Genomic DNA, 57671 nt, shown 5'->3' with positions numbered 1-57671 from the left:
GTTGCGTGCTTCGAGCATGTTTGGGTCCTCGGGCCACGCGACCGTCAACGCCTCTGCGTGGTCCTTCAGGATGGCCTGCAGGCGACACAGCGGCGCTGCCTCGCCGGTCTCGGCGTGGAGCGCGAGGAGGGTCGAGCGCATCGAGCCAAGCAGCTGTTCGCGGCCGGCCCGATCGCGCCGGGCGTTGGGCATCGACTGATAGGCCGCGAAGAACTCATCGGCCGCGGGAGCGAGCTGGCCCGCATCGTAGAATTGCATGGCCTTCGCGTTGAGCTCGGCGGCTTCCGGGGACAGGTTGCTCGGCGCAGGAGCGAGGACAAGGTGCAAGACGAGGAGTTGCAGTATCGGTGTCATGGGCGGCTGGGCGTCGACCGCAGCTTGAAGACGTGAACGAAGGACATGGGCTCGCTCGGCGGGACCAGGGGGGTGTGCTTGAGGGCCTTGTCGAGACAGCGGCTGAGCGTGCTGTCTGGAGCGCCGACGACGTGGGCGGAGACACGTCCGGTCGTGTCGATGTTCACGGCGATCGCCAGGCGGTCGCTGCCGCCGGTGTCCACGTCAGCACATCGCTGGACGTCGGCCTGACGGCGGGCGATCGCCCGAGGTCCGGCGACTTCTCGGGCTGGGCGGCGGGAGGCGGAGGCGGGACGCGGTCGAGCGACTTGCTGATCGGTGTCGGCCTGCAGGTCGCCACTCTGGAGATCCGCCGCGGACACCCATACGGACGCGTCGCTGTGATCGGCCAGCGGCTCAACATCGAGGGCGAGCGGGACGCTCCAGAGAGCTGTCGGGGCCATGCCGCCGCTGGGGTCCGGGGCATCACTCGTGTCATCAGCACTCGAACTCACAGCGACAGGATGAGGCACTGCTGCGGGAGCCCCGGGGCATGCGGCTCGCGGGGTAGCGACGCTGGTGAGCGCGGCTCCGAGGCCGAACGCGAGGAGCAGCCCGTACAACTGGCGAAGGCGCAGAGGCTGTGACCGACGGCCACGCGCGCGAACCGGCCGGTCCGTGGTGGAACGCGCCGCGCCGACACTCGCAGCCGCGGCGCGCAGCGACTCGGCGAATCCCAGCATGGACTGCGGTCGATCGTTCGGGTTCTTGCGCAACGCGGATTCGATGACCTCTGCAACCACCGGCGGAATACCGGCGCCGGCGCCAGCCTCGGCGAGCAGCGTCGGCTCGCTGTACAAGTGCTTGGTCAACACGAACAGCATGGGTTGGCCGCGCGCCTCGTGAAACGGCAAGCGGCCGGCGAGTACGCGATAGAGCGTGACGCCCATCGAGTAGACGTCCGAGCGGCGATCGACAGGGTTCCCGGCGGCCTGCTCGGGCGAGGTGTAGCCGGGCGTGCAAAGCAGGCGGCCGACCTCGGTGGTGGGCGGGCTGGCGGCGTTACGTAGCGCGCGATCGGGCTTCACGAGGCCCATGTCGATCACGACGGCGGTCGGTGGCTGGCCCGATTTGCGGGTGATCAGGATGTTGCCCGTCTTGATATCGCGGTGCACATAGCCCCGATCGTGGACAGCGTGCAGGGCCCGAGCGCGGGCAACAACAGGTCCAGCGCCTCGCGCCAGGGATCCGCTGGTCGCGATATTCGCGGAGGTACTGCTCGAGGTTCGGGCCGTCGAGCATCTCCATCACGATGTACGCGGTGCTGTCGAGCTTGCCGGTGCCGAACACCCGCACGAGGTTGTCGTGGCGGACCTGGGCGGCGGCGCGGGCCTCCTGGACCATGCGGGCCCGCAGCTCGTCCGAGGCCATCCTCGGCTTGAGCAGCTTGATCGCCACGTCGACGCCAAGCTCCTCGTCCGTCGCTCGGAACACGTCGGCCATGCCGCCGCCGCCGATCATCTCGCGGATCGTGTAGCGCCCGGCGATCACGCGACCGATGAAGTCGTACTCGATCGCGTCGTCGGACTGCGGATCAAAGTCGCCGACGGTCACGACCTTGAGGTGGGTGCTCTCGCCTGCGATGGACATCGGAGGGCCTTCCGGGGCTACGCGCGCGATCGCGCGGAGGGACTGTAGGGGCCGCTGCGAGGCTTGTCCAGTCGGCTCGCTGGCGGCTCGCTGCCACCAGCGGGTGGCGACGAGACGAGGGCAGTGTGTGGCTGGGCCACGCCTCGATGGCGGGTGTCACGGCCCGGTCTCTGGCTCGGCCGGTGGGCTCCCTGGTCGACTGAGGTGCAGCATGATGATCCAGGGCTTGAGCGCGTGTCGGGTGATGCTAAGGAGATGGGCAGCACCAAGGACTTTTACGGCGGCCGATGGTAGATCCATTTGAGGCGGTTTGGCGGATCCACTTTCTTGTTCGCGCCAGACGAGCCGCGGGTGTGACGACTCCCCGGGTCTGGGGGCGAACCGCGGCGCGCGAGGGAGTGATCGGCGTGTCAGGATGGGTCGGTCGTCGTGGACTCGGCGCACTGGCAGGCGAGGTGCTGGCGTTCCTCGGGCCGTCGATGTCGAGGCGGACGGAGGTCATGGCGAGGCGATCGGCACCCTTGTGTGCTCCCTGGTCGGGTAACATGCGTCCGCGCGGCCATGCCTCCCGACCACCGCTTCCAACACCACGGCGAGCCTGTCGAAACCCGAGAGCAATGGGCAGCGCGTCAGGCCGCCGCCGCACACGCCCAAGAACTCGCGGCGGCGCAGCGCCGTGAGGCCGAAGTAGCGGCCGAGGTGAAACGTCGGGCGGCAGCGGCCGCCGCCGCCAAGCGAATCGAAGCACAGCCGCCGCGCCCTGGTCCGGTGCCGTGCGACGCCCGACGCCCGGCGACCAGTCGCCGGCCCCTCGTCGCCGTCGCGCTCATCGTCCTGTGCGTGACGAGCGGGATCCTCGCATGGTCGCTCCGCGAGTCGTCGCCACGGGCCCCCGCGGACGACCCAGACGCAGCACCAACCTCCAGGCGCCTGCCCACCGTGGAGCCTACAATTGCTCGTGACATGGCTAGACCAGATTCGGTCGACCGCCGGGTTCGCAGCGATGCCCGCCCCCAGACGTCGTGGGCAGCCGCGCCAACGATCGACCCCCAGCGTAATGGCTGGTGGTGCATCTGTTACAAGACTCAGACCGGCGCCGACCATACAGCTTGCCGGAGGCTCGCCACGGAGTGCACAGCCCTGCTCGAGTTGGTCCAGACGCAGGGCACCCCGTCGATCCGCCCCGGCTCCGCCTCCTCATTCGGTTGCCGGCACGTCCCGGGGCCATACCCCTGGGTACGACTTGGGCACTGCAGCGCGTGGACCACGTCGTCTTTCCCCGGTGCGACACAGGCGCCGGACGTGTGCGCGCTCTAACGGACGCTACGCCGCCAACTCAGCGCGAGGGCGACAAGTGAGAGGCCGAGGCATAAGAGCCCGAGCGTCTCCCGACCGCGACGCATCGCCGCGACGGCATCCTCGAGCTCCGCCGCGGTGAGCAACGGATGCGCGCCGCCGTCGACTTCGACCGACCGCCGGATCCCGGTGCAGCTGCTGGTCGCCATGGCTTTCGCGGCCCACACGATCGTGCCCATAAGAGCATAAGTAGCCGTCGGATCGCGCAGCTCAGGAGATGCTCCAACGAGGGATTCGACCCCTTCGATGGTGACACGGTCGTCCGAGCATCGGATCCTCGGGCTATTCGCCACGCCGGACCAGGAGAAGGGTCCGTGCCCGAGCTCCGGAGGTGTTATGATGGACTCTGGGGCGTCCGACCTCGTGGCACCTGGTCGATAGACGATCACATCGTCTCCCTCGATTTCGACGATACTCGCCTCGGTACAATCGTCGCAAGTCTGGGGAAATTCCAAACCGCGCCGTCGCAGATCATGGACGAAGCTAGGAGAGCTGCGCGCCGACGTGAATATGCCTTCGACTTCCGGGCCAGCGAATCGCAGCTTAACCGTGCGATCGAAGGATACGCGGGACTCGACCGCGCCCACGCGCAGGAGGCTCGCGGCCGTCCAGTCGCCGCAGCTCACATGCATCGATACGACACGCTGGCCCTTGCCCGCGCAGTCCTTCGGCGCCTGGACCTCGCACGTGCGGAGGATATCGCGCTTCGCGGACAGTAGTTCCGCCGCCGGCGGGTTGCAGACCGTTCCACGGACGACTGCCGCGACCTCGACCGCTTCATTCGTCGCAGTGACCGACGTAGGTCCGAGGCGAAGGATCGTGCCTTCCTCCGCGGTCCCCGAGGCCCTTCGACTGCAAGTTTCAATTCGGCGCGCTCTCAGCGTTCGTTCCATGATGTCCCATGGGTCGGGATCCGTAGTTCGTGGTCCAGGGTCGAGCGAGACCCCGGTCAAGAAATACGCACGGGCTGCCAGCTCGACAAGGCTCAGCTCGATGGACAGATCCTCGGGGAGCGGCGCTCGCGGACGGCAACTCACCCGGAAGCCATCGGCCGCGGCCTCCACGATCGCTTGCGCGAACACGTCATTTCTATCACCCGGCCGGGTACGGCAGCGCACAGCATCGACCCAAGGGGCCGTCGACTCGGTCGTCGAGAGCGCCGAGAGCACGCTCGACGGGAGCTCGCAGCTCTCGACCCCTGGGCCGCCTGAGACTTCGAGGTACACGAGCGGTGGCAGCAGTAGCGCGAAGCCGAAGATGGCTGACAGCGGTGTCACGAGTACCAGTGCGAACGAGCGCCAGGCGAAGCGTCTGCGCGTTAGGCCGCGCTCGTATTCTGTCAGCGGCCCCGAGAACTGCCGGGGCCAGTGGAGGATGACTGCGGCGACCACGATGCCTACGAACGCGAGCCAGGTCAGCGTCGCAGCGGTTCCAGAGGTGATGGCGACGAGGTTCATGATGTTCAACGCAAGATCTGGATCAGCCGTCCACCCACGAGAGCCTGCTCGATGTCGTCCTGCCTGTACGTCGTCGCCGCGACGACCAGCCCGCCTGTCGTCGTCGCGTCGAAGATCCTCTCGATCTGGTCCCGACGGCGGCAGAAAGCCGCGAATACATCATCCGGCTCCCAATCAGCGCGATCGACCCACACGCCCGAGCCTGCGAGACGGCCGCCCTCGACCATCGTGAATTCGTGGGGACTATAAATCATGACCGCCCCAACGCGGACACCGGCGCCCTCGAGTCGGTGAGCCACACGTGAAGCGCCTGCTCGTCTTCATGCTGGAAATCCGACACGTACACGAGCGCGCCGCATTCGGGAAGATCAGCGGGCCATGGCGCGGTTACGTTTATGGATGCCTGAGCAAGCCGCTCTCGCAGAGCTTGCGCGACCTCTTCGTGACCTGGGCCGAGCCGGGATGGAGCGACGAGCTCGGCCTCGCCGCCAACACCTGCGGCGAAGATCGCCGCCTCGCCGCCGATCTTCCACGCCGAGGCCGCAACGTGGAGGGCGACGCGCCCGGCGAATTGGGCCTTGCTGAGCCCGCCGTTGCCCCCGGTCCGCATCGACGCACCGAGGTTGACGAGCACGATGACCGCCGGCGCGGCCTCTTCGATGCGCAGCGCAACGCGCGGTAGGATCGCCGTTCCGTTCATCCGCCCCACGAGCAGATCGCCGAGTAGAACCGCCGCCGCGCGGTCACCCGGTTCGATCGGACGGTAGCCGCCAAACGCCCCCGTCCGCGGCCAAGTGGTCGCCCGCCCGTCCCAGTCGCCGGCCGCGGCGACGACGGCGTCCGGCGGATCGTAGCGACGCTGTGCGGCACGGTTGATCTGGCCGAGCTGTCGCGCCGCCCTCGCGCCCGCGAGCCGCCGAACCGCCCGTCGGCCCCACGCAAGCAAAAAGCTGACTGCGAGCAGGCCGAGACCGAAGGGTCGTGTGTGGAGCACGCCCGGGGAGCCCGGCCCATCAGGCTCGCCAGGGTAGATGATGCGCCCCCCGGTGAAGTGGGCGAGCTGCTCGAGCGCCGCGATCGCGAGCATGCGGCCGCCCTCTTCGATCTGCTTGTCGGGCGGGCACACATGGATCGGCATGGGGCGATGACCCTCGCGCTCTGCGACTGGCAGGCGGAAGGGGACACACTGGTCGAGCCGCTCGAGCTCGGCGGCCGGAAACGCGTAGGTGAAGATGCCGCGGTCATGCGCGAGGTCGACGAGCGGAGCTACGAACTCACCTAACCCGGGCAGCAAGACCTTCAACCCGTCCAAGTCGCGGAGCGTCGCGGTGTTGGCGTCACGCGCGACCGAGATCCACAGGGCCCCGTCGGGTCGGGGTGTCACCGAGACGATCTCCCCATAGACCTCGCCGATGAACTCTTCGGTGGCGGCATGGATGTCCTCGATCATCCGCACACCATCGAGCACTGTATCGTGGTTGTGCGCCTTCTCGGCGAACGGCGAGTAGCTCAGAAAGAGAAGGTGACCGGATCCCACCATCGCACCGATCGCCAGCGGACGCTCCACGATCCCCGCGGTTCGCGTCGTGACGGCGAGCTCGACGGTCGTGTCCTCGATCCGGGTCCCCCGTGCTTTGCCCGGACGAGCCCACCATCCGAAGCGGACCGGGGCCGGAGTCACGCCGGGGTCGCCTCCGCACGGAAAACGTGTCATCGCGCCCAGAGCCCGCGTAAACTCGGCTTTAGTCTGGGCTTCGGTCGAGAAGAGCGGTCTCACGTCGATCCCGGCCAAGCTCGGGACACTGCGTGCGTCGCAACGAACGTATTCTGGACCATGGATGTCCGTTGATTGTCGTGGCTCGTCGAGGACGACGAGCTCCGGAGCATCAGGCAGATCGAAGCCGGCAGGCTCGCTGTAGACCTGGGAGAGCGAGGCCCCGTAAGGATCATCGATCTCCACGATCTGCGTCCGCGACGCCAGCGACCGCAGTACCGCGGGGCGCCCGCTGTAATCCCGTTGATCATGCGTGAACACGACCAACAGCTCATTCTCCCATGCCTCGCGCCGGCCTGCGAGCTCTTGGGCAAACCGCGAGATCGGGTGGGACGGCGCGCTGCAATCGAGGCGAGTTCTATCAGAAGTGAATGGGCAACTGGACCGACCATCTTCCTGCGCAGCGGCGTCCGGGAACCTTTCCTCCACAGCGCCCCGCAGGTTCGCGGGTCCCAATGCCGCACACACGATATCTGGCGCCTGCAACCTCGCGGCGTCGCAGAGCGCGTCTGCGCGGCGCTGCTGCTCGAGGAGGCTCTGCATGAAGCTTTGCTCGACCTTGCACGGTGTGTCGCGACCAAGAACAGCGCTCGGAGCTCGCGTCAGCCCGGCCTCAAACTCGCTGTCGAACGCGAATGTAAGACGCGGCGTACGATCGAAAATCCACCCCTCGGCATCGGGTTGCGGTGCGACCGGGAACCATTGCTTGCACTCTTCGGAGAAGAAGTCTCCTTCCGGGTTGGCGACCACCACCGTCGCGCCACGCCCGAGCAACTGCTTGGCGAGGTAGCAGCTGCGGGCTGTCCGTGGTCGATCGAGCACGAGCATAGACGCAGCCTCGGGGGCATCCGCCTCCGGCACGACGGTGGAGACCGCCAGCGCCGCGGAGTGCGTGCGTTCGAGACGCAGCCCGAGACACTCCGCCGGTGTTGCACATTCCGAGGTCCGGCCGAGGTCGCGTCTTTGCTGCGCAATGAAGCCCGCGTCACTGGAAGCGAACACCACGCCAGCCGGCACGATCTGGACGTACGCCGAAACGAGGATCTGCGGCTCGCCGCCCGACCGGCAGCGCAGGCGATGAAAGCCAAATCGCTCGTCTTGAGACAGACCTGCGCCGCCGAGGAGTCGATCGAGGTTCGTCGACGCGAACCCTCCGTCGTCGATCTGGCACTCCGATGCCTTCTTGCGCGAGAGCCACGGATCGATCGTATCTGTGTACGAGAGCGGGATGGGGGTCGTCGTAGGGAGAGAGAGCCCGTCGGACGCCCCCCGACGACTGACCCTCAAGAAGAGCTCCTGGCCCGGTAGCGGCGCGCCGTCCGGCAGCCTGACGTCGACGGCGACTTTGGCACCAACAGCCAAGCTGACGAGCTCGCCAACGTGGATGGGAACCGTGAGATCCGCGGCCTCGACTTGGACCTCAAGGCCGGCGCACGGGCGAAACCACCAGCTCCAATGTGCGAGCCTCGTCTGAAGGCGAGCCGCGAAAGTATCGTATCGCCCTGACGTGACGAAAGCAGATCTCTGCATAGCCACGACGCCCCAGGGATCGGCGCGTCCGCGGCGGCAAGGAGGAGCCCCAGACACGCCGCACACGACCACGCGAGGGAGCTCGCGCGCGGGCTGGCACGACGGAGCCGCCAGGTGGCGACCGTCGTAATCAAGGCGATCACCGCAGAGACGGTGACCACGACCAGCGCCAGCGCGTGGAACAAGCTCACCAGCTCCCGGCGTGTGTCGCCCCCGGCGCATTCTGTGGGTTCGCAGGTGACCGGAGGACCGCCGCGACCGCCTCTGCGACGACCTGGCGTGCGACCTGAGCGCGCTCCTGCCCGGCGGGGTTCGCCGCGCTGGCGATCACCTCGTACGTCCGCTCGTACAGCTCGCCGATTTGCTTGACGAGGTTCACGTCGACGAATTGCTGGCCGGGACGGAGCGCCCGGGCGAGCGCCCAGAATCCTTGGGTGGCGATCTGTTGCACGTCGCCCGGCGTCGCGTACGGCTGGAGCACGCCATCGATCGTGTTGATCCAAATCCTCACATGCTCGACGCCCGGCAGGAGCGTATTGCGGTAATGCGGATAGCCCCGCACCAGTGTGGAGGTGAAGACACGTGCGTGGGTGAACTCAGCGATCAAGTCGGCGACCTGCGGCTCGGCCAACACGATCGGCGGGAACGCCCGCGGCGCCGCTGACGGAGCTTCCGGCTTCACGTGCGCCTTCGGGTTGAAGCCAAAGCTCGGGGCGAATCCGACAGTTCGCATGATCCGCTGAACAATGTTGAGGATCAGACGGTCACGGCGGATCCCGAGGTTCGGGTTGGCCCCTTCGTTGAACTTCTCGCGCACCTTGTGGCTGAGCACGTTCACGGCCGTCTCTTCCAGGTGCTTCGGGGTGACAGTTCGGGCGCCCTCGCTGGCCGCACGGGCCATTGCGCAGCCGACCCAGTCCGTGACCGCACGAGCGTCAGGCCCAAATTCGATCAACAGGGTCAACTCTCGCATGTCGCGAGCGAGGTTAGCGTTGGCGGTCATGAGCCGCTGCAACAGCGTACGCGTCGCCCGGGTCAAGAAGTAGCGACCTTTTGAATCGGACGTCGGGTCCCCCCACAGACATAGCGTCGTACCAGCAGCAAGATAGCGGATATCGAGCGATACCTCAGGTGCACCGCCTGGCGGGTAGCCCCTCGCAAAGTCCAGGATCTTCGACGGCATAATGCCGTGGACCAAGACGTCGATGTCGGGCTGCGAGACGCGGAACGAGCGGGTGATCCGCGCCTGCAAGGGCGGACTGAGCTTCTTCGCCGTCATATCGTAGCCCGGCGGGTTGGCGGTGGCGACGACCACGATCGGTACGTAGTAGTCTTGCCCGCGGCGGACGATCTTGCGCTCCTCGAGCAATGCTAACAAACTGTCGAGGAAGCCGTCCCCAAACCGGTTGATCTCGTCGAGGAAGAGGACCGTCCAGTCACGGTTGGCCCAAACTTGCGTCGGATCGTCGATGCCCGCGCCGCGCGGGATCCCCGGCCAATCTGGAAAGCCTTCCCGGGGGACCGAACCGCTCTCCTCGAGCTGTCGCAGGGCGAGAGCCTTCAGCAGCTTGACCTGCGCCCCATCATCCACAATCAACATATCTTCACTCAGCGTGTCGCGGGCGATCTCCCGGTTGCCTTGCAAGAACCTTGAACCACCGATGATACCCTGCGCCTTGGCGAGCTTGATCGCCTGCTCCGCGCAATAGCTTTTTCCGCAGCCGCGGGGGCCAGTGATCAGCACGGACCGACGTAGCCGGATATTCTCGACGATCGCCATCGTCAGGCCCTCGCCGGTCATCACGAGGGCCGGATCGTCTTCGTCGTCGAGGGCGTGCCGAGCCCCCTCCGACGTCAGATCCTTTTTTCCGAGCCCGAAGTAGCGAAGGACGCGCGAGCTCATGGACGTACTCCGAGGATGTCATCGATCTCTTGGGGAGTGAGCTCGGGGCATGCCCTCTGGAGCTTCGGCCGGAACGAAGCTCGGTCCGTTTGCGTGGCCCCGACTGCCGCGATCGCTTGCTCGCAAGCCGGGGTGCGCCGGGTGCTCGAGGCTCCGGATCCGGCGTCACGCAGCGTTCGCATGCCCTCGCCGTCGGGAGAGACACCGCGCGACGTGAGCCGCTCGTGAAGCTTCGTCATGACCTCACGGCCCAGCCGGACGTTTTTGATGTTTCGCTTGAATAGAGTCGCCGAGATGTTCCCGGCCTTGGTAGTCGACAACGCGAGCGCGACAGTGACCTCGAAGAGGTTGTCCCAGGTCAGCCCGCCATCAATCAACAGCGCCTGTAGCACTGCTTGAACCAGCGCAGGCGACACACCGAGTAGCGGGCCGAGGGTCGCCGCGGCAAGCCCGAGCAGAGCCGTCTGAATCAGCGGATTATCGAGGCCAAACTCCCGCATCAGGTCCGAGAACCCGGGAGGCGGCGGGAGTCCCTCTTGCTGCAGCGCCATGAGCCCGGCGCCCTGCTCGAGTATATCCTTGGTGGCCGGATGGAGTTCCGCGACGACCTCCGGAGCGAAGCCCAACGCCGTCAGGTCTTTGCGCGGCACCTCGATCCCGCGCTCCTTCGCGGCGTCCAGCGCTGACGCCAGACGCTCGAGCGCCTCACTCGTCTCAATGACCTTCTCGGCCTCTCGAATCTGCTCCGGCGTTTTCGCCGCGGTCCGCATCTCGGCGCCACCGACCCGCAGTTGGTTCGCGGCGCTACCAAGGATCGCCGGCGGGATGGCATCGGCGATCGAGAATACGATCCATACCGGCAGGATCAGACAGGCCGTCAGGCAACTCCAGCGCAGCGTCACAGGGAAGAAAGCACGCGGACGTCGATGCGCCATGCCGATGCTGATGGCGACCACGAGTAGACCGCCGAGGACCACGGCAGGCCACCAGCTGGCCCAGATCGACCCGGGCATGACGGTGAAAGTTCGGCGCGCCACAACGCCAGCCAGACGACGCAGAATGCAAACGCCAGATCGGCGATAAAGCCTGCGCGGTGCACATTATTCACGGTTTGTTTCGTTTCGAAGGGATTTGTCGGGTCGCTCACGGCTGGGTCCCTCGCGGGTCGACGGATGTCAGAGACAAATGCTTGACCTCGAAGTTGGCGCATTGCTCCCTTGCATGCTCCTTGATCGTGCGCTTCACGTCATCATTCAACTCGACCTGGATCTGGCCGCTGATGGGAGGAACGAAAGGCGCTCCGACGAGGAAGGGCAGTTCAGAACGTGACATTCGAACCCGCTGGCTTGATTTGAAGCGTGACAACGAGTTCCGGGTCCTCGCGTCCGAGATCGTCGATCTCCTTCGTCCCCCCGCCGCTGCAACCCGAATCATGACATTCGCCACTCATGCCGACCTTAAGGGCATACTGTGTGCCGATCGTGACCTCATGGGGGTTCGGCTCCGTCGCGCGTGCATCGAGTGCCTGTGCGAACCATCCGGACGCGAACAACGCAAGCACGCAGATCGACTTGGACCCCAAAGTCCCGGCACCTTCGCACACCCGGTTCTCGGACACCAGTCCGGAGCCCTCCGAGGCCGGCCATTTCACCATCAAACGCGAGAAATATAACGTCGTTCATGTCGGCTATGGTGCTCGTCACCCCCGCTCTGAGTTGATAAAAAACAGCTCGGAGGAAGAGAATGGATCGGGATTCGAAGCCTTCGGCTGTGGCATGCGACGTGGCCGGGCTTCGCTTCCAGCATCAAGGGGTGGTCGTCGAACTGCGGGAGGGGCTCGGCCCCCGCGTTGCGCTTGTGCCGATCCCGGACGTCCCCATCTCCCCACGGAACGCGATCGTGGAGGATCTGCCAACCCGGAGGGGTCGGCCGACCCGGTGGATCGTGGCCTCGCTGACAGCCGCCGTGCTCGCCGGTGGGGCGTGGTGGACGGCACGGGAATTCCTCCCAGCAGAGGCCACGTACGACGCGGCCATCGTTGCTCCCGAGGGACCAGTGATCCCGGTCCCTGCGTCCGAGCCGCTCGCGCCCGTGGCGGCGGCTGACCCCCTTCGCACGCCGAGCGAAGTGGCTGTTCTCGCCGCTCCACCGTCGACGAACGCCGAGATCGTGGCGCGGCGACCTCGCCGTAGCGATCCTCGCGCTCGCGCTCCACCAAACAATGTTGCCCGACCGTCGGTGACGCTTGAGTACGTAGTCGGAACCCGCGGTCTGTCGGAGGTCGATGTGCGCGCAGCGATCGTACCCCTGCAAGAACAGCTCAGGCGATGTCACAGCGAAGCCATCGAACGCGGCCAGGACGCCGATAGGCGGATTATCGCAGACCTGACCGTCCGTGGTTCAACCGTCGCATCCATCGCGCCGCGATCGGGCGTTCGCTCGCCACGACTGTGGTATTGTGTGCGCGGCGTCCTGCTGACGGCGAGGTTTGGACGCGCCCCAGCGTACGCCGAGGCAAGCATCACTTTGCGCCTTGGGTCGCCGTAGCCGAGGGCTCTCGCTGGTGCGGACGCCGGCATTGGCGACCGGGGACTCAGCATCCAGCTCGCGGGCGCCGTGGGCATGGTCCACCTCCACCTCGAAGCCGGCGACCTCATGCTCGAGAGGGACGCCGCGCTCGTCCTGCTTCGCGGCGTCGATGTCCGGGTGTCACTCATGGCCCGTGTCCCTCCTGTCGACCTGGACAGCCGCATCCCGGATCACGTGGAAGAACTCGGAGAAGGTGCGGAATACGTAGCGGCGCAGGACACCGCGCCGGTCGAGGAACTCGATCAGAACGTCCTCGTCCTGGGCCACGGGAGCGAGCGGGCAAACCCCGAGGGCGTCCCGCACGCCGAACACGAAGTCCCCGGCCGTCGTGGTGATCTTTGCCCGATGTGTAGCCACCGTCGCCTGCCTTTCATTGCGCCGCCTATCGGCCTTGGCTGATGTTGGCGGACTGTAAAGTGCATGTCAAGTAGACTGTAAAGTGCAGTGCGGACAGTGTCGCGCGGGCTCGCGGCCGACCGGGTAGAGTGCCGGCCGTGGCCCGTCCCGAGGTCAGAACAAGCGCGCTCGCGGCGGCGATCGGCGTCAGCCGCCAGACGCTCGCAACGTGGGTCACGCGTGAACTGCTGCCGCAACCGCGCAGGCTGCACCTCGGTGTTCACGGCTCGTCCTCGCGGTTCCCTGGCTATTCGGTCGAGCTCGGGCAATACGTGCGCCAGGCGCTCCGTGAGTCTCCGTTCGTGGAAGTGGCCCGCGAGGTCGCGCCGCTGCTCGCCAAGGATGCGGACTGGGTCGACGAGCAGCTTGCCGCCGGGAAGCCCATCAAGGATCTGCTCCGCGAGCTCGGCACGCCGCGGACCTGAACGATCTCGGTCCTGCCTTCCATCAGTGCCTGCGACCACGCGGTGGCCCATCGGACGGGACACCACGGGGCGCACGGGTCCACACCGACGTGCCGGACACACTTCGTGCGAAGACCGAGTCTCGACGTGGACGCGCGACGATGACCGCCGAAGCTCCCGCCGCTATTGTCGGCCATCATGTCCGACGGCGAAATCCCGCACGAATACAGGGGTTGGTGGCGGATCCTCGAGACCTCGCAGTGGGTCAACGATGACATCGACATGTGCGGCACGGCGCTGCTCTCGCTCACGGGTCGTGGCGACCGGCTCAGGATGTTCGTGCTCCTGGCCCACGTAAGCTGCACGGCCACGAAGACCGGCGTGTCGTTCACCTGGGAGGGCGCGTGGGAGTTCGATCAAGTATCCGGCACCGGCAGCGTGAAGCTCGGCAAGGACGGGCGCCTGAAGGGGCGTTTCAGGATCACGGATGGCGACTCCAGCACCTTCATCGCCGAGAGAAGCGGCGAGCCCGAGGAGCCGATTCCAAACCCACCGAGCTACCGTGATAAGTGGAGACGAAGGTGGTGATTCGTTCGGCAGTGCACGTAGCCATAGCCCGCGGATGGGCCACAATTCGGCGCCACCGGCGGGCTACGGGGAGTGCCCACATTCCCCCGGCGGATGGTCACCCGCGTCGCCCGTCCTGTGGCCTGCGCCGTGGTCCATCGCTGGTGACCACCTCGCGTCGGCAGCCAGGCACCTGACGGGGCGATCTTGCCTACGTCCTGGCCCACCGTTGCTCACAGATCGAAGGCGGGGACCGAGGGAAGGGCGGTGAGTGGTTCGTCGTCACCGAGGCAGCATTCGGGGCCGGCGGCACAATTGCTGTACGTGCATGCGGGCGGGGTGGTGCCGAGCCCGAGGCGGCCGCCGGCATTGCTTCCCCAGCAGCGGACCTCGCCGCCGACGAGGACGGCGCAGGTGAATCGGTCGCTGGTAGCGAGCGCCTGGATGGGTACGCCGAGGTCGATCTTCGGGGCGGCGGACGGCGGTTCGTCGTCGCCGAAGCAGCAGGTCGGGTCAGTGCCGCACTGCAAGCAGGACGGGCCGTCGGGGCCGTAGAGGCCGGCGTGCGGGGTGCCCCAGCACAGCGCGGTGCCGCCGACGAGGAGGGCGCAGAGGTGAAAGTCTGCGAGGGCGACCTGCAGGGCCGGGGCGCCGACGTCGAGGTCGCCGACGTCGGCGGGGGTCTCATCATCGCCGATGCAGCACGTGGGATGGCTGTCGCAATCGTAGTTGGGACAGTTGTCGGGATCCGCGGGGTAACCGGTCGGCCGGGCGCCCCAGCAGCGCACGCCGCCGGTGTCGGTGACGACGCAGGTGCGCTGTCCCGCGGCGTCGATCTGAACGGCGGGCGCGCCGACGGGGACATCGCCGACGCTCGCCGGGGTCTCGTCGTCGCCGATCGGCTCGAGGTGGCCGTAGCCGAGCTCGCCGCGGAAATTCCGGCCCCAGCAGCGCACGCCGCCGCCGACGAGGAGGGCGCAGGTGTGTGCGTAGCTGGCGGTGAGGGCGACGGCGGGGGCGCCGAGGTCGAGGTCGCCGACGGTGCTCGGGAGCTCGTCGTCGCCGATATCCTCGGTGTTGCCGCGGCCGAGCTGGCCGAGGCCGGCCTCGCCCCAGCAGCGCACACCGCCGCCGTCGACGATCGCGCAGGCGTGGTCGCCGGCAGTGACGATGTGAACGGCGGGGGCACCGAGCTTGACGTCGGGGCGCTCGGACGGCGGGGACAGCGGCGGGGTGTCGACGTCGTGGCCGAGGCCGAGGGCGCCGGAGGTGTTCTCGCCCCAGCAGCGAACGCGGCCGTCGGTGAGGAGGACGCAGGTGCGGCCGCGCGTGGCCGAGACCTGGGCGATCGGTGCGCCGACGTCGACGTCGCCCCAGGCCACCGGCTCCTCGTCGTCGCCGAGGCAGCACGCGGGCTTGTCGGACTCGTAGTCGCAGGTCCCGGTGACGTATGGGTGGCCGAGCTGGCGGGCGATGTCGCAGCCCCAGCACTGCAGGGCGCAGCCGCGGCGGGCGCACGCGTGGGCGGAACCGAGGGACAGCGCGACCGCGTCACCGGACTGGTCGCCGCACTCGTAGGTTGAGGGCTCCACGCCGCCGGTGGTGGCGGTTGTCGTGGCGGTCGCACCGGTCGTGCCGGTGGGAGCGTCGGCGGTGCTGGTGGGTGTGTCGGAGGTCGTGGAGGTCGTGGAGGTCGCGGAGGTCGCGGAGGTCGCCGAGGTCGCCGAGCTGTCGACCGCGGGTGGCGGGTTGCAGGCCAGGGCGAGGCCGAGCAGACATGTCCGAAGGGGCAGGTTCATGGAGCGGTGCGCCACAGCCAGAGGGGAGTTGCCGTTGTCGCCGGCGCGGTGGCCCTCGTAGATGAGGTCATCGAGGCCGTCCTCGTCGACGTCGCCGCAGGCGAGGCCGTAGACCACGCGGTCGTCGAGGAGGAGCTGGTCGGCGACGAACCGGGCGTCGGCGGTGCCGTGGAGGGCGAGCAGCCAGCCGTCGTAGTTGAGAGCCCATGCGGCGACGGCGTCGGGGAACGGGTCGTCGTCGAGGTGGCAGACGACGAGCGTGGCGGTCCAGTGTTTGGTGGGGAGGGCGGTACCGACGGGCGGGGCGAACTGGGCGTCGCCGAGGCCGCGGAGAGTGACCACGCCGTCGATGCCCACGACTGCGAGGTCGAGCTGGCCGTCGGCGTCGAGGTCGGCGATCGCCAGGCCCCCGGGTTGGTCGCCGACGGAGATCAGGACCTGCGGCAGGAAGCCGCCGTCGCCGTCGCCGCGCAGGAGGCTGAGGTCGTCGGTGCCGCTGTTGGCGATGACGAGATCCAGCGCGTTGTCGCCGTCGAGGTCGGCGGCGGCGATCGCCATCGGCTCACCGCCGAGGCCGAGGAGGGGCTGCTCGAGCAGGTAGCCGCTGGCGTCGCCGCGGTAGTGCCGGAGCGTGTTGCCGCTGGTGAGGAACAGGTCGTCATAGCCGTCGAGGTCGGCGTCGCGGACCGCGAGGGCGGAGCCGGACTTGAAGTGGAGGGTCTCGAACGCGTCGCCGAGGCCACCGCGCACGAGGGTGGCGTGACCGCCAAGGACCACGGTGTCGCGCAGGCCGTCGCCGTCGAGGTCGCCGAAGGCGAAGGTGCCGCCCCCGTTGTCGAGCTGGTCGCCGAGGCGGATCGGCGGATCGAAGCTGCCGTCGCCGCGGCCGCGCGTGACCTGGACGGCGGCGTCGTACGGGCGGCGGACGAGGTCGAGGTGGCCGTCGCCGTCGAGGTCGTCGAGGGCGACGCCCTGGCCGGGGATAGCGAGCAGGTCTCCGCCGAGCCCGTCGGCGGGGGCGCCCGTGGTCGCGGTGGTCGGTGCGTCACCGGTGGTCGGCGTGTCGCCGGATGTACCGGTGGCCGGTGTGTCGGTCGAGGTCGCGGCGGACGACCCCGTCGTCGTCACCGACGGGCGGCGGGCGCAGGCGGCGAGCAGAGCGAGGATGGCGAGGCGGGTCACGGGGCGCTCTCCAGGAACAGGACGCCGCCGCCCATCGTGGCATCGACGGGCTGGGCGAACACGAGGTCGGTGCGGCCGTCGCCGTTGAAATCCCCGAAGGTGGGCGCGAGCGGGTAATACGGGTGAGCGAACGCGGCGACCACGGCGTAGCCCTGGACGGGGTCACCTGTCAGCAGGGTCGTGGTGGCCATGTCGGGAAACTGCGGGAAGTCGGCGCCGTGGACGACGACGTCGCGGATAGCGTCGCCGTCGAGGTCAGCGAGCGCGAGGGTCTGGGCGGCGAAGCTCTGGCCGACGATGACGCGCGGGCCGAACTGGGCCGGGCCGAGGCCGGGTGCGAGGACAAGCCCGTCGGGGCGGAGGAGGAGCAGGTCGAGGTGCGAATCGCCGGTGAGCTCGCCGACGGCGAGGTCGATGGTGGAGTCCTCGTCGGTGAAGAGCTCGACCGGAGGCGCGATGAAGCCGCCCTGGCCGTCGCCCGGGGAGATGCACAACGCGTCCATGCAGCGGCCGACGACGTCGAGGCGGTCGTCGCCGTCGAGGTCGACGACCTCGATCGCGCCGTAGGCGTTGGGGAAGGTGACGAAAGGGCCCGGCGAGAACGACCCGGCGCCGTCCCCGAGGAGCGGGCGGGCGACGTCGAAGCCGCGGGCGACGAGGTCGATGTCGCCGTCCGCGTCGAGGTCGCCGGGAGTGAGGCGCAAGAACGACTCGCTCTCCCAGGCGACGAGCGCGACGAGCGACTGGGGCGCGAACTTGCGGTTGCCGAGGCCGCGGAACAGGCTGAGGGTCTCGAAGCCGTAGGCGACGGTGACGATGTCGAGACGGGCGTCGCCGTCGAAGTCGGCGATGGCGAGCCCGGTGGCGCCGACGGTAGCGTACAGGGTCGGGCAGGCGAGCGGACGCATGGAGGCGCCGAACCACACGGCGATGCGGGGAGTGAAGGCGTTGCAGTTGGCGACGATGTCGTCAATGCCGTCATCGTCGAGGTCCGCGAGCGTCACGTTGTTGACGTCGTCGCAGTTGCAGTCGAACAGGAATGGGAGGTAGGGAATCGGGGCCTGTGGCGGGGGCGGGGCGCCGCACGGCTCGCCGATACCGACCTTGTTGCAGTAGTCAATGCACTCGTCGGCGAGCTCCTGCTGCTCGCAGGCGGGGTCGGGGAAGTCGGGGAACGGGAGGTCGAACTGCGGCGGGGGGTCGTCGCCGGTGGTGCTCGTCGTCGAGATGGCAGTGGTCGGCAGGTCGGGGCCGGTCGTGCCGGTCGTGCCGGTCGTGCTCGTCGATTCGTCGCCGGGCGCGGGCGTCCCGCAGGCGCAGGCGACAAGAACGGCGAGGCGTTTCACGATCCCGAACGTTCCCCGGTTTCGCGGTGGCAGTCAATCTGGCGCAACGCTGTTGCGTGGCGGCGGGGCTGTTCGGGGGCGCGGGTCTGGCAGGCGGGGCAACTGGTCTGCTGACCCCCGGCTAGCCAAGTCGAGACAACGACCTCCGTGCCCGACCTCGCCTGGTTGCGCTGACGACTACAGCGCCACAATCGCCTGACACGAGGACGCGATGCGGACGAGCTGCTTGCCCGCCGCGCTGACCCAGCTTGCAACCTCATGCCCGTCGGCGTCGACGATCGCCACGCTGCTGCCGTTTGGAAGGGCCAGCCGCGCGAAGCTCTCGGCCGGCATCGTCGTGATCCGCCAGGGCGAGGCGCAGGCGCAGGTCCTGCTCGCAGGCGCTTTCGAGTTTGACCCGATGGGCGGGTCCTGCCGCGAGCAACGCCTGCGGGACGTACCAGTCACCCGCGACCGCCAGCCAGGTCGTCACCGGCCACGCCGTGCGCCCTGCGTCCGATGCCCTCGGCGCGCCTGGCTCGTGCAGCACCAGCTCATGCGGCCCGACTACGTCGAGATCGTGGAGCACGAGTAGCGTGTTGGGCACGCCGCACTCGCCAGCGCGCACGGAGTGACGGCCGTGGTGGAGCATCACCGAGGTCGACTGACCGGGTCCGACGGGGACCGTGAGCCGGCTCTTGCCCCACAGCTTGGCCTGAGTGGGGATGACGTAGAGTTCGCACACGCTGTGCTTGCTGTGGTTGGTGAAAGTGATCGGGACCGCGTCTTCGGCGGGCTTGCCATCCGATAGCGAGGCGCAGCCGGGCGAGGCGAGCAGCGAGAGCGACAGCAAACAGAGGCGGACCATCGGGGACACAACCTACACGCCCACGCGCTATTCCCACGAGCCGCGGGTCCGCGTCGCCACGTCGGGGCCCGTCACTCCTCCCCTCGATCGTCGTCGGCTGCGCCCACCGATTGCAAGGGCGCCGGTGCCCGCGTCGTCCCCCGTCGTGTCGCCCTCGTCGGGGCATCGGTGGGCGCCCTCGCCTGCGACCACGGCGTGGCCCGTACGAGGGCCACAATCTGCACCACGCTCCTGGCCACGCGTGGGGCGCTCCGCGTAGCCCTCATTGCGGCGACACCTGGCGCCCGCGCCGTGGCCCGCTCCATGGGCCCTTCACCTGCCGCCTGCGGGCCACCAGACAGGTGGAAGGTGGCATCTGGCTGCTGGTTGGCGGCGGCCCGTGCCGCGATCTTGGCGCCGCTCGCCGGTTACCGTGACGGCGAAACCGGCGTCGATGCTGCGGGCCGAAGCGTCGCACGGAGCTGCGAGGCGACGCACCACGCGGCGTGGAGAATTGGCTGCGGTGTGCGGCCCCACAGGTGGCGTGCCTCGACGTACAACTCGTGCAACGCGGCACCCTACTGGCAGCCGCCGGACCCCCGCCGCGCAGCCGCCGGGCGCGGCGCGCCCCCGGCCTCGCCGGCCGCCGCCCCACCGCGCGCCCCGGCTGGCCGCGGCGCCCCCCTCGTTCTCGCCCACGAAGTCGACGCCGCCCCGGCGCTTCGACGCAGCCCTCGAGCCCACCGCGGGAGGTGATCTCCACGATGCACATTTCAGCGCCTATGACTTGGGACGGTCTGGGACGTCTGAGGAAATATGTCTACACGCCTCACCCCAATTGGGGCTACCAGCGTGCACATCGGCGTGGCCATCCGTCGTGGGAACCGCCAGGCTCCGATCCATGAAAACGATCGCGGTCTACAACAACAAGGGTGGCATCGGTAAGACGACCTTCTCCGTGCACGTCGCGCTGTACGCGGCCAAGCACCATATTCGCACGCTCGCCGTCGGGCTCGACCGGCAGGGCGACCTGTGTCGGTGGCTCGCCGGCGGGGACTGTGAGGTGCAGGATGGGCTCTCCTACCGCCACAGCGATTACCTGCACGTCGTCTACAGCCCGATGGAGCTGCCGGCGCGGATCGCCAACTACGACCTCGTGATCGCGGATTGCCCGCCCGCCATCGAGATCGTCGATTCAGTCACTGCGGACATGTGGCTGGTGCCCCTCGACGGTCGCTTGGCGATGGAGAACCTCGGCAACATCTACCCGAGCCTGCGCCGCACGAAGGGGACGATCACGCTGGTGCTCAACCGCTGCGACCTCGCCGGCAAGCGCGTGGTCGAGGGCCTGCGCGAGGCCGCCGAGCAGATCCCCAACGCGGTCGTTCGCGGTGCGCCCATCCCCGCCTCGGCCGCGATCGCCAAGGCTGCCGAGTACTTCAGGCCGGTGTGGGAGGTCCCGTACGGCAAGGGCACCCAGGGTGACCGTGCGATCCAGCAGCTCTGCGCCGACTTGCTCACCGACTGCGGCTTCGGGGGGAAGCTCTGAGATGACCCAGCGCAACCGCAAGCCGAGCGGCCTCGACTACAAAATGCGGCCGAATCCCGGCGCCCGCCAACCCAGCGGGCCCGCACCAGCCGCCCTCAACTTCCTGCGCGACGGCGGTGGCCTCGCGGACGACTCGCCGTCGACCGACGATCCCGCCGGAGCGCGGGATCCGGATCTCACCATGGATCCCGAGCCGGAGGTGAAGCCACCCCCGAATCTCACCATCGCCCCCGATCCCGAACAGCGGCCCAGGAAGAAACGACGTCGGACGGCCGCGCCGCGCAAGGCGAAGAGCGAGGCGTATGCGCTCCCGCCCACGCACAAGCGTCAGCCCTCACGATCGAACCATTTTCGCCTGCCCGCCGACGTCGAGGCCCATCTGCGGGAGCTCGCCAGCGAATACGAATGCAGCCGCACGCACGTCGTGTGCTCGGTGCTCTCCGCGGAGTGGCAGCGCCTCAAGCGCCGCCAGAACCGGCCGACGAAGACCGCGCCGGACGCTTGACGGGCTTCCCCTCGCGCGCCACCGCCTTCGCCGCGCGGACCAGCCGGGCCGTGCTGTCAGCGATCGCCGACAAGAACTCCTGCGTTGGTGTGCTCATCAAGTCGAAGAGCACACGCCAGCGGACACGCCGACCCTCACGCGTTTGCACGAGGATCGGAGAATTCTCCAAGATCCAGCGGAGCGCGTCTCGCTGGGTTCGATCGCTGGGCAGCTCGCGCGTGCCAGATATCGCGGTCACTCGTCGCCACAGTTCTTCTCCGTCGCTCAACATGTTCTCGCGTTGACCCTGCTCGAGCAACGCCGCGACCGACCAGATGAATCGGCGGACCTCGCGTGTCCCGTTGTCCACGACCGCCGCGCGCACGAGGGCGATCAGGTGCGCCAGGATCGGCGCCGGGAGGGAAGTCATGTGGCTCAACGCCGCGGCCACAGCGTCGCTATCGAAGCAATCCGGGACCGTGGCGGGAAGCTTCCGGCCCTCGTTCGTGCACAGCTCCCAGCCATCGAGCATCGTCGGCGCCTCTCGCACGAGGCAGCGCGTGCCCTGGCCGTCGACCAGGACCAGCGCGGTGTCGTTCACCCCGAGCAGGCAGAGGTAGACCTCGCCGACCTCGGTCCTGGCATAGCCCACGAGGCCCGGGATCGGCACATGCTCGAGGCGGTGCGGCACGCCGCGGACGCGGACGTGGAACGGCTGACTCGAGCTGTGAAAGTCATCGGCGAACACGTCGTCGTTCCCCTGATAGAACCTGGCCGCGCTCGCCATGCCGAGGTGCAACCCGAAGTGTTGGAGGATGAACGAGCCACGCGGGCTGACGACGACGAGACAGTGCTGGCCGGCGATCGGCCGCACGCGCGCCTCGTAGCCCGCGCCGAACCAGGCGGTCCAGGCGCTGTCCGACGCTGCAGGGCCCTCCCAGCTGGTGAGAATGATCCGACTGACGCGCTCGGGGCAGTCCTCCAGATCCTCGACCTGGGCGCCGCCGTGCGGCCCCCCGACGCGGATAATCTCGGCGAGGCGGGCACGCATCGAGCCCACGTGCCCGCGGGCCACGACGCGAGAGCCACGGCCAGGCCAGGTGTAGATCAGCGCCATCGAGCCTCGATCGGGGCGGATCTTCGCCCGATGCAGCGGATGGATCAGCATCTCCTCCTGCCCGTGCACCTCCCAGCGGAGGACCACCGGCTGGGCCCATCGCTCGAGATGTCTACGGCGCAGCACCGCGAAGGCGTCGGCGCCGTCCGGTAATCGCAGCAGTTCAACGAGGCGCTCCTGCACATCCTGCATGCTTCAACCCCCGGTCCAGTGTACCCCGATCGTGCGGGCGATTTTGCGTCTCGCTCCGGAGATCTTTCGACGGTCTCCGCCAGAGACTCGCAACATTCGTGCTCTCCGCCAAACGTTCACCCACGCTCAGGCCCCGCGCGCCCGCGGGACAACACGGCGCGAAACAAACCCGGAGAGTCAGGCCCCAACAGAGCCCATCACGGAAAGTCCATAGTTTCGCGCGGAGGTCGACCCCAAGACGAATGACCCGCCGGCATTACGCTGAGCATCAACCGGAGGCGACGATGCAGTACATGGGTGAGATCGAACTCTTGACGAGGTATGTCCGCGGTGTGGTCGCGGGCCCTCGCATTCAACTGGACGCCGTGGACGAGCAGGCCGTCGAGGTGCTCCGCCGTGAGCCGCTGCATGCATGGCTGCTACGGATCGCGCGCGCCGGCTGCAAGGTCCGTGGCGCGCGCGGCAACTCGGTGCGGGAGGTGATCGAACTGCTCGCCCAGGTCCACAGCCAGAGCGGCATCTCCCAGGTGGAGCTGGCCCGCCGCGCCGGCATCTCGCGCGGCCGCCTGGGTGAGCTGTTCGGGCCGACCGAGACGCGGCCGCTGATGGAGACGATCGTGCGGATCGCGGTGGGGCTCAACTTCCCGCTCGAGGTCGTGGCCCAGGGCGAGCACCTCGATGATGGACCGGCGCCGGAGAGCCCGAGCACGTCGGCCTCGGGAGCGAGCGACTGGCAGCAGGCGGGCACCTTCGCGGCGTGCATGCTGGGTGGCGCGCTGGTGCCGAGCCGCGGGAGCGGCGTGCTCATTGCCGGATGTGGCCTCGTCGGGGCGATGCTCATCGGCTACGGGCTTGCCATGCAGGAGAGGCAGCGGCGCGAGCGGCTGCTGTTCGCCGGCGCTGGTGTGAGCGCCGGGACGCTGCTCGCCGCCGTGATCCGCCACCGGTACATGCCGGCCGGGCAGGACGGGGGGCGCCATGGCGGCTGATACGTCGTCGGAGACGTCCGGCGCCCTCACGATCAACTTCCGCGAGGCGCTGGCGCTGACGGGCCTCTCGCGCAACACCCTGTACCGGCTGGTCGCGGCCAACAAGGTCCCCGGCGCGCAGAAGTACGGCGGGTGGATCCGGTTCCACGTCGGCAAGCTGCACGCGTGGCTCGAGGGCAGGTGAGCTAGATCGGAGGGCGCCGTGGAGAAACCGCATCCTTACATAGTGTCTGTGGGGAGACGACATGTCCCAAAGGACAGGCATCGAGCGATCCCCGAGAACGTCGTCAACAAAGGCGTGAGGTCGCGCAGCGAGGTCGACCTGCCGCCGCCGCTGCTCACGGTGCAAGAGCTCGCTGTACTGCTCAGCACCAGCAGTAGCGGCATCTACTCCCGCGTCGCCCGCGGCCAGATCCCCGGCGCCCTTCGCATCGGCCGCAGCCTTCGCTTCGACCCTCGAGTCATCGCAGAATGGCTCTCGGCGAACAAGGCGAGCGCAGGAGGTCTCCCATGATCAAGCTGCGCCCGTGGAAGGGAACGAAGAATGAGTTTGAAGTCGACATCACCGTCAACGGCCCGAACGGCCGGACCTTGCGCAAACGCATCAAGGCACCGGTCACGGGCAGGTCCGCTGCGGAGCGGTGGGCCCGCTCGATCGAGCAGGAGATGCTCGTGCAGCTCCTCGCCCCCGAGCCCGCGCCCGAGAAGCCGCCCGCGCCCACCTTCACGGAGTTCGCGGTGATCTTCCTCGACCTGTGCAAGGCCAACCGCCTCGCCGAGAACACCCTGATGAACTACGAGGTTCACCTGCGGCTCTACCTCCTCCCGGTGCTCGCTCGTCGACGCCTCGACGAGGTCAAGCCGACGGACCTCACTGCGATCAAGGCGTCGCTCGCCAGCAAGGCCCGGGGCACCATGACCGAGGTCCTGAAGACGCTGCGTCGCGTCTTCAGCGTGGCCATCGAGCAGAAGATCCTCGCGCAGGAGCCAGTGCGGCTCGACATCCCGGCGCGGATCCACAAGCTCCCGATCGCCTACAGCGAGGACGACGTGAAGGCGCTACTCGCCGCTGCCCAGGTGCTCGGCCCCGACTACATCGCCATGGTGCTGCTCGGCATCGACGGCGGCCTGCGCCGCGGGGAGATCCTCGGGCTGCAGTGGTCGGACCTCAGCCTCGCGCGCGCGAGCATGACGGTCCGTCACAACATCGTGCGCGGCAAGCTCGGCGTGCCGAAGGGCCGCACCGAGGAGGAGGTCGGGCTGACCCGCCGTCTCGCCGAGGCCCTCGCCGCGATCAAGCACCAGCGCGGCCCCTTCGTGTTCTCGACCGACGCCGGCGGGCACTACAAGGAGCACGACATCGAGCGGTGGATGCACCGCCTCGTCACCGAGGCCAGGCTCGCCTGGCACGGCACGCACGTGCTCCGCAAGACCTGCGGGACCCGCATCGCCGACGGCGGCGGCGGTGTGGCGGCGGTCGCTTCTCACCTCCGCCACAAGAGCCTGCAGACCGCGAGCCGGTACATCGACCGACGCGGCGCCAGCACTCGCGCGATCCACGCTTTGGAGAGCTGACGGAGGCGCGAGCACGCCCCCGTCTAACTCATTGAAACCACACGATCAATTAGCCTAATCCTCACTGTTGGAAACAATACAGCAACCCGGTCCCCGTGCACGCCAGGAACGCCGCCCGGGTCCACGCGAACTGTTTGTCCCGCTTGCGCAGATACCCAACATACGTAAAATCGTCCGTCACGTTGCGCGACCAATTCATGCAAAAGTTCGACGCCCCGTTAAAATCCTCGGTGCGCCCGTCGGGTCCGGTGCCCGACCACACGTGCGTATCATCGTCGTCCTCCAGCCGCACGCCAGCGGCATTCATATCGATCGGCGTGGCCGGACCGCTCGCGCGCAGCGACTCCCAGTCCTCGGCCAACGGCGAGCCGTCCGGCAGCACGTAGGGCACCGTCGACTTGCTGAAGCGGTCGAAGGGCCCCTGCGCGCTGTCGCTGAGCCACGCGTAGTAGGTGCCGCTCAGCTTGGCGCCCGCGGCCTGTTGCGCGCACAGCTGGTCGGCACCCGCGACGCCGCCGAAGTCGGCGGGCACCGGGGCCGCCAGCACGAACACCGTCTTCGTGCACATGTCGGCGAAGCAGCCGACCTCCGCGCAGTCGCAATCCACCTCGTCCCCGCCGCAGGCAGCCGCCGCCGCCCCGAGGAGCACACCGAGCACACCGAGAGACATCAGAGCAGTTCGCATCACCGCGATGGTAGGGCAGGAGCAACCGACGGTTCAAGTCGCCCCATCGCGGCCGTCCGCACGTCCACCGCCCGCGCCCGACGCCGGATCTGCGGACAGCACGACCTGGCCCTGCTGATGTTCGCCGATCCTCGGCTCGCGCCGCTCCGCCGCCGTCGGCAAGGGCAGCTCGTCCGCGCCCCAGCACGGCCCGGCGCACACCGCCGCCAGCGCCTCGTCGAGCGCCGGCGCCAGCGTCAGGCTCGCCTCGACCACCCACAGCAGCTCGAGCAGCCCCGTCGTGGTCGCCGCGCTCCACGGCTCCGCGATCGCGTCGAGCCGCGACGACCTCCGGCCCGCACCACCCTGCAGCCGCGCCGCCACCCACGCCTGCACCGGCCGATAACCCGACAGCGCGTGCTCCCACACCGCCCGCGACACCGGCGCGAATGCCCCGACCACCCCGGCCGCGTCGCGCAGCCGCAGCGCCCCGTCCGCGTGCTCCACCGCCGTCGGCGCCCGCGTCGGCGCCTGCACGCAGCGCGCCGCGCCCTCCCACGCCGGTGCTTCGCCCTCGCCGAACCACCGCCTGCCAAAGGTCTGCACGGCGATCGCTCGCCGCCCGAGCGCGACCGTGGCCGCGAAGCGCAGCCGGTCGCGCGTCACCGGCAACCGTGGCCCACCGGCCCGCAGCTCCACAGCGAAGCGCGCCGCGTAGCCCGGCGCCGACAGCAGCGCGACCACATACGCGAGCAGATCCTCCGGCCGCACCCCCAGCGCCGCCAGCACCCCGGCGCCAACGTTCGCCCGCTCGCCCTGCGGGTCGCGCCACAGCGGCACGATGTCCTTCCCGCCGCGCCCGCAGAAGAAGTGTAGATCCGGCGGGTCGACGCAGATCGACGCCGCCGGCCCCGGCCCGAGCGCCCCCGTCAACAGCGACGCCAGATACACCTGTCGCGGCCCCGCCACCCACCACAGCGACGGCCGCAAGAAGTCGCCGAGCCGCGCGTCGGCCAGACACACCCGACGATCGAAGGAGCGAAACGCGTACGCCCGCACCGGCGGCTGCGCCCGCGCCACCGCGATCGGCTCACCTGGCCCTTCAGACAGGTCCATCCCCGGGCTGCGCAGCGGCGGGTAGCGCCCGTCGACCCTGCGATCACGGGTCTCACGAAACAGCTCCGCCCGCGCATCACCGGCCACCAGCGCCTGCCAGCGCCGCGCCAGCGTCCCGGCCTCGCAGGCGATCGGCCAGGTCCGCTTCCACTGCGCCCCCGAGTGCTGCCACGGGAACAGGTCGACCAGCCGCGGCCACCCACCGAACCCCCCCGCCGCGCCACCCACCGTCACCCACGGCGTCGCGGCGTCCCCCGTCACCGCCTCCCAGCCCAGCTCGCAGAGCCCGCCCGTCGCCCCGCACAGCGCCAGCTTGTCCGCCCGACTGCCAGGCACCCGCCGCAGCCACACATCACCTGTCCCCGGGGACAGCCCATCGCGCAGCATCGTCGTCACCGCGATCGGCACCGACACCCCGAACACGTTGTCGCTGACGCTGGCCCCGCGGCGGTCGCCCTCGAGGTCGAGCACGTACAGCGCGCTCGCCTGACCGCGCAGGTGCGCCCGCATCCCCGCGAAGCCCGGCCCGCGCAGGAAGCTCGCCCCCGTCACCATCGCGACCACGCCCGGCGCGTCCGCCCGCCGCTCGAACACCTCGCGGCAGGCCCAGCGCCAGAAGTAGACATAAAGGTTGTAGAGGTTCTTGACGTGCGCGCCGGCCCCCGCCGCACGCGCCGGCGCGATGAAGTCGGCGAGCGGCCCCTCGCCAGCGACCCCGCGGATCTCCCCGCCGCCGCCGGCCCCCGGCGCCTCACGCTCGTACGGGGGATTCCCGATCACCACGCTGATCGGCCCGCGCAGCAGCTCGCCCGCCGCCAGCGTGTCGCCGAGCAGCAGCACCGGCCCCGGCAGCGCGCCCTCCACCCCGGTCTCCTCGAGCAGCAGCGCCAGCCGCAGCACGGCGATCGCCCACGACGCCAGCATCCGCTCCACCCCGCGCACCCGCGGCAAGACTGCCGCACGCGCGTAGCTCGACCACCGCGCTCGTCGCCCCGCCGCGTCGATCCCCTCGGCCTGCCAGCGCGCCGTCATCGTCGCGTGCGCCCGCCGGATCACCGCCAGCACGAAGGTCCCCGTGCCCGCCGCCGGATCGACCACCTGTACGAAGGGACATGTCGGATCGATCCCCGTCGGCACCGCGACCCCGCGCCGCGCCGCGTACTCGCCCCACGCCGTCGCGTCGGCCAGCCCGAGCGCCAGCCCGAGCCTGTCCCGAAGGACAGTGTCCGTCGTCGCCACCAGATAGTCGACGATCTCCGCCGGCGTGAAGAACACCCCGCCAGCCGCCCGCGCCCGCGGGTCGTACGCGGCCAGGAAGCGCTCGTAGAAGTGCATCACCGGCTGCTCCGTCACGCCCGCGAGCGTCAACCCGGCGATCGCCGCCCGCAGCTCGCCGAGCTCCGCGAGCTGCAACATCCGCGCGAGCAGCCCGGCCAGCCGCGCGTCGACCCGCCACACCCGCGCCGCCAGCAGCTCCGCGGGATCCCCCGGCGAGTCGAGCCAGCGCGCCACCAGCAGCAGATACACCAGCGTCTGCGCCCACCCGTCGGCGAACTCGCGCTCGTCCTGCGCCACCAGCACCCGCGTCACCTCGGCCCGCAGCTCGAGCAGCGCTCCTCCGCCCGCCGCCCGTTCGCGCCGCAGCCGGGCCCGCAGCGAGCTCCGCAGCCCCCGCGCCAGCCCGGCCAGCACCCGCGCCAGCGGCTCCTCCGGTGCTCCCATCGCCCGGCCAATCTACCACCCGGCGCGAACCCGCGTCCGCTGCAGCGTCGCCGCGATCGCCAGCCGGTGCAGCTACACCGGCCTCGACCCCAACCTACCGCGCGTCGCCTGCAGCTACACTGCGCGCCGCATGTCCCGTCGCCTCGTCATCGTCCCGCGCTGGGCCGGCCGCCCCGGCTCCGACTTCTACCCGTGGCTCGGCGAGCAGCTCGCTGCGGACCCGGACCAGCGCTTCGCGCCGCCGCTGGCGCTCGACCTGCCCGAGCCGGGTCAGCCGCGCATCGACAGCTGGCCGCCGGCCATCGCCGCCGCGCTCGGCCGCGACCCCGTCGAGCTCGCGAACACCGTCGTGCTCGCCCACAGCGTCGGCTGTCAGGCGACCCTGCACGCGCTCGCCACCCTCCCGGACGGCGCCCGGATCTCCGCGCTGCTCGCCGTCGCGGGCTGGTGGCAGGTCGACGAGCCCTGGCCGACGATCGTCCCCTGGCAGACCCAGCTCCCCGACCTCGCCCGCGCCCGCGCGGCCGTCTCCCGCGTCGTCGTGCTGCTCTCCGACGACGACCCATTCACCCGCGACCACGCCAGCAACGCGGCCCTCTGGCGCGAGCGCCTCGCCGCCGAGATCGTCGTCGTCCCCGGCGCGCGCCACTTCAACGCCAGCGAGGCGCCGGCCGTGCTCGCAGCCCTGCGCTCGCTCTGACTCGCCGCGCTCACGCTGACTCGCCGCGCTCGCGAGTCAGCGTGCTCCGCTGCAACCCCCGCCAACGCCGCCCGCAAACCGCCGCTTACACCCCGTCGTCGTGCGCCTGCGCGCACTTCTACGCCCCCCTCGCCAGCGAGACCGGCCCGCACTCCACCGCGTTGACGGCCCCCCGCGCGAGCCTCGATCTCCGCTACGCTCGCGAGTCTGGAGTCCTCATGCCCCGCATTCTCCCCGTCGTCCTCCTCAGCATCGCCAGCGTCACCAGCCTCTCCTGCACCGCCCGCCCGCAGAAGCCTGCGATCGACGCCAGCGAGCCGGTCGGCGAGTGTTCGCTGCAATGGCGCGAGCCCACCGAGCCCGGCGAAGCCGGCGAGGTCGTCGCCCCCTTCTCGCTGACCGCCGCCGACGGCACCGGCCTCGAGCTCATCTCCCTCACCTCGCGCGCCGTCGTCGAGGACCCGCTGGCCTTCACCGAGCTGCGCATGGTCTTCCGCAACCCGCAGGACCGCCAGATCGAGGGCCGCTTCGAGATCAACCTGCCGACCGGCGCCGCCATCTCCCGCTTCGCCATGCTGATCAATGGGCAATGGCAGGAGGCCGAGGTCGTCGAGCTGCAGGCCGCCCGCCGCGCCTACGAAGACGCCCTGCACCGCCGCCAGGACCCCGCGCTGCTCGAGAAGAACGCCGGCAACCGCTTCTCCGCCCGCGTCTTCCCGATCCCTGCCCGCGCCGTCAAGGAGATCATCGTCTCCTACTCCGAGAACCTGCCCAGCAACAGCGAGCCCTACCGCCTGCTCCTGCGCGGCCTCCCGCAGCTGCAAGACCTCGACGTCGACGTCGTCGTCCCCCGCGCCAGCGGCCCCGAGCACCTGACCGTCCGCGAGCATAACTTCATGCCGCAGAAGGACCTCGAGCTGGCCACCCAGCGGCGCAGCGCCGAGGTCGGCCTCCGCTACGACCGCCTCGCCGTCGCCCGCGTCGCCCCCGACATCAAGCTCCCCGCCGAGCCGATCAACGGCGTCACCCTGCTGTTCGACACCAGCGCCTCGCGGGCCGTCGACTTCAAGGGCCAGGTCTCGCGCCTCGGCAAGATCGTCACGGAGCTGCGCGCCGCCGCCGGCGTCGACTTCGACCTCCGCGTGCTCTGCTTCGACCAGAGCGTCGAGCAGGTGTTCGCCGGCAAGGCCAGCAGCTTCAGCGCCGACGCCCAGCAGGCGATCCTCCGCCGCAACGCCCTCGGCGCCTCCGACCTCACCGGCGCGCTCAAGTTCGTCGCCGAACACCCCGCCCGCCACGACCGCGTGCTCGTCGTCAGCGACGGTATCCTCACCGCCGGCGAGACGGAGAAGGACAAGCTGCGCGCCGCCGCCGTGGCCCTCGCACAGGTCGGCGTGCGCCGCCTCGACGCCATCGTCGACGGCGGCGTCCAGGACGAGATCTCGCTCAAGGAGCTCACCAACGCCGGCCTCGAGCGCGACGGCATCGTCGTCAACGCCCGCCTCGCCGCCCCGCTGCTCGCCTCGCGGCTGATCCGCGCCACCCGCAGCGGCCTCAAGGTCAACGTCCCCGGCGCGACCTGGGTGTGGCCGCAGACCCTCGACGCCGTCCAGCCCGGCGACCAGGTGCTCGTGTTCGCCGACCTCCCGCCCGGCACGCCGATGCGCGTCGAGCTCGGCGACGCCGGCGACAGCCGCGAGGTCCCGCTCAAGACCGCCGAGCGCCCGCTGCTCGAGCGCGCGTGGATCAAGGCCAACATCGACCGCCTCAGCGCGATGACCGAAGCCAGCGACGCCGGCAAGGCCGACACCCGCAAGCAGATCCTCGACCTCTCGGTCAAGTACCGCGTGCTCTCCGACTACACCGCCCTGCTCGTGCTCGAGACCGACTACGACTACCAGCGCTTCGGCATCGACCGCAACGCCCTCGCCGAGATCCTCACCGTCGGCCCCACCGGCATCACCGCGATCGACCGCAGCCGCGTCCCCGACAAGAACACCATCGCCGTCCGCGACTTCGAGCAGGACAACCGCCGCCGCCCCAGCGCCGAGCCCGGCATCCTCGACAGCCTGTTCGGCGACTCCGACAAGAAGACCGAGGCCCGCGGCGAGAGCAAGTCGGCGATGCGCGAGGCGAAGGACGACGCCCCGACCGACCGCTTCGCCCCGCAGAGCGCCGACGGCATGGCCGACCCCAGTGCCGTCGCCGCGGCCCCCAGCGAGCCCGAACCCGAGGGCCGCCGCTTCGACGCACCCAGCGCCCCGGGCAGCCTCAGCGCCGCGGCCGGCGGCGCACCCATGCCGATGGCGGAGGAGCGCATGGCCGACTCGATCGAGGCCGAGGCCCCGTCGCGCATCCTCGCCGACGAGGACGTCGCCGAGAAGCGCAAGGTCCGGTCCGCGCCCAAGCCCGCCACCTCCCGCAACGGCGACAGCGGCGCGCCCCGCATGCGCCCGCCGCCGCCGCCACCACCCCGCGATCTCCAGCCGATCCAGCCGACCAACCCCTTCGAGGCGGCCCGCCCGATCGAACGCCCCAAGCCAGCCGACGCCTACGACGGCCGCTTCGCCGCCGTCATGCAGCAGGTCACCGAGGGCCGTCAGGGCGCCGCGATGGAGGAGGCCTGGAAGTGGCGCGAACAAAACCCCGCCGACGAGCTGGCCCTGCTCGCCCTCGGCGAGGTCGCCGAGGCCAGCGGCGACTTCAACCTCGCCGCCCGCGCCTACGGCTCCCTCATCGACCTCTTCCCCAGTCGCGCCGACATCCGCCGCATGGCCGGCGAACGCCTCGAAGCCCTCGGCCCCGCCGGCCTCGCCCTCGCCGTCGACACCTTCGCCCAGGCCGTCGCCCAGCGCCCCGACCACCCCTCGAGCCACCGCCTCTACGCCTTCGCGCTCCTCAAGGCCGGTCGCCACGCCGAGGCCTTCGCCGCCGCCCTCGCCGGCGCGCGCCAGTCCTACCCCTGGGGCCGCTTCGCCGGCGTCCAGCGCATCCTCGACGAGGACCTGCGCCTGATCGCCGCCGCCTGGCTCGCCGAGAAACCCGGCGAGGAGAAGACCGCCCGCGAGGCCTTCGCCGCCGCCAACGTCACCCCCGACGCGAACCCCTCGCTGCGCTTCGTCCTCAACTGGGAGACCGACGCCAACGACGTCGACTTCCACATCTACGACGGTCGCGGCGGCCATGCATACTTCAGCAACCGCAGCCTCGCCTCCGGCGGTGAGCTCTACGCCGATGTCACCACCGGCTACGGCCCCGAGTGCTTCACCGTCCCCGGCAACCCCAGCGCCTTCCCCTACACCCTCCAGGGCCACTACTACTCGCGCGGCCCGATGGGCTACGGCATGGGCAAGCTCGAGGTCATCGAGCACGACGGCTTCGGCCACCTCCGCTTCAAGGAGCACCCCTTCGTCATCATGAAGGACGGCGCCTTCGTCGACCTCGGCCGCCTCGACGCGCCCCTGGTCAAGAGCAACGCCGACGCCCGCCTGGACGCCCCCAAGCCCGGCGCCAAGGACCCGGGCGGCGCCTACACCCCGCCGCCTCCGGTCGCACCCACGACGCTCCCGCCGACGCGCTTCTGATCGTCCGGGCCCGGACTCCGCTCGCCATCCGCACGGGTCCGGGCCCAGCCATGTAGCTACACCAGTGTCAGCGATCGCCAGCGATCAGATCCGGGCGAGTTCGCGCCCGTCGCTGCAACCCGCAGTAAAGACAATTTCATCTCGTGATCGCGAATTTCGCCGCCCGGGCCCCGCGTTCGCGGGCATCATATTCCTTGGTTCTCCCCCACTTTGCAGCACGAGTCTGACACGACGATGAAAACCCTTACATTGATGAAGCGCGTCTCCTCCTCTGCCCTCGTGGCGGTCCTCTTCGGCGCCTGCGGCGACAACAACGGCACCACCGCCAGCGCCGGCCAGAGCGCCAGCCAGTCGACCACCGACCCGGCGAGCAGCGGCTCCACGGTGCCGACATCGAGCGACTCCAACAGCGCCTCCGCCACCGACTCCGACGCCGGCAGCGCCTCGATGTCCGACTCTGCCACCGACACCGCGACCATCGGCGGCATGAGCGACAGCAACTCGATGAGCAGCGACCCCGGCACCACCACCGGCGTCGGCGGCGGCGGCTGCGGCGACGAGATCGTCGACCTCAACGAGGAGTGCGACAACGGGGCCGACAACGGCCCCGGCCAGCTCTGCAAGCTCGACTGCACCAACAACGTCTGCGGCGACGGCGACCAGGGCCCCACCGAGGCCTGTGACAACGGCGCCGACAACCACGAGAACGCCTCCTGCAAGCCCGACTGCCAGCCCGCCGCCTGCGGCGACGGCTTCGTCGGCCCCGGCGAGGGCTGCGACGACGGCAACAACGTCGACACCGACGAGTGCACCAACGCCTGCAAGGGCAAGGACTGCGGCGACGGCGTGGTCGCCGCCACCGAGGAGTGCGACGACGCCAACGAGGTCAACGACGACGCCTGCACCAACAACTGCACCGCCGCGATCTGCGGCGACACCTTCGTGCAGATGAGCATCGGCGAGCAGTGCGACAACGGCAACGAGAACTCCAACGCCAGCATGTGCACCCTCGCCTGCCTGCTCGCCAAGTGCGGCGACGGCTTCGTGTGGAACGACGGCGGCAACGAGGAGTGCGACCTGGGCGTCAGCAACGGCCCCGGCAAGTCCTGCAACGCGATGTGCAAGCTCAACATCTGCGGCGACGGCGACAAGAAGCCCGATGAGGGTTGCGACGACGGCAACAAGAACCCCGGCGACGGCTGCTCGCCCTTCTGCGTCCTCGAGGAGTGCGGCAACAACATCGTCGACCCCGGCGAGCAGTGCGACGACGGCAAGAACGGCAACAACGCCGACGAGTGCACCGACCTCTGCCTCGCGCCCGCCTGCGGCGACGGCTTCATCCAGCTCAACAAGGGCGAGGAGTGCGACAACGGCAACGCCAACAGCAACAACGGCGCCTGCACCCTCGCCTGCAAGCAGGCCGACTGCGGCGACGGCCTCGTCTACGTCGGCGTCGAGCAGTGCGACGACGGCCCCAACAACTCCAACATGGGCGCCTGCAAGCTCAACTGCACCAACAACGTCTGCGGCGACGGCTTCAAGGGCCCCGGCGAGGCCTGCGACGACGGCAACGCCAGCAACTTCGACTCGTGCACCAACGTCTGCAAGCTGGCCGGCTGCGGCGACGGCTTCAAGCAGCCCGGCGAGGAGTGCGACCTCGGCATCAACAACAACAACCTCGGCCAGTGCACCCTCGCCTGCCTGACCCCCAAGTGCGGCGACGGCTTCAAGCAGCCCGGCGAGGCCTGCGACGACGGCCAGAACAACGGCAACTCCAAGGCCTGCACCTCGCAGTGCAAGCTCAACATCTGCGGCGACGGCCTGGTCTACATGGGCGTCGAGGAGTGCGACGACGCCAACCAGAGCAACCTCGACAGCTGCCTCAACACCTGCGTCCTCGCCGTCTGCGGCGACGGCTTCAAGGGCCCCGGCGAGGCCTGCGACGACGGCAACCAGAACAACCTCGACAACTGCACCAACCTCTGCAAGCTGCCCGTCTGCGGCGACGGCTTCAAGCAGGCCGGCGAGAGCTGCGACGACGGCAACAACGTCAACACCGACGGCTGCACCAACACCTGCCACCTCCCGGTCTGCGGCGACAGCATCGTCCAGCCGCAGAACGGCGAGACCTGCGACAACGGCCCCAACAACGGCGACACCAAGATGTGCAAGGCCAACTGCACCCTCAATGTCTGCGGCGACGGCAAGGTCTACAACGGCGTCGAGCAGTGCGACGACGGCAACAACAACAACACCGACGCCTGCACCAACGGCTGCAAGCTGCCGACCTGCGGCGACATGATCATCTCGCCGCCCGAGGAGTGCGAGGACGGCAACAACAACAACACCGACACCTGCAACGCCTGCAAGAAGACCTACTGCGGCGACCACATCGTCCAGAAGCCGAACGGCGCCGGCAAGATCGAGCAGTGCGACGACGGCAACAAGGTCGACAACGACAGCTGCAGCAACGCCTGCGAGATCAACCCCGGCTGAGTGACAGGCGAGCCGCCCGGCGCCCGCCGGGCGGCCCTCCGCTGCGCAGCGTCAACACCGGCGGCCGCTCGCTGCCCGTATCGCGTACGGATGGCCTGTCGGCCCCGCTCCGACCGCCTCGCTCACTGCGGATCGGCGGCTCGCTGCCCGTGCCCCGGACAGATGGCCCCGCTCCGACCGCCTCGCTCACTGCGGGATCAGGCAGGCGCACGCGTTCTTGTCGCCGTCCTCCGGCGCGTAGTCGAAGCAGGTCGCCTTGTACGCCTCGCACACCCACGCGTGGCCGTTGCCGCACAGCGTCAGCACCGCGTCCGGCAGCATCGGCATGCCGCCGATCATCGGTGGCGCCGCCTGACCCAGATCCGAGGTCGCAACCACCACCCCGCCCGCCGGGTTCACGATCGCCGCCTGCGTCTTCGGCGAGGTGCTCATGATCAAGAAGTTCTCGCTGCCCGCGATCAACGCGATCCCGTCGAAGCCGTCGAGCCCGGCCGCCTGCAGCACGTTGACCCGACCGACCTCCTTCAGCCCGTCGCGGCTCAGCGTCACCATCTCGTCGGTCCCGTAGCTGGCGATGTACAGATTGCCGTCGAGCCCGAGCGCCAGCCCGGCGCACACGCTCATGCCGAAGCCGAGCGGCTGCGACTTGAGTACCGCCAGCGTCTGCGCCTCCACCTCGGTCAGCACGCAGTCCTGGTTGATCAGCAGCCCGACCTTGCCGACCGGGTCGTAGGTCGCCCCGTCGAGCTTCGGCAGCGCCTGCGCCGGCACGTCGAACACGTCGCCCAGCGGCGTGCCGTCGACCTGGAAGCGCCGCGCCTTCCCGCTAAACGACATGATCATCACCTCGTCCGCGTCGCTGTTGTAATACGACGCCTGCAGCACCATGTCCGGGATGCCCGTGTCAAACTGACTGACGTAGGTGAACGCCAGCGTGTCCTCCACCTCGTTCGGGTCGCACACGACCCCGCCGCTCGACCCTCCGCCGCTCGACTCGCCCCCGGTGCTCACCACGCCCGTGCTCGTCCCGGCGCTCGTCCCGTCTGTCGTCGCCGCCCCCGTGTTCGTCGGGCTGACCTCGCTGTCGCTCGCGTCACCCGTGGCCATCGCGGTGGTCGGCGTCGTCGTCTCGCCGCCGCTCGAGCTGCTCGCCGCGGCGCTCGTGCTCGCCCCGACCCCCGAGCTGGTGTTCGAGTCGCCCCGCCCACCGTCATCGCCACAGCCCACGAGCACCAGCGCCACGATCGTTCCCCGACAGGTCCACATGATCCGCAGGCTACCGCGGAGCCCCGCGCGAGGGCGCCCCGCCGGCACCTACGAGGCGGCGCCCCGCCGACGGCGCCTTGCTGGCTGCACCGCTGCCTTCACCGCCGCCTGGCCCGCTTCGCCGCCGCGCTATCCTCCCGCCCATGTCGACCGCGACAACCACGCTCTCGCCCGCGGCCCTCGGCCGGGCCACCCTCGCCCGTCAGCTGCTCCTGCGCCGCGAACCATGCACCCCCGTCGCCGCCGTCGAGCGCCTCGCCGGCATGCAGGCCCAGCTGCCCCGCCCGCCCCACGTCGGCCTGTGGAGCCGCGTCGCCAGCTTCACCCGCGAGGCCCTGAACTCCGCCCTGCAGCGCCGCGAGCTCGTGCGCGCCACCCTGATGCGCGCCACCCTGCACCTGGTCAGCGCCCGCGACTACCTGCAGCTGCGCGCCACCCTGCAGCCGGTGCTCGACCGGGCGATGCGCTCGGTGCTCAAGGACCGCGTCGATCGCCTCGACGTCCCGGCCCTCCTCGCCGCCGCCACCCGCCACCTCGCCGCCGGCCCGCGCAGCTTCGAGGCCCTCCGCGACCTCCTCGCCGCCGGCGACCCGGACTGCGACGAGCGGGCCATGGGCTACGTGGTCCGCTGCCAGCTCCCGCTCGTTCAGGTCCCCAGCGACGCGCCCTGGGGCTTCCCCGCCGCCGCCGAGTTCACCGCCGCCGAGCCCTGGCTCGGCCGCAGGATCGCCGCCGACCCCGACCTGCGCGCCCTGGTCCGCCGCTACCTCGCCGCCTTCGGCCCCGCCAGCGTCAGCGACGCCCAGACCTGGTCCGGCCTGCAGGGCCTGCGCGCCACCTTCGACGCCCTCCGCCCCGAGCTGCTGTGCCTCCGCGACGACCGCAAGCGCGAGCTCTTCGACCTCCCCGACGCGCCGCGCCCCGACCCCGAGAGCGAGGCCCCGCCGCGCTTCCTCCCCGACTTCGACAACCTCGTCCTCGCCCACGACGACCGCCGCCGCCTCATCGACGACGAGCACCGCCCGGCGATCTTCCTCAAGAACCTCCGCGTCCTCCCCACCTTCACCCTCGCCGGCCGCGTCGCCGGCACCTGGCAGAGCGAGCGCAAGAAGACCGCCGCGACCCTCGTCCTCACCCCCTTCGCCGCCCTCACAAAGCCCAAACGCAGCGCCCTCGAGCCCGAGGCCCTCGCCCTGCTCCGCTTCCTCGAGCCCGACGCCGCCAGCTTCGACCTGCGCGTCGAATGACCCGGCGAAAAATCTAGCGATCCCGAACTGCCATCAATCGCCCGGCAGGTCGCGCCATCGCACGAAATACACCAGCGGCGCCGGCCCCCCGCTCGCGTTCGGCAACGAATACCCGCATGCCTTCGCCACGAAGCGCCCGCCGCCCGCCGCCAATATACACATCACCCCGCGCGTGAACCAGTCCCGGGCAATCTCCACACTCGCGACCCGCACCTGATACCGCGTCCCTCGCCCGTCCCGGTCGCGCGCCTCCCACACCCCCGCCTCGACCTCGCCGACCTCGACATCCGCCCGCGGCCCGATCGCCGCCAGCTCCTCGTCATCGACGCGCTCCTCCTCGGAGGCCAGCGCCCTGCGAGCCGCCGCCCGTTCGCCCTCCGTCGATCCCCGCTCCGCGCGGGCGCGCAGCGCCGCGAGTCGTCGCCCCCGCTTCATGGCCTCCTCATACAGAATCTCGACGCCCTCGGCCAGCCGCCGGTCGGCGCCCCCCCCCCCCCCCCCCCCCCCCCCCCCCCCACCCCCCCCCCCCCCCCCCCCCCCCCCCCCCGGGGGGGGGGGCCCCGCGCCGGGGGGGCCTAGAAGTGCGAGACCAGCAGCGCCCCGGTCGTGCGCGGGTCGACCGCCTCGGCCGGCAGCCGCAGCGTGAAGGTCGAGCCCTGCTCCGGGACGCTCCGGACCGCAATGTCGCCGCCGAGCATGCGCGCGAAGTGGCGGCTGATCGCCAGCCCGAGGCCGGTGCCGCCGTACTTGCGGGTCGTCGAGGTGTCGGCCTGCATGAACGGCGCGAACAGGCGATCGATCGTCTCCGGGGCGATGCCGATGCCGGTGTCGACCACCGCGAACTCGAACCAGCGCCGGCCCTCGGCGAAGCCGAGCTGCACCGTCAGCTCGACCCGACCGCCCTCGGTGAACTTGCACGCGTTGCTCAGCAAGTTCGACAAGATCTGGTGCAGCTTGGTGCGGTCCGTCTTGATCGTCCCGAGCTCGCGCGGGCAGCGGAGCTTCAGCGAATTGCGCTTCTTCTCGGCCTGCGGGGCCATCGCCGTCATCACGCTGTCGACCACCTCCGCCACCGGGAACAGCTCGACATTGATGTCCATCTTGCCGGCCTCGATCTTCGACAGGTCGAGCACATCACTGATGATCGTCAGCAGATGATCGGCGGCGCCGCGGATCTTCCGCAGATCGGCGCTGTCCTGCTCGCCGCGGTCCTCGAGCAAGATCTCGCAGAAGCCGATGATCGCGTTCAGCGGCGTGCGCAGCTCGTGGCTCATGTTGGCCAGGAAGGCGCTCTTGATCTTGTTGGCCTCGAGCGCCTGGATCTCGGCGTCGCGGCGGTCGCGGACCTCCTTCTCCAGCTTGCGGTTGGTCTTGGTCAGCGCGATCGTCCGCTCCTCGACCCGCAGCTCGAGATCGTCGCGCGTGTCCCGGAGCTGCTGCTCGACCCGCTGACGCTCGGACATCTCGCGCTCGAGCCGGGCCAGCGTGCTCCGCAGCGCCGCCCCGCCGCTGTCGAGGTGACCGACGATCGCCGTCATCAACACCCCACACACCCCGATCGCCGCCACCGCGCTGGCGATCGCCAGCCAGCCCGCGGCCGCCAGCCACAGACCCCCCGCCGTGGCCGCCGCGACCACTGACACCCCGGCGAACGCCATCACCCGCCCCGGCAAGGAGATCGGCGCCGTGCAGGCGACCGCCAGGCCGAGCAACCAGCTCGGCGAGCCCGCGCCCGCGAAGTGCGGCAGCGCCAGCAACACCGCCACGAAGCCCGCGTACCGCAGCAGCTCCGCCACCCGGGCCGCGCCCGCCAGCCGCGACAGCAGCGACGCCCCCACGTTCACCGCCACGAAGCCCGCGACCACCAACCCCGCCGCCAGCGGTCGCGTCGACAACACCACCACCAGCACCGCCACCGGAACCACCACCGCCGGGAACACGCGGTCGAGGAAGCGCAGCGCCTCGAGCGACGGCACACCCGCCAGCGCCGCCCGCACGGAATCGCCGCTGCTGCCCGCCACGACCGCGGCGGGCTTGTCGATGTCGGCCTCGTCGTCCCGCATGGCCCGGCGCCCCGCGCAACATACTACTTGCCGGCAAGCGTGGCGCCGGGCCTTCAGCAGCGCGCGCTTTCGCCGACGGTCGCAGCTCAGCCGCCGAGGCGACGGAGCAGCCACTCGGCGCCGAAGCGATAGCCGCCGCGCGCCCAGGCCCGGGACAGCACGGCACACAGCGCGATCCATGCGGCGATGATCGCCAGCGAGGTGTAGCGATCGAAGGCCTGCCAGGCCCCGAGCGGCCGGGAGATCTCACGGAACAACACCACATGCACGAGCAACAGCGTGAGCGAGGCGCGCCCAAGGCACACCAGCCAGCCTCGCGGATCGAGCTCGCGCGCCCGCTCGATCCGCAGCGCGACCGCCAGCAACAGCAGCACCCCCGCCTGCAACAGCAACACGATCCCCGGGCCCGCCGGGAAGAAGCCGGTCCGCACCCGCACCAGCCGCCACCACGGCTCGGTGTGCAGGAAGCCCAGCGCCGGGACCTGCCCGCCCGCCAGATCGAGGCCAACCACCACCAGCCCGGCGATCAGACACACCCGGCACAGCCCGCTCACCCGCTCGGCCGCCGTCTCCGGCCCGGTCACCAGCCAGCGCCCGATCACCATCCCGACCAGGAACAGCGCCAGCCACGGCAACACCGGGAATTGCCCCTCCGCGAGCGCCAGCCGCAGCGCCCCGCCCGGCAGGCTGAGGTCGCGCATGCGCGGATTGTCGAGCACCGCCGGCGTGACCAGCCAGCTCTGCACCGCCACCGTCAGCGCCAGGATCACCGCCTCGGCCGCCAGCAGCGTCCGATCGCCGAGCCGTCGCCAAAGCGGCGCCGTGGCGATCGCCAGCCCCATCATGTGCAGCACGAACCACGAGCCCGCCGAGAACCAGCTGGGCGTCAGCCAATTGAGCAGGTAGCCGAAGCCCATCAGCACCACCCCGCGACGCAGCAGCGTCAGGTCGACCGCCCGCCCGGGCGCGGCCCGCCCGGTCATCAGCGAGGTCCCGGCCCCCGCGAGGGTGATGAAGATCGGCGCCGCCAGCCCGCCGAGCCCGTTGATCGCCATGTAGACCGGCGCCTGCGCGATCACCCCGCGGTGCGGCTGCTCCACCTGCCACAGCCACACCCCGAGGTGCTGCGTCATCATCAAGATCACGGCGACGCCGCGGAGCGCGTCGAGACTGAGCAGGCGAGCCACCGCCGGAGGCTACCGCGACAGCGCGGCCCCGCGCTACACTCGCGCCCATGCACGAGCACGCCGGCTTCGATGAACCCACCACGATCGCCTCGGGTCGCTTCATCCGCCTGATGCGGCGCGGCACCTGGGAGTTCGTCGAGCGCCTCGGCACCAGCGGCGCCGTGTGCATCATCGCCGTCACCGACGATCGCAAGCTCCTGCTCATCGAGCAGCCGCGCCCGGCGATGAACGGCCTCGTGATCGAGCTGCCCGCCGGGCTGGTCGGCGACGGCGAGGACGCGGGCGAGCCCGGCAGCGCCGCCGCCAACCGCGAGCTCATCGAGGAGACCGGCTACGAGGCGGCCCACATCGAGGAGGTCGCCGAGGGCCCGATCACGCCCGGCCTGTCGAACGAGCGCGTCGCCCTGTTCCTCGCCAGCGGCCTGCGCCGCGTCGGCCCCGGCGGCGGCGTCGACGGCGAGCAGATCACCTTGCACGAGGTCCCGCTCCCCGAGGTCGAGGCCTTCCTGCGCGACCAGGTCGCCCGCGGCCGCACCGTCGACCTCAAGGTCTACACCGCGCTGCACTTCGCGCGCCGCCTCGGCTAATCGCTGGCCCCATCGCTGCCATCACCAGCGATGGCATCACCAGCTACGCCACCGCCATCTATGGCATAACGGGGGCGTGGGCGACCCCGTCACCGTCTTCATGCTCGTGGTCGCCGGCCTGCTCGTGGTCGGCACCGTCGGCGAGCAGGTGTTCGCGCGCACCGGCGTGCCCACCGTGGTCTGGCTGGTCGCCCTGGGCGTGCTGGTGCGGGTCGCCGGCATCGTGCCGCTCGCCGTGGTCACCGCGCTCGCGCCCTTCTTCGCCGCGCTCGCGCTGGTGATCGTCCTGTTCGACGCCGGCACCAACCTGACTGGCGGCCTGACTGGCGGCCTGACTGGCGGCCTGACTGGCGGCCTGACTGGCGGCCTCCATGGCGGCCTGACCCAAGGGACAGGCGACCCTGCCCCCGACTTCGCCCTCGACCCCGTCACGCACAAGCGGGCCAAGCTGCTCGCCTTCGCCGGCTTCGCCGCGATCGCCACCCTCGTCGCGCTGTTCAGCCAGGCCCTCCACGGCCTCGACATCCTCCCGACCTGGAGCTGGGCCCACGCCTTCATGCTCGGCTCGCTGGTCGGCTGCGGCGCCTCCGAGGTGTTCCTGCCCTCGCTGCCCGGCGTGTCCGCCGGCGACGAGGCCACCGCCATCCTCCGCCGCGAGTCCGCGATCACCAAGGCCCTCGCCGTCACCGGCACCGTGGTCTGCCTCGACCTCCTCAGCCCGCGCATCGCCACCGGCGGCGCCGGCCTGGCCATGGCCGCCGGCTTCGGCTTCGCCCTCGCCTTCGGCAGCGTCGCCGGCCTGCTCTGGGTCATCGCCCTCCAGCGCCTCGAGGTCGACCACACCCGCAACTACGGCTTCACCCTCGCCGTCATGGTCGTCCTCTACGTCCTCTCCGAGTCCGCCGGCGGCTCCGGCCCGCTCTCCGTCCTCGTCTTCGGCGCCGTCCTCGGCAACGCCGGCGCCGTCCTCCGCCTGCTCCGCCAGCGCAGCGCCAACCACAGCAACCCCGACGACCCAGGCGAGGCCGTCCGCGCCGCCCTCGGCGGCCACGCCCGCACCATCGGCTTCGTCCGCACCCTCGTGTTCGCCATGGTCGGCCTCACCCTCGCCCCGCCCTGGGGTCCGCTGGTCATGGGCGTCGCCCTCGGCTTTCTCATCCTCATCAGCCGCCTCGCCGTCGCCCGCTTCGCCCTCGTCGGCCTCGAGCGACGCGCCCACCACATCGTCGGCACCTGCGCCCCGCGCGGCATGGCGACCGTCGCCCTCGTCACCCTGCCGCTCGCCCACGCCGTCCCCGGCGCGCGCGAGATGGTCGCCCTGGTCCTCTCCGCCGTCACCACCAGCGTCCTGCTGTTCACCATCAGCATGTACGAGCAACGTCGCGGCCAGACCCCCACCGCCGATCGAACCACCGCACGCCCCCCCAACACCTCCTTCGCCGCCCGCGTCGCCGCCGACGTCGCCGCGAGCCACCCCAGCAGCTCCGCCAGATCGTTCGACGCCCCGGTCGCAACCCCCGTCGCAACCCCGGTCGCCGCAGCCCCCATCACCGTCATCGCCGCCCCCGTCGCAACCCCAGTCGCCGCGGCCCCGTTCGTCACGCCTCCCATCACCGTCATCGCCGCCCCGGTCGCTCGCGTCGACACACCGACCACCCTCGTGGCACCCACCAACACCACGCCCGCGGACCCCGTCCCCGACCCGGCGCTCCCGACCCCCATCGACACCACCACCGTGCAGCTGCTCGCCGACTCGCTCGCGACCAGCGACGCCGACCCGGCCCTGTCCCTCAAGCCCGACGACCGACCGCCGGCCCTGCGCCGCGAGGAGGCAGACGCGCTCTCCGTCCTCGCACAACTCGGCATGCGTGACGACGACGAGCCCCTCCCCAGAGACGGCAGCGCGTGAACGCGCGCATCGCCGCGAACGCCGACCCGGTCCGCTCCTGCGGTTGACCGCGCGATCGTCCGCTGCGTAGCATGCGAACATGCTCTATCGCCGCCGTCTCCTGACCCTCGCGCTCCTCTCCGCTCCCCTGGCCGCGTGCGCCGACGACGTCGGCGTGACCTCCGCGAGCTCGAGCACGAGCACGAGCACAGACACCGGCGACCTCTCAACCAGCAGCACGCCCACCACGGTCACCCCAACCAGCGACCCGACCACCGGCCCTGCCAGCACCAGCACCAGCACCACCGCAAGCACCACCGCAAGCACCACCGACCCGAGCACCAGCACCACCGCAAGCACCACCGCGCCCGCCACCACCACCGGCCCGGACACGACCTCCAGCACCACCGCCGACACCGCGAGCAGCACCAGCGCCGCCGACACCACCGGCACCAGCACCGGCGGCGGCGACTGCCCCCCCGGCGACACCAACTGCGACTGCGCCCCGAATCAGGTCTGCAACGGCATGGCCACCTGCATCCTCGACAAGTGCCTCCCGATCGGCGACGGCTCCTGTCCCTACGAGTTCGACTTCGAGTGCGACGACCCCGAGTTCTGCCCCCCCGGCAGCGACCCCTTCGACTGCTGCGCGACCCTGCAGGACGGCATCTGCGAGGAGTTCGGCATGGGAGGCACGTGCGCCCCCTACTCCGACTTCTACGACTGCGGCTACTGCCCCTTCACCGACGACCAGGTCTGCGACGCCCCCGACTTCTGCCCCGCGGGCACCGACGACGCCGACTGCTGCGCCACCCTGCAGGACGGCGTCTGCGAGGAGATGCAGTTCGGCGGCATGTGCCCCGACGGCACCGACTTCTACGACTGCGGCCAGTGCCCCTTCGAGAACAACGGCACCTGCGACGTCCCCCTCGACTGCCCCGTCGACACCGACGCCGTCGACTGCTGCGCCCACGTCGAGGACGGCGTCTGCGAGGAGATGCAGTTCGGCGGCATGTGCCAGGACGGCGACGACTTCTACGACTGCGGCTACTGCGTCTACGAGAACGACGGCTTCTGCGACGTCCCCTTCTTCTGCCCCGAGGGCTCCGACCTGGTCGACTGCTGCGCCACCCCCGAGGACGGCAACTGCGAGGAGATGCAGTTCGGCGGCCTGTGCGACGACGGCTCCGACTTCTACGACTGCGGCTACTGCGTCTACGAGGACGACGGCGCCTGCGACGTCCCCGACTTCTGCCCGATCGGCACCGACGTCAACGACTGCGCCTGAGCATGGCGCCTCGCAGGCAGCATGTCGCAAGAGACATGTTCGTGGGGCCATGTTGCGCCCTCAGGGCCGGTGCGGTCCGGCGCTCGACGACGAGGCGCTACCCCCCACTGCGCCGCTGCGCGTCGAGCACCCGCGCCCGACTCACCTCATCCTTCGCCAGCGCGAGCGCCTGCTCGAGCGCCGCGGCGGCGGTCTTGCGATCCCCGCTGCGCAGGGCGATCTGCGCCCGCAGCTCGTGCCCGAGCGGCTCCTCCGGCGCCAGCTCAATCGCCCGCGCCGCCGCCCGCCTCGCCTTCGCCGACTCCCCCGCGTCGAGCTGGGCCCGCGCCGCCAGCCGCCACGCCTCCGCGCTGTCGGGCAGCTGCACCGTCAGCTCCCGCGTCACCCCCAGCGCCAGCTTGATCTGCTCCGTGCGCAAGAAATTGCTGACCGCCAGCTCCGCCGCCGCCAGCAGCTCGACCGCCGGGCGACCCTCCGCCTGCATGCGATGAAACGCCGCCCGCGCGTGCAGCCCCGCCTGCTTGCGCTTGTGCTGCCGCTGCTCGAGCCGGGCCCACGCCAAAAATAACCGCCCGCTGCTGCCCGCCCCGACCGTGTAGATGCCATTGCGCACCAGGGTCTCCGCCGCCTCGTCGTCGCGCTGGGCCATGCGCACCCGCACCAGCAAGATCCTGGCGTCCACGTCACCTGGCTCAAGGGCCAGGCGCCGCTCGAGCCGCGCCTGCCCGTCGCGCAAGCTCGCGGCTGTCCCAAGGGCCAGGTCGAGGCGGGCCCGGGCCCGCAGCAGCGCCCCCGCCTCGGCCCCCAGCGCCTCGGCGGTGGCGATCCACAGCTGGGCGTCGCGCCCGGCGTTGCTGTCACGCTCGAGCACCAGGTCGACCAGCCGCAGCGGCGTCTCAGGACCTATCCCCGGCTCGTCGACCAGCTGCCGCAGCATCGCCTCCGCCCGCTCGCGCTGCCCCATGTCCGCCAGCGCCGCCGCCAGCGCCTCGCGGTAGCGCGGCAGCTTCGGGTTGCTCGCCGCCGCCTGCTCGTACCAGTGCAGCGCGTTGCGGGTCCCCTCCGGCGCCTCGCCGCGCCGCAGCTGCCACACCTGCGCCAGCAGCAGCATCGCCTCCGCCGCCCGCGGCTCGCGCTCGACCGCCCGGTTCAGGGCCTTCTGCGCCGCCCGCAGGTCGCGCTGCTCCGGCGCCTGCGCCAGCATGGCCTCGCCGAGCCCGGTGTACGCCCGCGGGGCGTACACCTCCTCCTCGGCCAGCCCCGCCAGCTTGCGCAGCGCGGTCGCCGGGTCGCCCGTGTGCACCGCCACCCGCGCCCGCGCCACCTCGATCTCGACCCGCCCCGGCAGCAGGCGATCGACCCGCGCCAGCCACGGCTCCGCCTCCTCGAAGCGCCGCTGCTCGACCAGCGCCAGCCCCTGCAGATACGCCACCCGCGGGTGCTCCTGCGGCAACCCTGCCAGCGCCGTCAGGGCCGCCATCGCGTCGCCGTCGACCAGCAGCGCCCACGCCCGGTAGATCGCCGCCTCCGGCTCCGGCACCGCCAGCTGCTCGCTCCACGCCCGCGCCCGCCCGCTGTCACCTGCCTCGAGGGACAGGTCCAGCGCCAGCGCCCGCGCGCCCCGGTCCCACCACGGCAGCAGCGGCCACGCCGTGTCCAGGCGCGCCAGCCCGGCCGCCGCCTCGCCTCCGTGCACATGCACCACCGCCCGCGCCAACAGGGCGTGACCCCGGTCCTGCGGCCCCAGCGGCCGCGCCAGCAGCTGGTCCGCCAGGTCCGCCACACCGCTCAGCTCCCGCCCCAGCTCCGCGTTCATCAGCGCCTCGTCGGCCGCCAGCCCGAGGTGCGTCCGCGCCAGCGCCCGCACCCGCGTCAACACCTCCAGCGCCGCCTCCCCATCGCCCGCGCGCAGCAGCAGCCGCGCCAGCAAGCGGTGATACGCGACCATCCGCCCCGCCTCCCCGCACAGCGCCCGCGCCTCCGCCACCGCCTCCATCACGGCCGCCGCGTCACCTGTCCCGAGGGCCAGCATCCCACCCAGCCAGCGGTGCTGGTGGTGCGCCAGCGTCTGCGGCGAGCTGAAGCGCCGCGCGTCCGCCAGCGCCGCGCTCGCCTCGGCCACCGCCGCGTCACCGAAGGCCACCAGCCCCTCGGCCACCCGCAGGTCGCTGCAGCGCTCGCGCTCCGGACCCGCCGCCGCGATCGCTGCGCCCGCGAGCTCCTGCCCCTCGCCGAACTCGGCCCACAGCTGGGCCCGCACCAGCGCCTCCGCCGAGCGCACGCACTCGCCCCGCCCCGCCGCCAGCAGCTCCGCCGCCCCACCCAGATCCTCGGCCGTCCCGCGCTCGAACAGCGCCCGCGCCTCCGCGAAGCTCCGCCCCTGCGAGCGCGACCCCAACCACCAGCCCAGCACCGCGGCCATCACCGCCAGCCCGGCGATCGTCAGCCACACCCGGCCCCGCCCCGCCCGCGCCGACCCTGGCCGCAGCGCCCCGCTCACGCCGCACCTACCTGTCCCAAAGGCCAGGCCATCTCAAGCCGTCGATCGCCGCCGCACACCGGCCCGGAGCATCGCCAAATCCCGCCCCCAAGGCAAATCACGCCGCCCTGCCCCGCGCAAACCCACGGCCAGCCCGCGCCCGGTTGACAGCCTCGCGGCTTTGGTGCTTTGCATGACGCTGTGCACCCCCGCGACCTCGCCCCCCTGCTCGCGCTCGGCCTCCTCCTCGCCGGCTGCGGCGACGACGGCGACGCCACCACCGATGCCACCACCGCCTCCACCGGCCAGGCCAGCACCGACGACGCCGCCACGATCCCCAACAGCAGCACGAGCGACTCCCCCACCAGCGACGCCACGACCACCGCGACCACCGACCCGAGCACGAGCACGAGCGACCCCGGCGAGACCACCACCACGGACTCGAGCACCGGCGCCCCCGCGGGCCCGTGGGACGACTTCCTGATCGCCCGCGACGACCACCTGCGCGCCCTCGCCGTACCGATCCTCACCTGCATCGCCAAGCAGGACACCCAGCACCCCGTGTTCAACGGCTGCATCGACTGGCACTCCGCCGTCCACGCCACCTACGCCCTGCACGCCGTCTCGCGCCACACCGGCGACCCCAGCTACCTCGCCGCCGCCGAGGTGAAGCTGACCCCCGCCGGCCTCGACGCCGAGCTCCAGCGCGTCCAGCAAGGCAAGATCCCGCAGGAGGTCCCCTACGGCTATTCGTGGTTCCTGACCCTCGCCGTCGAGCGCGAGCTCGGCACCGGCAAGCAGGACCTGCGCCCGCTGGCCACCGAGATCCGCGACCAGCTGCGCGCCTGGCTCGAGTCCCGCACCCCGCCCCAGATCTCCACCGGCGTCCTCGCCGACGACTACGCCAACCTCTCGTGGGCCGTCCTGAACCTGTGGCAGTGGGCCCAGTGGACCGACGACGCCGAGCTCGCCGCCGCGATGGAGACCTACGCCGCGGACATCCTGCAAGACCCGGCCTTCGACGCGGCCTGTCCCTTCAGCCAGGAAGAGACCGACGCCGACAACTTCTTCCCGCCCTGCCTCCACCGCGCCCGCGCCATCGTCACCCTGCTCCCCGGCGCCGCCTCGGCCCCCTGGCTCGCCGACTGGCTCCCCGCCGAACCAACCCTCACACCGATCGAGATGCCCGCCGCCGCCCACATCAGCGGCCTCAACTTCTCGCGCAGCTGGGGCCTGTGGTCGCTGTACAAGGCCAGCGACGACGTCGCCTACCGCGACCTCTTCTACGACCACGTCACGACGCATCTCAACCACCCACAATACTGGGCCGAGGATTACAACAATTATGCCCACTGGGTCGCCCAATTCGGTGTCTATGCCATCTCCCAGACCTACGCAGATTGAACTCCTCGCCGTCCTGCTCGCCTGCGCCTGCGGCCAGTCCAACACCACCAGCGACGCCACCGCCAATGGCACCACCAGCGCTGGCACCACCAGCGATGGCGCCAGTGAACCCACCGCCCCGACCACCGGCGAACCCGCCGAGCCCGGCCCCTGCGCCGTCGCCCTCGAGCCCGTCCCCCTCAGCAACGCCCGACTGATCGTCGACAAGCTCGGCGCCCTGCGTGACCAGCACGGCCGCGACGTCCAACTGCGCGGCGTCAACACCGGCGGCCGCTCCAAGTACGCCCCCTTCCTGCCCTTCACCGTCGGCCCCGCCCCGACCGTCGCCGACGTGCAAGCCGCGGCCCCGCCCTTCTTCGCGCGCCTGCACGACTGGGGCCTCGACACCGTCCGCCTGCCCTTCTCGTGGGAGGCGTTAGAGCCCACAAAAGGCCAATACGACGAGGCCTACCTCGACCGCTATGTCGCCATGATCGACGCCGCCTGGGCCCTCGGCCTGCGCGTCATCGTCGACTTCCACCAGGACGTCTACGCCTCGCCCTTCTGCGGCGACGGCTTCCCACTCTGGACCCTCGCCGCGGACTACGGCCCGCCCCATCACGACTGCCCCAATTGGGGCCTCGGCTACATCATCGACGCCGGCGTCCGCGACAGCTTCGACCGCTTCTGGGCCGACGCCGACGACGTCCAGACCCACTACCGCGCCATGTGGCAACATATGGCCGAGCGCGTCGCCGACCACCCCGGCGTCCTCGGCCTCGAGCTCCTCAACGAGCCCGGCTGGGGCACCGCCGATAACATCAATTCCTGGAAGAAGACCACCCTCACCCCGTTCCACACCGCCACCATCGCCCACCTCCGCGGCATCATCGGCGACGAGCTCCTGCTCCTCTACAACAACACCGGCGTCGAGGCCGTCGGCCTCTCCTCCGTCCAGCACTTCCGCCCCGCCGGCGACGGCCTCATCTACGCCCCCCACCTCTACGACCCCGGCCTCATCGCCGGCGACCCCTACGCCGGCAACGTCCCCGAGGAGCACATCGCCCCCCTCGCCGAATTCTCCCGCACCAACGGCCTCCACCCCCTCATCGGCGAATTCGGCTACCACCTGGGCGCCACCGGCGGCGAGGACTGGCTCACCAAGATGGTCGACTCCCTCGACAAACACCGCGTCTCCGGCACCCTCTGGGAGTACTCACAAAACGAGGAGCTGTGGAACGAGGAGGACCTCTCGCTCGTCGACGCCGCCGGCGTCGAGCGGCCGATCGTCGATATCTACGTCCGACCCTGGCTCCGCGCCGTCGCCGGCACAGACCCCACATTCACCTGGGACCCGGTGGCCCGCAGCGCCAGCGCCTCCTGGACCGGCGACGGCGGTATCACCGAGCTCGCCCTGCCCCCGCGCCTGTTCCCAACGGCGCCTGCCGTCACGATCACCGGCCCCGGCGCCTGCTACACCGTCGACACCGAGCGCGGCGAGCTCCGCGTCCAGGCGCCGGAGGGGACCGCGGTGTCCGTGCAATTCACCGCGCCGTGATCGGCCGCGGGCTCCCGATCGTCGAGGCATCGTCGTCGCCAGCGGCCACGAGCTCACGATCTACGTCCTCGACGCCCCCCGCGAGCTCCGCCGCGAGCGCGTCGAGGCCCGCAACCTCGCCCAGGGCCCGACCTTCTCGATGGTCGTGCCGCCGCAGATCTTCGAGCTGGCGAGCGACCTGTGGCAGCCACTCGACACCGACGAGTGCGAGGGCCGCGAGATCCACTTCCTCGACAGCGCAGCGAGGACCCCGAAGATCCCATGAGCTGTCCCGTGGGACAGCTCATGACATTCTCCACGACGGCTACTGGGCGAGCCACACGTACGCGCTGCGGTTGGTGTGGGCGCTGACGAGGTCGGCGCGGCCGTCCCCGGTCACGTCGGCAGCGTCGAGGATGAAGTGCCCCGACATGTCAATGTTGGCCATGTCCAGGGTCCCGTTGAACGATGATGAGGCGCCGCCGAAGCCGCCGTTCGCCTGGCCGGGCCACACGTACGCGCTGCCGTTCGTGTGCGAGCTGACCAGATCTGCGCGCCCGTCTCCGCTGACATCCGCGACCGAGATCAGGTAGTGCCCGAAGGCGTCGAGGTTGGCCATGTCCAGGCTGCCGGCGAATGACGCCACCGCGCCGCCGAAGCTGCCGCTCGCCAGCCCGGGCCACACGTACGCGCTGCCGTTCGTGTGCGAGCTGACCAGGTCGGCGCGGCCGTCCCCGGTCACGTCCGCGAGATCGACGATGAAGTGCCCCGATTTGTCGAGGTTGGCCATATCCAGCGTGCCCCCGAACGACGCCACCGCGCCGCCGAAGCCGCCGTTCGCCAGCCCGGGCCACACGTACGCGCTGCCATTCGTGTGCGAGCTGACCAGGTCGGCGCGACCATCCCCGGTGACATCGGCGGCCGCGAGCAGGTAATGCCCCTTGCCGTCGATGTTCGCCACGTCCAGGCTCCCGGCGAACGACGCCACCGCGCCGCCGAAGCCGCCGTTCGCCTGACCCGGCCACACGTACGCGCTGCCGTTGCTGTGCGCGCTGACGAGGTCGGCGCGGCCGTCGCCGGTCACGTCCGCGACGTCGACGATGAAGTGGCCATAACCATCGAGGTTGGCGAGGTCCAGCGAGCCCGCGAAGGACGAGACGGCGCTGCCGAAGCTGCCGTTGACCTGCCCGGGCCACACATACGCGCTGCCGTCGACGCTGACGCTCACCAGGTCGGCGCGGTGGTCCCCGGTCACGTCCGCGGCGCCGACGAGGAAGTGCCCGGAGCCGTCGAGGTTGGCCACGTCCAGGGTTCCGGCGAACGAGGATACGGCCGACCCGAACGGGCCCAGGCCGTAGAGCTCCTTGAGCGCGGTGAGGTCGTTCGCGGTCCACACGCCGGTGCTGCCCGAGTTATAGCATGAGTTCATGATCGACCCATTGTAGGTCGCGGTCGTCGGGGTCCCCGGAATGTGGACCGCGCCGACACCGGCATCCCCCTCGTTGCCGCCGCTGCCGCCCTGGCCGCAGCTAATGTCCGGGTTGTAGTAATCCGTGTGGCGAAGCCCGAGACAGTGCCCGAGCTCGTGGGTGATGACCTGGGTGCTCACAGCGACCCCGTAGTTGGCCACACCCGAGCCGATCTCGATCCAGGTGTTCGGATTACCGCCCGCGGGGAACTCCGCCAGCCCCTGCTCACCTGCGACCACGAAGGCGACGATCGTCGCGTCGCAGCCCACCGTGGAGCCCGCGGTGCGGACCATGTTGAAGGTCAGGTCGAGGTTGGTGTAGTTGGCGATCGCCCGATCGAGGCCCGTGCTCAGGGTCCCGGTGAAGGCGGCCCCATTGACACAGATGGTGTTCTTGCTCTTGCTCACCAGATTGTTGGTGCGGTACTGGCGAAACGAAGGACCATCCTGGTCCTCCGAGGCGACCATCTCGCGGGACGCCGCGAGGCTGACCACGGCGTCCCCGCCGACGATGACCACGCCGTCCGCCCGGGCCTCGATCTCGCTCTCGGGGTAACCCGCGAGGCGGAGATTCTCGACGATCTCCGCGGCCTCCTCCTCCGGATCAAGGTCCGCGGGATCGATGCGGTCCGACGCGAGGTCGCAGCCGAGGGCGAGCGCCGCAGCAACAGTGAAGAAAATCCGTGTCTCAGTGGCTGTATTCATCGTTCAATCTCTCCTGTGAGCCGCGTCCATCGGTCACGTCGTGGTGGTGTCGCCAGCCCAGCCTCGAGATCCTTACTCGTCCTTACTCGTCGTTCCTTACTCGTACTTACTCGTCCTTACTCGTCCCTCGCGCCCGCGCAGCGGCCCGCCGGCTGCTCGCGCTCCCGCTCGCCGCCGGGTCGCCCACGCGCCGTCAGGCGCGTGAAATGGTCCGTTGCGACCAACGCTAGCCTCGTGTCAAGATGCCGCCGTTGACACTCATAGGATGGAAATGAACATGACCAACGTAAAGCATCTGACGATGGCTCTGGCCTGCGTGGCGACGATCGGCTGCGGCGGCGACGACACTGGCACCGGCAACGCGACGACCGGCGGCGCGACCGAGGCCGGCTCCACCACCGCCGCCGCCTCCACCACCGCCCCGGACACCACCAGCCCGACCACCACCGAACCGCCGACCAGCACCTCGTCGGACGCGACCTCCGCGAGCGGCAGCGACGCCTCCACCACCGACATCAACAGCACCACCGCCACGACCGACGCCACCACCACCGACGCCACCACGACCGACGCCACCACCGGCGCGGCCCCGGTCTGCGGCGACACCGTCGTCGACCCCGGCGAGGAGTGCGACGACGGCAACGACATCGACGAGGACGCGTGCACCAACCTCTGCAAGAACGCCGCCTGCGGCGACGCGATCGTCGGCCCTGGCGAAGCCTGCGACGACGGCAACGACGTCGACGACGACGCCTGCAGCAACACCTGCGCCTCGGCGGCCTGCGGCGACGCCGTCGTCCAGGCCCCCGAGGAGTGCGATGACGGCAATGACATCGATGAAGACGCCTGCCTGAGCACCTGCCTCAAGGCCGTGTGCGGCGACTCGGTCGTGTTCATGGGCAGCGAGGAGTGCGACGACGCCAACGACATCGACGACGACGGCTGCAGCAACGCCTGCAAGCTGCCGACTTGCATGGACAAGGCCAAGAACGGCAGCGAGACCGACGTCGACTGCGGCGGCGGCCAGTGCCCCAAGTGCGGCCTCGGCAACGCCTGCAGCATGGACGCAGATTGCGGCATCGGCCCCTGCCTGAACAACAAGTGCGTCAGCAACAAGAGCTGCAAGTCGCTGTTCGCCGGCGACAACACGCTCAAGGACGGCAAGTTCATGCTCGACCCCGACGAGGGCGGCCCGAACCCGGCCTTCGAGGCCTACTGCGACATGACCCACGACGGCGGCGGCTGGACCCTGATCATGAAGTCGATCAACACCAACTTCCACTACGACGACGTATTGTGGGAGAATAACCTGACCCTGAACCCGGCCGACTTCGACTTCGTCACCGACGCCAAGAAGTCGAAGTACCAGACCTTCCTCACTGTCGGCTTCGGCGAGCTGCGCACCAGCGCGACCGACAGCACCAGCTCGCAGATCTACGTCCTCGGCGCCCCGGTCGCCAACGCCACCGCGCTGTTCCTCGGCCCCGGCGTCGAGGTCAACAAGACGATGCTGCTCCCCTACTTCGAGGGCATCCACGCCGCCTACGACAAGCACCTCGCCGTCGGCGGCTGCAACCCGGCGAACAAGTACGTCAATTACGGCCTCAACCTGAAGAAGCTGAACGGCGTCGCCTTCCTGCCCGACGGGGGCCAGTGCGACTGGAACGGCGGCGCCCGCTTCGGCCTCCGCGTCAACGGCAACCATAACGGCACCGGCAACCACGCCGGCCAGGGCTGGGGCACCTACACCACGATCGACAACGTCTACGTGGCCAAGATGAAGCAGCTGCTCTGGGTCCGCTGAGCAGCGCAGCGGCGCGTCCGCCCGGCCACGAGCGAGGCCTGGCCCGTCGCCCGCCGATGCGTGGGCTGACCTCGCCCGCCCGGGTGAGGCTGGTCCGACTCTTGACATTCACCGTTTCGCTCGCGCACCCTGCTCGCCATCATGACGAAGACCCACGAGCACGGAGCTCCCTATCTATGGATCAGCCTGGCGCTGCTCGGCTGCGGGGACGCGGCGCAGGACAGCGCCAGTGCGACGATGACGGGTGTCACCACCGCGACGACGCCTGGCACGACCACCGCGACCACCGGCGACGCTACCGGCGCCCCGACTTCCACCACCGGCCAGGCCAGCGGCGAGACTCAGGGCGACGCGCTGAAGCTCGATGTCGGGGTCACCCGGGACTTCGACCCGACCGGCGGCGGGCCGGCCTCCTGCGAGGTCCTGGACGACATGAACGGCGTCGGCGAGTGCGGCAAGAAGGCCCCGCCGGACAGCTTCGAGCCGGACATTCAGTGGACATGGACGGCGCCGGGGGACGTATACAGCATCGTCACGCCGCTGGTCGCCAACTTCACGGATGACAACAACGACGGCGTCATCGACCTGTGCGATATCCCCGACATCCTCATCGTCGCCACGCCGGAGCTCGCCAACCCGCAGCCGCCGGGGCGCATCTACCTGCTCGACGGCGCGACGGGCTCGGTGCATTACAAGATCGAGGACAACGTCTCGGACAGCGTCACGCCGGCGATCGGCGACATCGACGGCGACGGCCTGGTCGAGATCGTCACGCTCTCGGACCAGGGCACCCTGGTCGCCTACGAGCACGACGGCACGCCCAAGTGGTCCGGCTTCAAGGTCCCCGGGTATAATGGTATCGGCGGCGCCATCGCGCTCGGCGACGTCGACAACGACGGTGATGTCGAGATCGCCTACGACGATATCCTCGCCGACCACCAGGGCCTCTTCTTGTGGGAGGCGAAGCTCCTCAACGTGATCTGTCCGGCCACCGCCCTCGCCGACCTCGATGACGACGGTGACCTCGAGATCGTGTTCGGCCACGCGGCGTTTCACCACGACGGCACGCCGCTCTACAACACGCCGGGCATCGAGCCCGGCTTCCCGCAGATCGCCAACCTCGACGCCGACCCGCAGCCCGAGGTGCTCATCGCCAACACCAACGGCATCACCCTCCTCGATCACGACGGCACGGTCAAATACAAGGACCTGCGGCCCACCGGCGACCCCGCCGACGGCCTCAACTGGTCGCGCCCGGCGACCGTGCACGACTTCGACGGCGACGGCGTCGCCGAGTTCGCGCTGAGCTCCTCGGCGCATTACTCGGTGTTCGAGCGCGACGGCAAGGTGCGCTGGACGGTCAACATCTCGGACCCGACCGGCATCGCCGCGGGCACCGCGTTCGACTTCCTCGGCGACGGCGGAGCCGAGGCGATGTACGCCGACGAGCTGAACCTCTTCATCTACGACGACAAGGGCGGCGTGGAGCTGATGGCGTCGCGCACGAGCCGGACCCTCATCGAGTACCCGGTGGTCGTCGACGTCGACAACGACGGCTCGGCGGAGATCATCGTCGTCTCCAACGAGACCACCGATAACGTCGCCGACGGGATCACGGTGCAGGTGATCCGTGACAAACAGGACCGGTGGATCCAGGCCCGGCGGATCTGGAATCAACACACTTATCACGTCACCAACGTCCGCGAGGACGGGACGATCCCTCAGGTCGAGCCGCACTCCTGGGCCGACCTCAACACCTACCGTACCAACGCGCAGATCGAGGGCGGCAAGCTGTGTCTGCCGCCGCCTCCGGGCTAACAGCACACGGCGAGAAACCTCAGATACACTTGCCAGCCGTGCACATGCTAAATGCCACGCACTGGCCGGCGCCAGTGCACGATGTGTTGCACTGACCCGCTTCGCAGGTGTACAGGCCGCAATTCATGCTGTCGAGGGTCGTGCACTTGCCCTTGTTGTTGTAGATCTTGTGCTTGACCTCGGACGCCAGCACGTTGTCGACGCACTACCCGTGGTATGGGGCCACCTACGCCAACCTGGAGGTGTGGGCTGACGTCGCCCCGCGTGACCATCGTCCGACACTTGACACCCTTTCTGTCCAGCCACCGCCCTCGCCGACCTCGACGACGACGGTGACCTCGAGATCGTGTTCGGCCACGCGGCGTTTCACCACGACGGCACGCCGCTCTACATCACCGCGGGCATCGAACCCGGCTTCCCGCAGATCGCCAACCTCGACGCCGACCCGCAGCCCGAGGTGCTCGGCCTCGCGCACGAGCCGGACCCTCATCGAGTACCCGGTGTTCGCCACTGCGTTCCTCGGTCGGGGCAGCTGCGTGCTCCTCCGGCCGCCCGGCCTGTTCGCCCACCTGTTTCGCCGGTGATCCATGGACCGGGCATCCGGGTTCCGGGCCGCGGTTTCCGCTGTCGCCGCGGGAGATGCCGGGCCGCGGACCACGTGACGTCACGGCCGATGCCGGGAAACCGCACGACCGCCGCGATGCTGCGGACGCCGCGCGAAGGTGGGAGAATGCTCCGCGATGTTGCGTCCCTGGATCTGCCTCCCGGCTGCCCTCGGGGTCCTCCTCGCAGACGAGGCCGCGGCGTGCACCCCGGACCCGTGCGCCGGGACCACTGCGTTCGTCGGACTCCAGCGCGTCGGCGCCGGCGTCGACGTCAACGTCGACGTCCCGATCGACGGCGTGCTGGTGTTGCAGGCGCAATGGTTCGGCGAGGTCACCGCGGCGCAGCTCGTCGACGCATTGACGCTGCTGGTCAGCGCCGACGGCGAGCTGGTCGACGGGTCCGTCGAGGCGATCGATCGACCGGGCATGACGGACATCCTGCTGTGGCGTCCGGCCGAGCTCCTGCGGTCCGAGACCACCTACACGGTGAACGCCTCGTACCTCAACGGCGACGACGTGCCCGGCGAATGCGCGGCGAAGCAGGTCGACATCCCCCTCGAATTCACGACCACCGCCGGGAAAGCCGAGCCGCTGGCCGCGCCGAAGGTATGGTCGGACTCCTCGTACGGCGACTCCCCGCTGATGGCGCTCGACTCGATGGTCTGCTGCGACGGCGCCTACCCCGTCGCGCAGGAGCTGTGCGACATCCCACAGGGCCTCGCCTGGACCAAGGGCAAGTGCGTGCCGACGATGTCCCGCGCGTGGCTCAGCGCCTCGATGGGCGTGGCCTCCATCCTCGACAACCCGACGGCCGCCCAGTGGGCCCGCACGCTCTACCAGGACGGCGACGAAGTCGAGACGAGCCTCAAGCAGTCCTTCACGCGCTCGCTCACCGAGCCGGCCTGCTTCACGATCATCCAGTTCAGCCTGGCGACCGGCGAGTCAATCACCAGCGAGGAGCGGTGCGTGGGCGAAGACCTGATCCTGCCGCTCGGCGACCTCCCGCTCGACCCAACCCCGATGCTCGCCGAGCTGTGCGAGGACAC

45 protein-coding genes (2 of these 45 cut by a window edge) are annotated in these 57671 nt (G+C 70.1%); 22 read left to right on the top strand and 23 right to left on the bottom strand.

Features of this window, described 5'->3' with window-relative positions; translation table 11 throughout:
- From IPJ59_RS07395 to IPJ59_RS07355, 9 genes are all read right to left on the bottom strand, one after another.
- On the bottom strand, positions 1 to 327 hold the beginning of the coding sequence (locus IPJ59_RS07395) for a hypothetical protein (RefSeq protein WP_293270467.1). 552 nt of this gene lie to the left of the window's left edge; 327 of the gene's 879 nt are visible here — the first part of the coding sequence; it begins with the start codon at positions 325 to 327; its stop codon lies beyond the left edge, outside the window.
- A gap of 23 nt (positions 328 to 350) precedes the next feature.
- Positions 351 to 1508, bottom strand: a complete 1158-nt coding sequence (locus IPJ59_RS07390) for a serine/threonine protein kinase (RefSeq protein WP_293270465.1) — start codon at positions 1506 to 1508, stop codon at positions 351 to 353.
- Positions 1396 to 1983, bottom strand: coding sequence for a protein kinase domain-containing protein (locus IPJ59_RS07385; protein WP_293270463.1), 588 nt, complete (start codon positions 1981 to 1983; stop codon positions 1396 to 1398). The genes IPJ59_RS07390 and IPJ59_RS07385 overlap by 113 nt, the downstream gene beginning before the upstream one ends.
- Before the next feature lie 1313 nt (positions 1984 to 3296).
- Positions 3297 to 4796 carry a hypothetical protein gene (locus IPJ59_RS07380; RefSeq protein WP_293270461.1) on the bottom strand — a complete coding sequence of 500 codons (1500 nt, stop codon included), beginning with the start codon at positions 4794 to 4796 and terminating at the stop codon, positions 3297 to 3299.
- A gap of 5 nt (positions 4797 to 4801) precedes the next feature.
- On the bottom strand, positions 4802 to 5023 hold the full coding sequence (locus tag IPJ59_RS07375) for a hypothetical protein (protein WP_293270459.1): 222 nt from the start codon (positions 5021 to 5023) through the stop codon (positions 4802 to 4804).
- A gap of 23 nt (positions 5024 to 5046) precedes the next feature.
- The gene (locus IPJ59_RS07370; RefSeq protein ID WP_293270458.1) at positions 5047 to 7932 is read right to left on the bottom strand and encodes a DUF58 domain-containing protein; all 2886 of its coding nucleotides are present in this window, start codon (positions 7930 to 7932) and stop codon (positions 5047 to 5049) included.
- Positions 7933 to 8287: 355 nt separating this feature from the next.
- Positions 8288 to 10003, bottom strand: coding sequence for an AAA family ATPase (locus tag IPJ59_RS07365; RefSeq protein WP_293270456.1), 1716 nt, complete (start codon positions 10001 to 10003; stop codon positions 8288 to 8290).
- Positions 10000 to 10959 carry a hypothetical protein gene (locus IPJ59_RS07360; RefSeq protein ID WP_293270454.1) on the bottom strand — a complete coding sequence of 320 codons (960 nt, stop codon included), beginning with the start codon at positions 10957 to 10959 and terminating at the stop codon, positions 10000 to 10002. The genes IPJ59_RS07365 and IPJ59_RS07360 overlap by 4 nt, the downstream gene beginning before the upstream one ends.
- Positions 10960 to 11321: 362 nt before the next feature.
- Positions 11322 to 11657 (bottom strand): hypothetical protein, encoded by a 336-nt coding sequence (locus IPJ59_RS07355; protein WP_293270452.1) that lies wholly within the window; start codon positions 11655 to 11657, stop codon positions 11322 to 11324.
- A gap of 968 nt (positions 11658 to 12625) precedes the next feature.
- On the opposite strand from IPJ59_RS07355, the gene IPJ59_RS07350 reads away from it, so the two are divergent.
- The 3 genes from IPJ59_RS07350 to IPJ59_RS07340 all read left to right on the top strand — a co-directional run bounded on the left by IPJ59_RS07350 (position 12626) and on the right by IPJ59_RS07340 (position 13980).
- On the top strand, positions 12626 to 12991 hold the full coding sequence (locus tag IPJ59_RS07350) for a hypothetical protein (RefSeq protein WP_293270450.1): 366 nt from the start codon (positions 12626 to 12628) through the stop codon (positions 12989 to 12991).
- Between the two features lie 95 nt (positions 12992 to 13086).
- On the top strand, positions 13087 to 13413 hold the full coding sequence (locus IPJ59_RS07345; RefSeq protein WP_293270448.1) for a hypothetical protein: 327 nt from the start codon (positions 13087 to 13089) through the stop codon (positions 13411 to 13413).
- Between the two features lie 177 nt (positions 13414 to 13590).
- A complete protein-coding gene (locus IPJ59_RS07340; protein WP_293270446.1) occupies positions 13591 to 13980 on the top strand; it encodes a hypothetical protein in 390 nt (129 codons plus the stop codon).
- A 212-nt stretch (positions 13981 to 14192) separates the two neighbouring features.
- Here IPJ59_RS07340 and IPJ59_RS07335 read toward each other — a convergent pair whose 3' ends face one another.
- The 3 genes from IPJ59_RS07335 to IPJ59_RS07325 form a co-directional block, all read right to left on the bottom strand.
- Entirely contained in the window at positions 14193 to 16940 is a 2748-nt protein-coding gene (locus IPJ59_RS07335; RefSeq protein ID WP_293270444.1) for an FG-GAP-like repeat-containing protein, read from the bottom strand.
- Positions 16937 to 18286 (bottom strand): FG-GAP repeat domain-containing protein, encoded by a 1350-nt coding sequence (locus IPJ59_RS07330; RefSeq protein ID WP_293270442.1) that lies wholly within the window; start codon positions 18284 to 18286, stop codon positions 16937 to 16939. Before IPJ59_RS07330 ends, IPJ59_RS07335 begins: the two co-directional genes overlap by 4 nt.
- A gap of 256 nt (positions 18287 to 18542) precedes the next feature.
- Positions 18543 to 19133 carry a hypothetical protein gene (locus IPJ59_RS07325; RefSeq protein WP_293270440.1) on the bottom strand — a complete coding sequence of 197 codons (591 nt, stop codon included), beginning with the start codon at positions 19131 to 19133 and terminating at the stop codon, positions 18543 to 18545.
- Positions 19134 to 20013: 880 nt separating this feature from the next.
- Between IPJ59_RS07325 and IPJ59_RS07320 the strand changes: the two genes are divergently transcribed.
- Both IPJ59_RS07320 and IPJ59_RS07315 read left to right on the top strand, forming a co-directional pair.
- Complete coding sequence (locus IPJ59_RS07320; protein WP_293270439.1) at positions 20014 to 20661, top strand: ParA family protein; 648 nt, start codon at positions 20014 to 20016, stop codon at positions 20659 to 20661.
- A 1-nt stretch (position 20662) separates the two neighbouring features.
- The gene (locus IPJ59_RS07315; protein WP_293270437.1) at positions 20663 to 21166 is read left to right on the top strand and encodes a hypothetical protein; all 504 of its coding nucleotides are present in this window, start codon (positions 20663 to 20665) and stop codon (positions 21164 to 21166) included.
- Here the strand turns inward: IPJ59_RS07315 and IPJ59_RS07310 are convergent.
- Positions 21120 to 22454: a hypothetical protein gene (locus IPJ59_RS07310; protein ID WP_293270435.1), complete on the bottom strand. Its 1335-nt coding sequence runs from the start codon at positions 22452 to 22454 to the stop codon at positions 21120 to 21122. The two genes, IPJ59_RS07315 and IPJ59_RS07310, sit on opposite strands and share 47 nt — an antisense overlap.
- A 293-nt stretch (positions 22455 to 22747) precedes the next feature.
- On the opposite strand from IPJ59_RS07310, the gene IPJ59_RS07305 reads away from it, so the two are divergent.
- The 4 genes from IPJ59_RS07305 (at position 22748) to IPJ59_RS07290 (ending at position 25018) form a co-directional block, all read left to right on the top strand.
- On the top strand, positions 22748 to 23443 hold the full coding sequence (locus tag IPJ59_RS07305; RefSeq protein ID WP_293270433.1) for a helix-turn-helix domain-containing protein: 696 nt from the start codon (positions 22748 to 22750) through the stop codon (positions 23441 to 23443).
- A complete protein-coding gene (locus tag IPJ59_RS07300) occupies positions 23433 to 23627 on the top strand; it encodes a helix-turn-helix transcriptional regulator (RefSeq protein ID WP_293270431.1) in 195 nt (64 codons plus the stop codon). Before IPJ59_RS07305 ends, IPJ59_RS07300 begins: the two co-directional genes overlap by 11 nt.
- A gap of 114 nt (positions 23628 to 23741) precedes the next feature.
- Entirely contained in the window at positions 23742 to 23957 is a 216-nt protein-coding gene (locus IPJ59_RS07295) for a helix-turn-helix transcriptional regulator (protein ID WP_293270429.1), read from the top strand.
- Positions 23954 to 25018: a tyrosine-type recombinase/integrase gene (locus IPJ59_RS07290; RefSeq protein WP_293270427.1), complete on the top strand. Its 1065-nt coding sequence runs from the start codon at positions 23954 to 23956 to the stop codon at positions 25016 to 25018. Before IPJ59_RS07295 ends, IPJ59_RS07290 begins: the two co-directional genes overlap by 4 nt.
- A 61-nt stretch (positions 25019 to 25079) precedes the next feature.
- Here IPJ59_RS07290 and IPJ59_RS07285 read toward each other — a convergent pair whose 3' ends face one another.
- Both IPJ59_RS07285 and IPJ59_RS07280 read right to left on the bottom strand, forming a co-directional pair.
- Positions 25080 to 25703, bottom strand: a complete 624-nt coding sequence (locus tag IPJ59_RS07285; RefSeq protein WP_293270425.1) for a hypothetical protein — start codon at positions 25701 to 25703, stop codon at positions 25080 to 25082.
- Positions 25704 to 25736: 33 nt separating this feature from the next.
- Positions 25737 to 28520, bottom strand: coding sequence for a type ISP restriction/modification enzyme (locus IPJ59_RS07280; RefSeq protein WP_293270423.1), 2784 nt, complete (start codon positions 28518 to 28520; stop codon positions 25737 to 25739).
- Between the two features lie 130 nt (positions 28521 to 28650).
- Here IPJ59_RS07280 and IPJ59_RS07275 point away from each other — a divergent pair, with 130 nt between their 5' ends.
- The 3 genes from IPJ59_RS07275 to IPJ59_RS07265 all read left to right on the top strand — a co-directional run bounded on the left by IPJ59_RS07275 (position 28651) and on the right by IPJ59_RS07265 (position 35300).
- Entirely contained in the window at positions 28651 to 29220 is a 570-nt protein-coding gene (locus IPJ59_RS07275) for an alpha/beta hydrolase (protein WP_293248409.1), read from the top strand.
- 218 nt (positions 29221 to 29438) lie between these two features.
- Positions 29439 to 32804, top strand: coding sequence for a VIT domain-containing protein (locus IPJ59_RS07270; RefSeq protein WP_293270421.1), 3366 nt, complete (start codon positions 29439 to 29441; stop codon positions 32802 to 32804).
- Positions 32805 to 33056: 252 nt separating this feature from the next.
- Positions 33057 to 35300, top strand: coding sequence for a DUF4215 domain-containing protein (locus IPJ59_RS07265; protein WP_293270419.1), 2244 nt, complete (start codon positions 33057 to 33059; stop codon positions 35298 to 35300).
- Between the two features lie 186 nt (positions 35301 to 35486).
- Here IPJ59_RS07265 and IPJ59_RS07260 read toward each other — a convergent pair whose 3' ends face one another.
- On the bottom strand, positions 35487 to 36566 hold the full coding sequence (locus IPJ59_RS07260; RefSeq protein ID WP_293248415.1) for a hypothetical protein: 1080 nt from the start codon (positions 36564 to 36566) through the stop codon (positions 35487 to 35489).
- A gap of 143 nt (positions 36567 to 36709) precedes the next feature.
- Between IPJ59_RS07260 and IPJ59_RS07255 the strand changes: the two genes are divergently transcribed.
- Positions 36710 to 37813: a winged helix DNA-binding domain-containing protein gene (locus IPJ59_RS07255; RefSeq protein ID WP_293248417.1), complete on the top strand. Its 1104-nt coding sequence runs from the start codon at positions 36710 to 36712 to the stop codon at positions 37811 to 37813.
- A 33-nt stretch (positions 37814 to 37846) separates the two neighbouring features.
- On the opposite strand, the gene IPJ59_RS07250 is transcribed toward IPJ59_RS07255, so the two are convergent.
- The 3 genes from IPJ59_RS07250 to IPJ59_RS07240 all read right to left on the bottom strand — a co-directional run bounded on the left by IPJ59_RS07250 (position 37847) and on the right by IPJ59_RS07240 (position 41063).
- Entirely contained in the window at positions 37847 to 38248 is a 402-nt protein-coding gene (locus IPJ59_RS07250) for a hypothetical protein (protein WP_293270417.1), read from the bottom strand.
- Between the two features lie 140 nt (positions 38249 to 38388).
- Positions 38389 to 39876, bottom strand: a complete 1488-nt coding sequence (locus tag IPJ59_RS07245) for an ATP-binding protein (RefSeq protein ID WP_293248420.1) — start codon at positions 39874 to 39876, stop codon at positions 38389 to 38391.
- A gap of 86 nt (positions 39877 to 39962) precedes the next feature.
- Positions 39963 to 41063, bottom strand: coding sequence for a DUF418 domain-containing transporter (locus IPJ59_RS07240; RefSeq protein WP_293270415.1), 1101 nt, complete (start codon positions 41061 to 41063; stop codon positions 39963 to 39965).
- Positions 41064 to 41110: 47 nt separating this feature from the next.
- Here IPJ59_RS07240 and IPJ59_RS07235 point away from each other — a divergent pair, with 47 nt between their 5' ends.
- From IPJ59_RS07235 to IPJ59_RS07225, 3 genes are all read left to right on the top strand, one after another.
- Complete coding sequence (locus IPJ59_RS07235; RefSeq protein ID WP_293270413.1) at positions 41111 to 41650, top strand: NUDIX hydrolase; 540 nt, start codon at positions 41111 to 41113, stop codon at positions 41648 to 41650.
- A gap of 76 nt (positions 41651 to 41726) precedes the next feature.
- The gene (locus tag IPJ59_RS07230; protein WP_293270411.1) at positions 41727 to 43559 is read left to right on the top strand and encodes a cation:proton antiporter domain-containing protein; all 1833 of its coding nucleotides are present in this window, start codon (positions 41727 to 41729) and stop codon (positions 43557 to 43559) included.
- Positions 43560 to 43638: 79 nt separating this feature from the next.
- Positions 43639 to 44826: a hypothetical protein gene (locus tag IPJ59_RS07225; RefSeq protein ID WP_293248428.1), complete on the top strand. Its 1188-nt coding sequence runs from the start codon at positions 43639 to 43641 to the stop codon at positions 44824 to 44826.
- A 97-nt stretch (positions 44827 to 44923) separates the two neighbouring features.
- On the opposite strand, the gene IPJ59_RS07220 is transcribed toward IPJ59_RS07225, so the two are convergent.
- Positions 44924 to 47326: a tetratricopeptide repeat protein gene (locus IPJ59_RS07220; RefSeq protein ID WP_293270410.1), complete on the bottom strand. Its 2403-nt coding sequence runs from the start codon at positions 47324 to 47326 to the stop codon at positions 44924 to 44926.
- A gap of 180 nt (positions 47327 to 47506) precedes the next feature.
- On the opposite strand from IPJ59_RS07220, the gene IPJ59_RS07215 reads away from it, so the two are divergent.
- The 3 genes from IPJ59_RS07215 (at position 47507) to IPJ59_RS07205 (ending at position 50511) form a co-directional block, all read left to right on the top strand.
- Positions 47507 to 48709 carry a DUF2891 family protein gene (locus tag IPJ59_RS07215; protein ID WP_293248432.1) on the top strand — a complete coding sequence of 401 codons (1203 nt, stop codon included), beginning with the start codon at positions 47507 to 47509 and terminating at the stop codon, positions 48707 to 48709.
- Positions 48681 to 50246 (top strand): cellulase family glycosylhydrolase, encoded by a 1566-nt coding sequence (locus IPJ59_RS07210; protein WP_293270408.1) that lies wholly within the window; start codon positions 48681 to 48683, stop codon positions 50244 to 50246. The genes IPJ59_RS07215 and IPJ59_RS07210 overlap by 29 nt, the downstream gene beginning before the upstream one ends.
- A 139-nt stretch (positions 50247 to 50385) precedes the next feature.
- Positions 50386 to 50511: a hypothetical protein gene (locus IPJ59_RS07205; RefSeq protein ID WP_293248436.1), complete on the top strand. Its 126-nt coding sequence runs from the start codon at positions 50386 to 50388 to the stop codon at positions 50509 to 50511.
- Positions 50512 to 50550: 39 nt separating this feature from the next.
- On the opposite strand, the gene IPJ59_RS07200 is transcribed toward IPJ59_RS07205, so the two are convergent.
- Complete coding sequence (locus IPJ59_RS07200; RefSeq protein WP_293270407.1) at positions 50551 to 52398, bottom strand: M57 family metalloprotease; 1848 nt, start codon at positions 52396 to 52398, stop codon at positions 50551 to 50553.
- Positions 52399 to 52675: 277 nt separating this feature from the next.
- On the opposite strand from IPJ59_RS07200, the gene IPJ59_RS07195 reads away from it, so the two are divergent.
- Together IPJ59_RS07195 and IPJ59_RS07190 are read left to right on the top strand one after the other, a co-directional pair.
- Positions 52676 to 54202, top strand: a complete 1527-nt coding sequence (locus IPJ59_RS07195; protein WP_293248440.1) for a DUF4215 domain-containing protein — start codon at positions 52676 to 52678, stop codon at positions 54200 to 54202.
- Positions 54203 to 54343: 141 nt separating this feature from the next.
- On the top strand, positions 54344 to 56020 hold the full coding sequence (locus tag IPJ59_RS07190; RefSeq protein ID WP_293270405.1) for an FG-GAP repeat domain-containing protein: 1677 nt from the start codon (positions 54344 to 54346) through the stop codon (positions 56018 to 56020).
- 19 nt (positions 56021 to 56039) lie between these two features.
- Here the strand turns inward: IPJ59_RS07190 and IPJ59_RS07185 are convergent, their stop codons facing one another.
- Both IPJ59_RS07185 and IPJ59_RS07180 read right to left on the bottom strand, forming a co-directional pair.
- On the bottom strand, positions 56040 to 56213 hold the full coding sequence (locus IPJ59_RS07185) for a hypothetical protein (RefSeq protein WP_293270403.1): 174 nt from the start codon (positions 56211 to 56213) through the stop codon (positions 56040 to 56042).
- A gap of 33 nt (positions 56214 to 56246) precedes the next feature.
- Entirely contained in the window at positions 56247 to 56495 is a 249-nt protein-coding gene (locus tag IPJ59_RS07180; RefSeq protein WP_293248445.1) for a hypothetical protein, read from the bottom strand.
- Between the two features lie 265 nt (positions 56496 to 56760).
- On the opposite strand from IPJ59_RS07180, the gene IPJ59_RS07175 reads away from it, so the two are divergent.
- A protein-coding gene (locus IPJ59_RS07175) for a hypothetical protein (protein ID WP_293270401.1) crosses the window boundary here: on the top strand, positions 56761 to 57671 show its 5' portion. 193 nt of this gene lie beyond the right edge of the window; only the first 911 of its 1104 coding nucleotides appear in the window; its start codon is at positions 56761 to 56763; the stop codon falls past the right edge of the window.

The organism is Nannocystis sp. (assembly GCF_016714285.1).
GTDB lineage: Bacteria > Myxococcota_A > Polyangia > Nannocystales > Nannocystaceae > Nannocystis.
The sequence above is the reverse complement of the archived record's forward strand: the minus strand, read 5'-3'. Positions and strand labels throughout refer to the sequence as shown.

What these genes read in the sequence shown, in the direction of transcription:
- IPJ59_RS07200 (WP_293270407.1), bottom strand. Translation starts at nt 52,398, where the DNA reads ATGAATACAGCCACTGAGACACGGATTTTCTTCACTGTTGCTGCGGCG.
- IPJ59_RS07290 (WP_293270427.1), top strand. Translation starts at nt 23,954, where the DNA reads ATGATCAAGCTGCGCCCGTGGAAGGGAACGAAGAATGAGTTTGAAGTC.
- IPJ59_RS07305 (WP_293270433.1), top strand. Translation starts at nt 22,748, where the DNA reads ATGGGTGAGATCGAACTCTTGACGAGGTATGTCCGCGGTGTGGTCGCG.
- IPJ59_RS07210 (WP_293270408.1), top strand. Translation starts at nt 48,681, where the DNA reads ATGCCATCTCCCAGACCTACGCAGATTGAACTCCTCGCCGTCCTGCTC.
- IPJ59_RS07375 (WP_293270459.1), bottom strand. Translation starts at nt 5,023, where the DNA reads ATGGTCGAGGGCGGCCGTCTCGCAGGCTCGGGCGTGTGGGTCGATCGC.
- IPJ59_RS07245 (WP_293248420.1), bottom strand. Translation starts at nt 39,876, where the DNA reads ATGCGGGACGACGAGGCCGACATCGACAAGCCCGCCGCGGTCGTGGCG.
- IPJ59_RS07355 (WP_293270452.1), bottom strand. Translation starts at nt 11,657, where the DNA reads ATGGTGAAATGGCCGGCCTCGGAGGGCTCCGGACTGGTGTCCGAGAAC.
- IPJ59_RS07310 (WP_293270435.1), bottom strand. Translation starts at nt 22,454, where the DNA reads ATGCAGGATGTGCAGGAGCGCCTCGTTGAACTGCTGCGATTACCGGAC.
- IPJ59_RS07195 (WP_293248440.1), top strand. Translation starts at nt 52,676, where the DNA reads ATGACCAACGTAAAGCATCTGACGATGGCTCTGGCCTGCGTGGCGACG.
- IPJ59_RS07260 (WP_293248415.1), bottom strand. Translation starts at nt 36,566, where the DNA reads ATGTGGACCTGTCGGGGAACGATCGTGGCGCTGGTGCTCGTGGGCTGT.
- IPJ59_RS07320 (WP_293270439.1), top strand. Translation starts at nt 20,014, where the DNA reads ATGAAAACGATCGCGGTCTACAACAACAAGGGTGGCATCGGTAAGACG.
- IPJ59_RS07205 (WP_293248436.1), top strand. Translation starts at nt 50,386, where the DNA reads ATGGTCGTGCCGCCGCAGATCTTCGAGCTGGCGAGCGACCTGTGGCAG.
- IPJ59_RS07270 (WP_293270421.1), top strand. Translation starts at nt 29,439, where the DNA reads ATGCCCCGCATTCTCCCCGTCGTCCTCCTCAGCATCGCCAGCGTCACC.
- IPJ59_RS07225 (WP_293248428.1), top strand. Translation starts at nt 43,639, where the DNA reads ATGCTCTATCGCCGCCGTCTCCTGACCCTCGCGCTCCTCTCCGCTCCC.
- IPJ59_RS07380 (WP_293270461.1), bottom strand. Translation starts at nt 4,796, where the DNA reads ATGAACCTCGTCGCCATCACCTCTGGAACCGCTGCGACGCTGACCTGG.
- IPJ59_RS07285 (WP_293270425.1), bottom strand. Translation starts at nt 25,703, where the DNA reads ATGCGAACTGCTCTGATGTCTCTCGGTGTGCTCGGTGTGCTCCTCGGG.
- IPJ59_RS07250 (WP_293270417.1), bottom strand. Translation starts at nt 38,248, where the DNA reads ATGAAGCGGGGGCGACGACTCGCGGCGCTGCGCGCCCGCGCGGAGCGG.
- IPJ59_RS07280 (WP_293270423.1), bottom strand. Translation starts at nt 28,520, where the DNA reads ATGGGAGCACCGGAGGAGCCGCTGGCGCGGGTGCTGGCCGGGCTGGCG.
- IPJ59_RS07385 (WP_293270463.1), bottom strand. Translation starts at nt 1,983, where the DNA reads ATGTCCATCGCAGGCGAGAGCACCCACCTCAAGGTCGTGACCGTCGGC.
- IPJ59_RS07265 (WP_293270419.1), top strand. Translation starts at nt 33,057, where the DNA reads ATGAAGCGCGTCTCCTCCTCTGCCCTCGTGGCGGTCCTCTTCGGCGCC.
- IPJ59_RS07315 (WP_293270437.1), top strand. Translation starts at nt 20,663, where the DNA reads ATGACCCAGCGCAACCGCAAGCCGAGCGGCCTCGACTACAAAATGCGG.
- IPJ59_RS07235 (WP_293270413.1), top strand. Translation starts at nt 41,111, where the DNA reads ATGCACGAGCACGCCGGCTTCGATGAACCCACCACGATCGCCTCGGGT.
- IPJ59_RS07350 (WP_293270450.1), top strand. Translation starts at nt 12,626, where the DNA reads ATGGTCCACCTCCACCTCGAAGCCGGCGACCTCATGCTCGAGAGGGAC.
- IPJ59_RS07340 (WP_293270446.1), top strand. Translation starts at nt 13,591, where the DNA reads ATGTCCGACGGCGAAATCCCGCACGAATACAGGGGTTGGTGGCGGATC.
- IPJ59_RS07300 (WP_293270431.1), top strand. Translation starts at nt 23,433, where the DNA reads ATGGCGGCTGATACGTCGTCGGAGACGTCCGGCGCCCTCACGATCAAC.
- IPJ59_RS07325 (WP_293270440.1), bottom strand. Translation starts at nt 19,133, where the DNA reads ATGGTCCGCCTCTGTTTGCTGTCGCTCTCGCTGCTCGCCTCGCCCGGC.
- IPJ59_RS07365 (WP_293270456.1), bottom strand. Translation starts at nt 10,003, where the DNA reads ATGAGCTCGCGCGTCCTTCGCTACTTCGGGCTCGGAAAAAAGGATCTG.
- IPJ59_RS07255 (WP_293248417.1), top strand. Translation starts at nt 36,710, where the DNA reads ATGTCGACCGCGACAACCACGCTCTCGCCCGCGGCCCTCGGCCGGGCC.
- IPJ59_RS07275 (WP_293248409.1), top strand. Translation starts at nt 28,651, where the DNA reads ATGTCCCGTCGCCTCGTCATCGTCCCGCGCTGGGCCGGCCGCCCCGGC.
- IPJ59_RS07190 (WP_293270405.1), top strand. Translation starts at nt 54,344, where the DNA reads ATGACGAAGACCCACGAGCACGGAGCTCCCTATCTATGGATCAGCCTG.